The organism is Microcoleus sp. Pol10D4 (assembly GCF_036701555.1).
Classification (GTDB): domain Bacteria; phylum Cyanobacteriota; class Cyanobacteriia; order Cyanobacteriales; family Microcoleaceae; genus Microcoleus.
The window spans coordinates 1-56953 of record NZ_JAUBRA010000048.1; the positions used below are offsets into that span (position 1 = coordinate 1).

General features: G+C 45.5%; 55 protein-coding genes and 1 pseudogene (1 of these 56 cut by a window edge). 21 read left to right on the forward strand and 35 right to left on the reverse strand.

Annotated features, from left to right (window positions below; all coding sequences use genetic code 11):
- Positions 1 to 1523 (reverse strand): annotated as a pseudogene (locus tag QUA36_RS21395) (hypothetical protein); the annotation flags it as partial.
- Between the two features lie 87 nt (positions 1524 to 1610).
- Here QUA36_RS21395 and QUA36_RS21400 point away from each other — a divergent pair.
- On the forward strand, positions 1611 to 2828 hold the full coding sequence (locus tag QUA36_RS21400) for an ISAs1 family transposase (RefSeq protein WP_333459027.1): 1218 nt from the start codon (positions 1611 to 1613) through the stop codon (positions 2826 to 2828).
- Positions 2829 to 2839: 11 nt separating this feature from the next.
- On the opposite strand, the gene QUA36_RS21405 is transcribed toward QUA36_RS21400, so the two are convergent.
- The 7 genes from QUA36_RS21405 to QUA36_RS21435 form a co-directional block, all read right to left on the reverse strand.
- Positions 2840 to 3244 carry a hypothetical protein gene (locus tag QUA36_RS21405; RefSeq protein WP_333459028.1) on the reverse strand — a complete coding sequence of 135 codons (405 nt, stop codon included), beginning with the start codon at positions 3242 to 3244 and terminating at the stop codon, positions 2840 to 2842.
- Between the two features lie 173 nt (positions 3245 to 3417).
- A complete protein-coding gene (locus tag QUA36_RS21410) occupies positions 3418 to 4281 on the reverse strand; it encodes a DUF1822 family protein (protein WP_333459029.1) in 864 nt (287 codons plus the stop codon).
- Positions 4281 to 5249 (reverse strand): hypothetical protein, encoded by a 969-nt coding sequence (locus QUA36_RS21415; protein WP_333455324.1) that lies wholly within the window; start codon positions 5247 to 5249, stop codon positions 4281 to 4283. Before QUA36_RS21415 ends, QUA36_RS21410 begins: the two co-directional genes overlap by 1 nt.
- 294 nt (positions 5250 to 5543) lie before the next feature.
- Positions 5544 to 5753 (reverse strand): CsbD family protein, encoded by a 210-nt coding sequence (locus QUA36_RS21420; RefSeq protein ID WP_333164882.1) that lies wholly within the window; start codon positions 5751 to 5753, stop codon positions 5544 to 5546.
- A gap of 329 nt (positions 5754 to 6082) precedes the next feature.
- The gene (locus QUA36_RS21425) at positions 6083 to 6910 is read right to left on the reverse strand and encodes a PHP domain-containing protein (protein WP_333459030.1); all 828 of its coding nucleotides are present in this window, start codon (positions 6908 to 6910) and stop codon (positions 6083 to 6085) included.
- Positions 6911 to 7128: 218 nt separating this feature from the next.
- The gene (locus QUA36_RS21430) at positions 7129 to 7410 is read right to left on the reverse strand and encodes a hypothetical protein (RefSeq protein WP_333221912.1); all 282 of its coding nucleotides are present in this window, start codon (positions 7408 to 7410) and stop codon (positions 7129 to 7131) included.
- Between the two features lie 39 nt (positions 7411 to 7449).
- Positions 7450 to 7728: a hypothetical protein gene (locus tag QUA36_RS21435; protein WP_333459031.1), complete on the reverse strand. Its 279-nt coding sequence runs from the start codon at positions 7726 to 7728 to the stop codon at positions 7450 to 7452.
- 154 nt (positions 7729 to 7882) lie between these two features.
- Between QUA36_RS21435 and QUA36_RS21440 the strand changes: the two genes are divergently transcribed.
- Positions 7883 to 8209 (forward strand): hypothetical protein, encoded by a 327-nt coding sequence (locus QUA36_RS21440; RefSeq protein WP_333459032.1) that lies wholly within the window; start codon positions 7883 to 7885, stop codon positions 8207 to 8209.
- A gap of 146 nt (positions 8210 to 8355) precedes the next feature.
- Here QUA36_RS21440 and QUA36_RS21445 read toward each other — a convergent pair whose 3' ends face one another.
- Positions 8356 to 8823: a hypothetical protein gene (locus QUA36_RS21445; protein ID WP_333459033.1), complete on the reverse strand. Its 468-nt coding sequence runs from the start codon at positions 8821 to 8823 to the stop codon at positions 8356 to 8358.
- 55 nt (positions 8824 to 8878) lie between these two features.
- On the opposite strand from QUA36_RS21445, the gene QUA36_RS21450 reads away from it, so the two are divergent.
- Complete coding sequence (locus QUA36_RS21450) at positions 8879 to 9499, forward strand: histidine phosphatase family protein (protein WP_333459034.1); 621 nt, start codon at positions 8879 to 8881, stop codon at positions 9497 to 9499.
- A 60-nt stretch (positions 9500 to 9559) separates the two neighbouring features.
- Entirely contained in the window at positions 9560 to 9943 is a 384-nt protein-coding gene (locus tag QUA36_RS21455) for a VOC family protein (RefSeq protein ID WP_333164900.1), read from the forward strand.
- 172 nt (positions 9944 to 10115) lie between these two features.
- Here QUA36_RS21455 and QUA36_RS21460 read toward each other — a convergent pair whose 3' ends face one another.
- The gene (locus QUA36_RS21460; protein WP_333164903.1) at positions 10116 to 10406 is read right to left on the reverse strand and encodes a hypothetical protein; all 291 of its coding nucleotides are present in this window, start codon (positions 10404 to 10406) and stop codon (positions 10116 to 10118) included.
- Positions 10407 to 10448: 42 nt separating this feature from the next.
- Positions 10449 to 11120, reverse strand: coding sequence for a phosphoribosyltransferase family protein (locus QUA36_RS21465; RefSeq protein ID WP_333459035.1), 672 nt, complete (start codon positions 11118 to 11120; stop codon positions 10449 to 10451).
- Between the two features lie 168 nt (positions 11121 to 11288).
- Between QUA36_RS21465 and QUA36_RS21470 the strand changes: the two genes are divergently transcribed.
- The 3 genes from QUA36_RS21470 (at position 11289) to QUA36_RS21480 (ending at position 14376) form a co-directional block, all read left to right on the forward strand.
- The gene (locus QUA36_RS21470; protein ID WP_333164907.1) at positions 11289 to 11966 is read left to right on the forward strand and encodes a uracil-DNA glycosylase; all 678 of its coding nucleotides are present in this window, start codon (positions 11289 to 11291) and stop codon (positions 11964 to 11966) included.
- 231 nt (positions 11967 to 12197) lie between these two features.
- Complete coding sequence (locus QUA36_RS21475) at positions 12198 to 13466, forward strand: DNA methyltransferase (RefSeq protein WP_333459036.1); 1269 nt, start codon at positions 12198 to 12200, stop codon at positions 13464 to 13466.
- On the forward strand, positions 13459 to 14376 hold the full coding sequence (locus QUA36_RS21480) for a Bpu10I family restriction endonuclease (protein ID WP_333164911.1): 918 nt from the start codon (positions 13459 to 13461) through the stop codon (positions 14374 to 14376). Before QUA36_RS21475 ends, QUA36_RS21480 begins: the two co-directional genes overlap by 8 nt.
- 30 nt (positions 14377 to 14406) lie before the next feature.
- On the opposite strand, the gene QUA36_RS21485 is transcribed toward QUA36_RS21480, so the two are convergent.
- The 3 genes from QUA36_RS21485 to tyrS are packed head-to-tail and all read right to left on the reverse strand — an operon-like array spanning position 14407 to position 17011.
- Complete coding sequence (locus tag QUA36_RS21485; RefSeq protein ID WP_333459037.1) at positions 14407 to 14988, reverse strand: hypothetical protein; 582 nt, start codon at positions 14986 to 14988, stop codon at positions 14407 to 14409.
- Between the two features lie 37 nt (positions 14989 to 15025).
- A complete protein-coding gene (gene pyrF, locus QUA36_RS21490; protein ID WP_333459038.1) occupies positions 15026 to 15736 on the reverse strand; it encodes an orotidine-5'-phosphate decarboxylase in 711 nt (236 codons plus the stop codon).
- Positions 15737 to 15778: 42 nt separating this feature from the next.
- Positions 15779 to 17011 carry a tyrosine--tRNA ligase gene (tyrS, locus tag QUA36_RS21495; RefSeq protein WP_333459064.1) on the reverse strand — a complete coding sequence of 411 codons (1233 nt, stop codon included), beginning with the start codon at positions 17009 to 17011 and terminating at the stop codon, positions 15779 to 15781.
- Between the two features lie 307 nt (positions 17012 to 17318).
- On the opposite strand from tyrS, the gene QUA36_RS21500 reads away from it, so the two are divergent.
- The gene (locus QUA36_RS21500) at positions 17319 to 19238 is read left to right on the forward strand and encodes a transglycosylase domain-containing protein (protein WP_333459039.1); all 1920 of its coding nucleotides are present in this window, start codon (positions 17319 to 17321) and stop codon (positions 19236 to 19238) included.
- Here the strand turns inward: QUA36_RS21500 and QUA36_RS21505 are convergent.
- The 5 genes from QUA36_RS21505 to rimI all read right to left on the reverse strand — a co-directional run bounded on the left by QUA36_RS21505 (position 19235) and on the right by rimI (position 24711).
- On the reverse strand, positions 19235 to 19393 hold the full coding sequence (locus tag QUA36_RS21505) for a hypothetical protein (protein WP_333459040.1): 159 nt from the start codon (positions 19391 to 19393) through the stop codon (positions 19235 to 19237). The genes QUA36_RS21500 and QUA36_RS21505 overlap by 4 nt on opposite strands.
- Entirely contained in the window at positions 19393 to 19716 is a 324-nt protein-coding gene (locus QUA36_RS21510) for a DUF1825 family protein (RefSeq protein ID WP_194065282.1), read from the reverse strand. Before QUA36_RS21510 ends, QUA36_RS21505 begins: the two co-directional genes overlap by 1 nt.
- A 210-nt stretch (positions 19717 to 19926) precedes the next feature.
- Entirely contained in the window at positions 19927 to 20523 is a 597-nt protein-coding gene (lepB, locus tag QUA36_RS21515; protein WP_333459041.1) for a signal peptidase I, read from the reverse strand.
- Positions 20524 to 20847: 324 nt separating this feature from the next.
- Positions 20848 to 23325 (reverse strand): ATP-dependent Clp protease ATP-binding subunit, encoded by a 2478-nt coding sequence (locus QUA36_RS21520; protein WP_006632591.1) that lies wholly within the window; start codon positions 23323 to 23325, stop codon positions 20848 to 20850.
- Between the two features lie 744 nt (positions 23326 to 24069).
- Entirely contained in the window at positions 24070 to 24711 is a 642-nt protein-coding gene (gene rimI / locus QUA36_RS21525; protein ID WP_333459042.1) for a ribosomal protein S18-alanine N-acetyltransferase, read from the reverse strand.
- Between the two features lie 158 nt (positions 24712 to 24869).
- Between rimI and lysA the strand changes: the two genes are divergently transcribed.
- The 3 genes from lysA to QUA36_RS21540 all read left to right on the forward strand — a co-directional run bounded on the left by lysA (position 24870) and on the right by QUA36_RS21540 (position 28179).
- Positions 24870 to 26288, forward strand: coding sequence for a diaminopimelate decarboxylase (gene lysA, locus QUA36_RS21530; protein WP_333459043.1), 1419 nt, complete (start codon positions 24870 to 24872; stop codon positions 26286 to 26288).
- A gap of 230 nt (positions 26289 to 26518) precedes the next feature.
- Positions 26519 to 27412: a diadenylate cyclase CdaA gene (gene cdaA, locus QUA36_RS21535; RefSeq protein ID WP_333164929.1), complete on the forward strand. Its 894-nt coding sequence runs from the start codon at positions 26519 to 26521 to the stop codon at positions 27410 to 27412.
- Positions 27413 to 27432: 20 nt separating this feature from the next.
- On the forward strand, positions 27433 to 28179 hold the full coding sequence (locus QUA36_RS21540; protein ID WP_333459044.1) for an isoprenyl transferase: 747 nt from the start codon (positions 27433 to 27435) through the stop codon (positions 28177 to 28179).
- 138 nt (positions 28180 to 28317) lie between these two features.
- Here the strand turns inward: QUA36_RS21540 and QUA36_RS21545 are convergent, their stop codons facing one another.
- From QUA36_RS21545 to QUA36_RS21565, 5 genes are all read right to left on the reverse strand, one after another.
- Positions 28318 to 28590 carry a DUF3143 domain-containing protein gene (locus QUA36_RS21545; RefSeq protein ID WP_333039717.1) on the reverse strand — a complete coding sequence of 91 codons (273 nt, stop codon included), beginning with the start codon at positions 28588 to 28590 and terminating at the stop codon, positions 28318 to 28320.
- A gap of 90 nt (positions 28591 to 28680) precedes the next feature.
- Positions 28681 to 29160: a J domain-containing protein gene (locus QUA36_RS21550; protein ID WP_333459045.1), complete on the reverse strand. Its 480-nt coding sequence runs from the start codon at positions 29158 to 29160 to the stop codon at positions 28681 to 28683.
- 131 nt (positions 29161 to 29291) lie between these two features.
- Positions 29292 to 30179 carry an Rpn family recombination-promoting nuclease/putative transposase gene (locus tag QUA36_RS21555; RefSeq protein WP_333459046.1) on the reverse strand — a complete coding sequence of 296 codons (888 nt, stop codon included), beginning with the start codon at positions 30177 to 30179 and terminating at the stop codon, positions 29292 to 29294.
- A gap of 62 nt (positions 30180 to 30241) precedes the next feature.
- Positions 30242 to 31825: a chloride channel protein gene (locus QUA36_RS21560; protein WP_333459047.1), complete on the reverse strand. Its 1584-nt coding sequence runs from the start codon at positions 31823 to 31825 to the stop codon at positions 30242 to 30244.
- Between the two features lie 397 nt (positions 31826 to 32222).
- The gene (locus QUA36_RS21565; protein ID WP_333459048.1) at positions 32223 to 33656 is read right to left on the reverse strand and encodes a hypothetical protein; all 1434 of its coding nucleotides are present in this window, start codon (positions 33654 to 33656) and stop codon (positions 32223 to 32225) included.
- A 50-nt stretch (positions 33657 to 33706) separates the two neighbouring features.
- Between QUA36_RS21565 and QUA36_RS21570 the strand changes: the two genes are divergently transcribed.
- Positions 33707 to 34360, forward strand: coding sequence for a pentapeptide repeat-containing protein (locus QUA36_RS21570; RefSeq protein ID WP_333459049.1), 654 nt, complete (start codon positions 33707 to 33709; stop codon positions 34358 to 34360).
- A gap of 301 nt (positions 34361 to 34661) precedes the next feature.
- Here the strand turns inward: QUA36_RS21570 and QUA36_RS21575 are convergent, their stop codons facing one another.
- Both QUA36_RS21575 and QUA36_RS21580 read right to left on the reverse strand, forming a co-directional pair.
- A complete protein-coding gene (locus tag QUA36_RS21575) occupies positions 34662 to 35054 on the reverse strand; it encodes a hypothetical protein (protein ID WP_333167554.1) in 393 nt (130 codons plus the stop codon).
- Positions 35055 to 35176: 122 nt separating this feature from the next.
- Complete coding sequence (locus QUA36_RS21580; RefSeq protein WP_333459050.1) at positions 35177 to 36544, reverse strand: glycoside hydrolase family protein; 1368 nt, start codon at positions 36542 to 36544, stop codon at positions 35177 to 35179.
- 499 nt (positions 36545 to 37043) lie between these two features.
- Between QUA36_RS21580 and QUA36_RS21585 the strand changes: the two genes are divergently transcribed.
- Complete coding sequence (locus QUA36_RS21585; RefSeq protein WP_333459051.1) at positions 37044 to 40547, forward strand: WD40 domain-containing protein; 3504 nt, start codon at positions 37044 to 37046, stop codon at positions 40545 to 40547.
- Positions 40544 to 42949, forward strand: coding sequence for a carotenoid oxygenase family protein (locus tag QUA36_RS21590; protein WP_333459052.1), 2406 nt, complete (start codon positions 40544 to 40546; stop codon positions 42947 to 42949). Before QUA36_RS21585 ends, QUA36_RS21590 begins: the two co-directional genes overlap by 4 nt.
- A gap of 145 nt (positions 42950 to 43094) precedes the next feature.
- On the opposite strand, the gene QUA36_RS21595 is transcribed toward QUA36_RS21590, so the two are convergent.
- Together QUA36_RS21595 and QUA36_RS21600 are read right to left on the reverse strand one after the other, a co-directional pair.
- A complete protein-coding gene (locus tag QUA36_RS21595) occupies positions 43095 to 43610 on the reverse strand; it encodes an isoprenylcysteine carboxylmethyltransferase family protein (RefSeq protein ID WP_333459053.1) in 516 nt (171 codons plus the stop codon).
- A 226-nt stretch (positions 43611 to 43836) separates the two neighbouring features.
- Positions 43837 to 44781 carry an aldo/keto reductase gene (locus QUA36_RS21600; RefSeq protein WP_333167599.1) on the reverse strand — a complete coding sequence of 315 codons (945 nt, stop codon included), beginning with the start codon at positions 44779 to 44781 and terminating at the stop codon, positions 43837 to 43839.
- Between the two features lie 141 nt (positions 44782 to 44922).
- On the opposite strand from QUA36_RS21600, the gene QUA36_RS21605 reads away from it, so the two are divergent.
- The 3 genes from QUA36_RS21605 (at position 44923) to QUA36_RS21615 (ending at position 47542) form a co-directional block, all read left to right on the forward strand.
- The gene (locus tag QUA36_RS21605; protein ID WP_333459054.1) at positions 44923 to 46356 is read left to right on the forward strand and encodes a BCD family MFS transporter; all 1434 of its coding nucleotides are present in this window, start codon (positions 44923 to 44925) and stop codon (positions 46354 to 46356) included.
- 93 nt (positions 46357 to 46449) lie between these two features.
- Positions 46450 to 47280: an inositol monophosphatase family protein gene (locus tag QUA36_RS21610; RefSeq protein ID WP_333459055.1), complete on the forward strand. Its 831-nt coding sequence runs from the start codon at positions 46450 to 46452 to the stop codon at positions 47278 to 47280.
- Positions 47281 to 47407: 127 nt separating this feature from the next.
- Positions 47408 to 47542 (forward strand): hypothetical protein, encoded by a 135-nt coding sequence (locus QUA36_RS21615; protein WP_333459056.1) that lies wholly within the window; start codon positions 47408 to 47410, stop codon positions 47540 to 47542.
- 244 nt (positions 47543 to 47786) lie between these two features.
- Here QUA36_RS21615 and QUA36_RS21620 read toward each other — a convergent pair whose 3' ends face one another.
- The 6 genes from QUA36_RS21620 to QUA36_RS21645 all read right to left on the reverse strand — a co-directional run bounded on the left by QUA36_RS21620 (position 47787) and on the right by QUA36_RS21645 (position 52948).
- Complete coding sequence (locus tag QUA36_RS21620) at positions 47787 to 48368, reverse strand: NAD(P)H-dependent oxidoreductase (RefSeq protein ID WP_333459057.1); 582 nt, start codon at positions 48366 to 48368, stop codon at positions 47787 to 47789.
- 337 nt (positions 48369 to 48705) lie between these two features.
- Positions 48706 to 49356, reverse strand: a complete 651-nt coding sequence (locus QUA36_RS21625; RefSeq protein WP_333459058.1) for a retron system putative HNH endonuclease — start codon at positions 49354 to 49356, stop codon at positions 48706 to 48708.
- Positions 49353 to 50606: an AAA family ATPase gene (locus QUA36_RS21630; RefSeq protein WP_333459059.1), complete on the reverse strand. Its 1254-nt coding sequence runs from the start codon at positions 50604 to 50606 to the stop codon at positions 49353 to 49355. Before QUA36_RS21630 ends, QUA36_RS21625 begins: the two co-directional genes overlap by 4 nt.
- Before the next feature lie 52 nt (positions 50607 to 50658).
- Complete coding sequence (locus QUA36_RS21635) at positions 50659 to 51534, reverse strand: ChaN family lipoprotein (RefSeq protein WP_333459060.1); 876 nt, start codon at positions 51532 to 51534, stop codon at positions 50659 to 50661.
- 680 nt (positions 51535 to 52214) lie between these two features.
- A complete protein-coding gene (locus QUA36_RS21640) occupies positions 52215 to 52577 on the reverse strand; it encodes a cupin domain-containing protein (RefSeq protein ID WP_333167573.1) in 363 nt (120 codons plus the stop codon).
- Positions 52578 to 52672: 95 nt separating this feature from the next.
- Positions 52673 to 52948, reverse strand: a complete 276-nt coding sequence (locus tag QUA36_RS21645; RefSeq protein ID WP_333459065.1) for a hypothetical protein — start codon at positions 52946 to 52948, stop codon at positions 52673 to 52675.
- 160 nt (positions 52949 to 53108) lie between these two features.
- Between QUA36_RS21645 and QUA36_RS21650 the strand changes: the two genes are divergently transcribed.
- The 4 genes from QUA36_RS21650 to QUA36_RS21665 all read left to right on the forward strand — a co-directional run bounded on the left by QUA36_RS21650 (position 53109) and on the right by QUA36_RS21665 (position 55987).
- Positions 53109 to 53747, forward strand: a complete 639-nt coding sequence (locus tag QUA36_RS21650) for a peroxiredoxin (RefSeq protein WP_333370334.1) — start codon at positions 53109 to 53111, stop codon at positions 53745 to 53747.
- 195 nt (positions 53748 to 53942) lie between these two features.
- Entirely contained in the window at positions 53943 to 54524 is a 582-nt protein-coding gene (locus QUA36_RS21655; protein WP_333459061.1) for a Uma2 family endonuclease, read from the forward strand.
- Positions 54525 to 54589: 65 nt separating this feature from the next.
- On the forward strand, positions 54590 to 55564 hold the full coding sequence (locus QUA36_RS21660) for a cysteine synthase A (RefSeq protein WP_333459062.1): 975 nt from the start codon (positions 54590 to 54592) through the stop codon (positions 55562 to 55564).
- 123 nt (positions 55565 to 55687) lie between these two features.
- Positions 55688 to 55987, forward strand: a complete 300-nt coding sequence (locus QUA36_RS21665; RefSeq protein ID WP_333228112.1) for a (2Fe-2S) ferredoxin domain-containing protein — start codon at positions 55688 to 55690, stop codon at positions 55985 to 55987.
- A gap of 14 nt (positions 55988 to 56001) precedes the next feature.
- Here QUA36_RS21665 and QUA36_RS21670 read toward each other — a convergent pair whose 3' ends face one another.
- A protein-coding gene (locus tag QUA36_RS21670) for a hypothetical protein (RefSeq protein WP_333459063.1) crosses the window boundary here: on the reverse strand, positions 56002 to 56953 show its 3' portion. 281 nt of this gene lie beyond the right edge of the window; only the last 952 of its 1233 coding nucleotides appear in the window; its start codon lies off the right edge, out of view; it ends in the stop codon at positions 56002 to 56004.

Here is a 56953-nt window from a genome sequence, read left to right on the forward strand (position 1 = left end):
CTGGCACATCTCTTGATGAAATTATTCGTGCTTATTGTGCAGTCTAGTGTCTCATACTTATTTGAAATGACTATACCAATCAACTCATCAACTTTCAACCGCTGCGACAACTGAGACAAAAACTCACCTATCCCCTGTTGCCAAATTTTCCGATCCAGCAAATAAGGCGACAACCAACTCTCAAAAATCCACTTCTGAAAAATTCCCAAACCCTCTCCCTGACAAGTGTGAATTTGCGGCGCTTTATCCTTGTAAATCACAAAAACATGAGTGTCATCTGTCGTGGTATAAAAACAGAGAATCGCCGTCTGCGAATTGTCAATCAATTGCTGCATCGCCGCAAACTGCATCGGATAGACTTGAACTTGTCCAGCTAAAACTGGATCTAAACTGCGGATGTTTTCCCAGATTCGCTGTTTCTGGGCTTCCAATTCTTGAATCTTCTCCGTGTAAGCAGAAGTATCCGCCCGACTCCGCGACTGACTCCCCACACCAGCTAATCCCTTATTCCCCTCAGATGGATTGCGGAGTTGTTCGACTTCTGCGTCAATTTCCCGCTGCTTCGCTTCAAATTCCTGCAAATATTTTTGCACTTCCGGCGGGATTTCCCCGCTAGCATACAAATCATTGCTGTGCATTAAATCGACTAAACGCTGAGCACGGGTTCTGTCACAATATTCGATGGCTTTTTCCAGTTGATTGTTGTTGACAGCAGCTTGAATAGCCTTTTCGTAAACTTCTATAGATTCTGCTATAATCTGTTGGCGGATATCGTCTGAAGTTGCCCAACTTCTGCTTTTTTCTACTGCTTGGATTGCTTGCTCGAATCCTTCCAGGGCGATATCCCAGAAGCCAGCAGTGAAAGCGGTATTGCCGAGGTTTCTACCAGATTGCAAGCAGTCTAAAGGGAAAGTAGTAGGAGTGCGAATTTGTAATGCTAAGCGGAAACAAGAAATTGCCTCTTCAATATTCTCGGCCATGACTCCTGCTATTCTGTTACGATAGGCTTCCCCCAAATTGTTTTGAGTCATTGCCCAATATTCGGGATAATTCTCGCGGGTACGGACTTTTAAGGCTGCGGTATAACGGGCGATCGCAAGTTCAATATTCCCCGCCCTGACTCCTGCTATTCTCTTACTATAGGCATTTCCCAAATTGTTTTGAGTCATTGCCCAATCTTCGGGATAATTCTCGCACTTATAGACTTCTAAGGCAGCGGTATAACAGGCGATCGCAAGTTCAATATTCACCGCCCTCACACCCTCTATTCTGTCACTATAGGCGGCCGCCAAATTGTTTTGAGTCATAGCCCAATCTTCGGGATAATCTTTGCGGGTACGGACTTCTAAGGCTGCGGTATAACAAGCAATACAAATTTCTAAATTCCATGCCCGCCGCCCCAGGGGAAACTGCTGAATTAAATTACCAAATTGAGCAATAACTGCAGCGATGTATGCAGCTTGTTCTGAGGTAACTTCTGTCAGGGTAAGCTCATCTAATTTGGTATAAATTGTACTTGACAAAAAGGGCAATATATACGATTTGGCATTAGTGATTAGTGGTTATATAATGTTTCTTAATCATTCGTCAGGACTGGTGAGGAAAAGTCAATGAAAAAAGGATTTGCTCCTGTTTCGCCAACCCAAAAATCAAAGAAGCAGAATAATCGGACTCAACCAATATCCGTCGAACATTTACAAGCGAGCTTATCAACTTATTTTGATAACATACAAGATCCCAGAGTAGACAGAACCAAACAACACTTACTTAAAGACATTCTCATCATCACCATATTAGCTGTAATCGCCGGAGCCGATGGATGGGAAGACATAGAAAATTACGGACTTAGTAAGCAAGAATGGTTAGAGGAATTTTTAGAATTACCCAATGGAATTCCGAGCGATGACACATTTCGTCGAGTCTTTGAAAAGTTAGACCCTAAAATATTAGAAGAGAAGTTATCCCAATGGCTTCAAAAAATTATGGGTTCAGTTTCATCAGAAATTATCCCGATAGATGGAAAAAGTTTACGAGGCTCTTATGACAGAGAAAAAGGTTTAAAAAACCTACATTTAGTGACAGCTTGGGCGAGTGAACAGCGTTTGGTACTCGGACAAGTCAAAGTGGAAGACCATTCTAATGAAATCACAGCTATCCCTGCCTTGCTAGAATTAATCGACATTACGGGAGCGATTATCACCATTGATGCGATGGGAACTCAAACCGAAATTGTGCGACTTATTCGTCAGAAAAAAGCGGATTATGTCCTGGCTTTAAAAAGCAATCATCCTACTCTTTATAATCAAGTAAAAGACTGGTTTAATATCGCAAGAACTCAGGAATTCATGGGAATTGAAGTGAGCTATGATTCCCGAACCGAAAAGGAACATCATCGCATCGAAACCAGAAAAGCAAAGGCGGTATCAGTTGCATCTTTAGGAGGACTTTATAAGCAAGAACAATGGGCAGGTCTTCGGACTATTGTGATGGTGGAAAGAATCCGTCATCTTTGGAATAAAACCACTCGTGAAGTGCATTTTTACTTAAGTTCGTTACCAGTAGATGCACCGATTAATGGTCGTGTTATTCGTCAACATTGGAGCATTGAGAACCAAATGCCTTGGAGTTTAGATGTTACTTTTAATGAAGATAAATGTCGTATTCGTTCGTTAAACAGCCCTCAGAATTTTGCTCTAGTAAGACGGATGGCACTTAATGCTGTCAATCAAGAAACAACTCTCAAACGTAGCTTGCGACAAAAAAGAAAACGGGCTGCGATGAATAATGACTATATGATGCAAATTCTCAAGTGCTTTTGTCAAGCATGATTGAGATGCTCTTACCCTGTAACTTCTGTGAATTTGGATGTTGCCCAAGCTTGTAATACTTGAGCAAGATTTAAATCCAATTTGTCGAAGTTTTGTCCTAAAATAGAATAGACAACTTGAGGATTTCCACCACTTTCCATCGTTGCTTGTAATACCTCCCAAAAAAAAGATAAATACTCATCAGAAGTTGCTGTACTGCTGATATAATTTGCCAAATATGCAGCAAGACTTTGCAACCAACTTACATTGGAGTTACCCTCTGCCGCCATCTTCTCCGCTTCCGCTTCCATGACTTGCACAAAATTGGCATCAACTAAGTCTCGATTGGCGTTGAGAATATCATTTACTGTACCGCTAGGGCACTCAAGCACGGCTTGAATCAGTTGGAGATAGGCGGCGAGGCGTTGTTCGTCCATTGGAGTTTCCCTTTATTCTGTATATATATCGATCGGGAATTTGGGGTAGAATTATGCAGATTCCTGAAAAATTCTAGATATTTGTCTTGGGAATGTTGTAGATACCCCTTGACAGGTCAAGACAGTATCTACAAGTCATGGAAATTTATCCATATTTCTGGGAGATTGCCGATTTATGACAAGGCAAAATCATCACTATCTCCCCAAATCTCAGCTAACTTCTCCAACAAATCTTCAGCAATCAGATTCAGTTCCGCTTTCACATCCTCCTCAATATCTGAAGCTTTCTCAACAGGTGAAGATTTATCACGAGAGAAAGATATATCTCTCTTTCCCAAACCTCCACCGCTAGAACCACTTCCCGCTAAAGCCTTCCCCCCTTCATATCCCCAGTCAGATTTCTCACTACTGTGCAAAACTTTATTCAAAATTGCCACAATTTCAGAAATAGATTTGTTTTGCAAATTCTCCCGAACTTGTGCTTGTACGGGGTCATCTTCTCCCAAATCAGATAGCAACTCTTCAATTTCACCTTGCAACAGCGGAATCGCCAACTCAATTCGATCCAAATAATCCCACAATTCCTCAAGGGGTTTGAGATTAGTTAGAGAAATCTCTTGAATTTCATCATGAATTTCCACAGCCGGAATAAAGCCCAAAAGTTTCACCTTATCGAAAGGTTCCGCAAATTGAACGACGATATATGCAATGCGGTTTCCTCGCACTTCCGGCAGAGAAATCGCCGATTCTCCAAGCTGAACCGGACAGCATTCTATCTTGCCAATCCCCGGCAAAACCAAATCGCCGACATCCAAAACCGCCCGCAGTGCTGGATTCCAACTATCACCGCCATCAATATCGGTTTCCATTTCCATCCATTCCAAAAAATAGTTAACTGCCCAAACCGCCAGGGTATTGAAATAAACCTGCTTGCCTTTTTGCGGATTAGCTTGCTCTGAAGCAAATTGCAGAGCTAAATTGCGGGCAGTTTGCTCCAGAGGAATTTGTAACAAATAAGTATCCATGCTATTCACCATTATTCCTCCGGTTGATATCCACATTCTTTAGCAATTCTATTGCCAATCTCTTTGACGAGTTCAAAACCTGTTCTTTTCCAGTGAGAGTTGAGAGTTTGATAGTCAATATTTAACTCTCTGGCAATTACCGATAATTTATCAGGAGGGTCTTTCAGCAGCAATCGCACTGCCAGTATGTGACAATTGGCATCCGGTCGAGGGCGACGATTTTCGGGAGTGTTTGGCTGAGTCTTATCTATTTTTTCATTGGGATAACTGTTTCGCAGTTCTCCCGTCGGATCGTCTTCAATACACTGCCATAGTTTGCGGCCGATGCCCTGCTTATTTTGAGATTGTTCTCTCTCGATGAGTTGCTCAATCCCATTTCTAGTGGTATCGTCTATCGGTTCTTGAGCCTCAATTTTTTCACCTGGGTTGCTCGTAATCGGAGCATCAAAACTAACAGTAAAAATCTGTTGCTGCATCCGGCGATATTGGTCATAGACTTTGTTCTTGAGAGTTTTATTGAACCGCTGAACTACTCGGGTTCGCAACACATCAGCAGCGAGATTGTCGAGGTCAATTGCCCGCAAAAATACCGAAAGCGTTTTGATAAAACCGCAATAAGCTTCCTGCATCATTTCCTCTAAATCAATATTAGGATAAGGATGCTTGCGAATTCCGGGCAAATCGGGAATGAGTTGGCACAATTGATTTTTGAGTCTTTCTTTTTCCTTACTCCCCTCTTGCGAGTCTTTCAAGAGTTGTAGAAGTTGGCGTAACTGTTCGTCGGTGTTCACAGGCACGTTCGGATGACATCGAGATAATTCGATTTTCCCAGGGAAAATAGCGCTGTAACGTGCCAACAGTAACAAAGTCAACGAAATCGGTTTGAGTTCCCAACCCGTGGGTGGAAGCAACAAGCTGAAACTTGCCGCTACAGGAACTAAACCTGCTAAGGGTTCGACGGGGGTATCATGTCTCGTCATAGTCCAGTTTTTGCGTGTTGATACTCTGATATCGCAGGTTTTGGCGGCTTTATGCAGAATTGAGCAAAAATTTTTCGTAAAGGCAATGCGATAAGGACTGAAGTCCTTACTACGAAATTAATCCGGTGTAAAATTAACAATCGTAGGGACTTCTCCACTGCGCTTTTGAAGAGATGTCGCAGGAGTCACCCAGTTTATGCACATTCCAAAAATAAATCATATCAAACCCTATTGATACCAAAGGATTTGATATGAAGCGAATTCTATTAGCCAGGATTTGGTATAACGCAGTTTCTACAATTTGTCGATCGACTTTTTGGCTTTATCTGCCAGATTTTTCACCGCATTTTTTGCATCTTCTGCTGCGTGGCGGGCGGAGGCTTCCGCTTGTTTGGCTTTGCCTTCAACCTGGTCTTTTCTGTTGCCCGTAATATTACCGAAAATTTCCTGAGCTTTGCCTTCTAAATTTTTGCCGATCGCCTTAGCTCTGTCTTCTGTACTCATAATAAGCTCCGTTTGGCAAGTTGCTTTAGTAACATTGTAAAATCAACTCGCCTGCAATTGCCTTTAACTTCATATTAATTTATATTCTGCTTGACCTCGGTCTTCTTCTGATGACTTACTTAGTGCAAATTCCTCCCTCGAAAAGCGAAGGATTCCTTTTTTTTTTACCACTGAATACGTCGGCAAAATTCGTCATAACTGAGATGTTGCACCATTCTCCAGAACGGGCAAGATGCTCGTTCCACAAAATATAAATTTTCTTGTGGAACAGGCATCTTGCCTGTTCATAAAAGCCTAATTGAGAATGGTGCAAAATTCGTCCTAAAAAACTATTTCAAACTCGCCGCAGCAACTTTAATCGGTTCGAGCAATTCTAACGGCAAATGCAGCATATTCAATTGGGTGCTATCTGCTGCTTTCCTTTCCGGATCGGGGCCGTGATAATCGCTGCCACCAGTTGCCAGCAAACCATAATGAAGACACAAATCTTTCAATTTTTGGATTTGGCTAGAACTGTGGCTGGGATGGTATACTTCAACTCCCATTAAACCAGCATCTACTAATTCTTTTAAGACTTCCTCAACAGCGCCGCCGCGAAACAAATAAGGGTGAGCCCAAACTGGTACTGCACCGCAACTTCGCAATAAATCAATGCCTTCGACGATCGAGAAGTTCTCGTAATGCACATAAGCCGGGCCGTCATCTCCCAGCCAGCGATCGAATGCTTCCCGCGATGATTTGGCGTGACCGGCTTTTACAAGTGCAGAGGCAATGTGAGGCCTTCCCGGTGCCATTCCTGGGGATGTTTTTGGCAGTTCGATCGCGTATCCCATTGCTGCTAATTTTTCGACCATTTCCTGCGATCGGCGAAACCTTCCTTCCAGGCGATCGTTCAAAGGAACGCGCAACTTATTTGCATCGGGATAAAAACCTAAAATGTGCAGCGATCGGCCGTTGTGAACTGTACTGAGTTCGAGTCCAGGTACGATTTCTATACCGTGCAAAGCAGCGGCAGCGAAGGCTTCATCCCAACCCGACATCGTATCGTGATCCGTGACGGCCAAGGCGCGAACCCCCGATGAAGCGGCGGCGGCTACGAGTTCGGCAGGGGTGAGAGTGCCGTCGGAATAAGTAGTGTGACAGTGGAGCTCTAGCATTTTTTCTGGTAAGTTAAAGTCTGCGAAATCTGCAATTATTCCCCTCACTCACGCGACATATATCGTCCCTGCGATCGACAAGTTTTTGGGTAGTTTCAATCTGTTAGCTGTAATAAGTAGTCGCGCCTTTAATTGGGACATTTCTGTTTATTAAAAGCTTGCGTGGGGTGGGCATCTTGCCCGCCTTTTCAATTGAATTTAGATGCAGAACACCTTAGCTATATCTTGATTTCTCGCATTGGATGAAGGACACCCTCTGGCAATTTGGAAGGAATGGGCGATATTTCAATACTTTGTATGTTGTGAACTGGGATAACTACCAGTTTATCTGCCAATTCGAGAATTATCGGGTCTGCCGTCAACATTTTGTGCAGGCGAGTGCCTAAAGTTGCTTGCTCTCCTACTGTTCCCTCTGGCGCAATGAACTGGAAGTGTTGCTGTTTGCCGTTGGTATAGTGGATTATCAGATCGATAATTCTTTCTTGGTTGGTTGCTTGCATAATTTTTTTTCCCTAACAGTCGATCGGGCCTTCGCAAAATTAACAATAAATCAAAACTGGCGATCGCACCACTGTTGCAAAGCTTATTGGAAAGCTTTTGACAAAACCGGGATGTCGGTATGAAAGTTCGCTTGCTACTAATTTTATCACAAAAAATGTACTGAAACTCGCCAACTTACCAAGTATACAATTGGCAGTCGCGCTGTCTTCGCTCCTTAATGCGCGAGCTCCTTCCCCAGCAATATTTGGTCGATCGGGCTTTCTTCTATGCCAGTTGGCAAAGTGGCTCAATTTAGCCTCTGTAGCGACTTGACCCAAAGCACTCTCAAGTCATACAGCAGCGGCATTTGAGCGCTTTGGGTGTCAAGGTTTTTCGAGGTGGGAACTGTGGAGGTTGAGATAGCGGCATTCTGCTGTCACTGCCGTAGAGGATTTTTTTATAAATTAATAACATAACATTCAGGTACAGCTTATGAAATCCACACTTTGTTTTCCCGAAACTTCTATTGACTCTAACGCAGTCATTGTTAATAATAATGCTATTGACTCTTGTATCCTTGCAGCTTGGATTGACTTAGTAGGAGGAGATTTTGAGAGCTTGGGAGGAGATGATTGGCTTCCCTTGTGCGGCGACATTGATGACGGCGAAATTTACCGGGAATGGTTTTTTTGGCAAGACAGCGAAGTGACTCAAGAGTGGGAAGCTTACGATCCAATTACTAATTATCGAGTTGTGGCATCTAGCCGAGAAATGCTGATTTCTAAAATTGACCAAATAGAAAATGCCCGAAAAGTTTAGCTATTCGGGACAACGTTAAATCTTGATGTTCAACTTTAATATGAATTCTGTAAACTAACCCGGTTTCTTTAAGGCCTTAAAGAAACCGGGTTTTTAAGACCAAAGCTCTAGGTTTGGGTTTAGTTCCACGGGCAGAAAATAATATTTTATCTCGCTACTGCTTTTTGTTTTTCTCGTTCTAATTTGCGCTGCTTCAATGCGGCCAGATTTTGTTTAATTGTGTCGATCGCAAATCCAGCCTCCTGCTGTTGGTATAATTCGCTGGCACGGATCAAATCTGCAACAGCCTCGTCATCCGATCGCAAATTTGCAAAAGCTAAGCCGCGATTGTGGTAAGCTTCTGCCAAAGTTGAAACTTGTTCTACAGCGCTGGTAAATTTATCTTTTGCTTTGCGGTACTTTCCTGACTGATAAGCCTCAATTCCTTGTTGAAAATAAACGGAAGCTTTACTGCCGCTGTCGGTATCGGGAAATTCTGGGTAAGTTAAAATTGGTTCTTTAAAGAGTACAGAAATGCTGCCCTTGCCGAAGTAAGCCCAAGTCATTGTTCCAAACCCAATCCCCAGCACGAGGGCAATAATGACAGACAGAGCAATAAAATTGGTGAGTTCCATAGAGCAATATTTGTTGTATTATAATATGATAAGTTAATTCCTAACTTCTGCAACAATGGCTGCGCGGATTTACCTTAACTGGAAATGGTTTTTTGGATCGCTAGCTTTAGTATTGTCGATCGGCTTAATGATTGCAACTGCAAGTTCTGACGCAGCAACCAACGCGCAAACTCAAGCAGGGTGGCAATTGTTGCAGCGGGGTGAGACAGGGTTGGTGGTAGCAATGCGACACGCGATCGCCCCAGGCACGGGAGATCCTGCTAACTTTAAGTTGGGTGACTGTTCCACCCAGCGGAATTTATCAGCACAAGGAAGAACCCAAGCCAAGCAAATTGGAGCAGAATTTCGCAACCGCAACATCAAAGTTGCCAGAGTTTTATCGAGTCAGTGGTGTAGGTGTTTGGAAACAGCCAAATTGATAAATTTAGGCAAAGTCGAACCGTTTCCAGCGCTGAGCTCGTTCTTTAGGGACAGCAGCAAAGAAGCCAGACAAACAGCGACTATTCGCAAATTAATTGTTGACAACCGCAACACACAAGGCGCGATTATTATGGTAACGCATCAAGTAAATATTACCGCGATTACTGACATTGTACCGCAAAGCGGAGAAGCTGTGATTCTCAAAAGCGATAGACAGGGTAAAATTCAAATAGTCGGACGAATTGGAGGATTTTAAATAGATAGAAAGTTATAATATTATCAATTTTCCCTTACAAATTCCCCATTACCAATTTATATGAGTTTCCAATACAGCGCCGCCCTAGTGACTTTAGCCGACCTTGATAAAGAAGTTCTCGTTAAATTTTACACAAAATTTCTCGACATAGAACCAAACCCTTATATTCCCAATACTTATGCTGAGTTTCAACTCCCAGGCTTAAGACTCGGCATATTCAAACCCAAAGATTCCCACAAATCGGAATTTGCAAATCGAGCAAAAACAGGCATGAGTTTGTGTCTGGAAGTCAGCGATATCGAAACTGCGATCGCCCGAATTTGGGCTTTAGGTTATCCGCCCAGTGGAGAAATTATCAAAGCTTCTCACGGTCTAGAAATCTATGCCTTTGATCCTGCCGGGAACCGCATAATTTTACATCAATCTAATGAGAATATAGGATGATGGCTAATTATTGATGAACTCTCGATCTTCTCTTCCTTCGCCTCTTCGCGGTTAGTTCAAAAAAACATCGAGTTCACAACCCGCTGAGGATTGCTATATAAGTTATGCAATTGCTTCACCACCTTCGCAATCACATTGTCAAACCCGCCTCTACAACTCAAAACGGCCTTAACTACCTAATCAGTTCAGCAAAACTATAAAAACTGATGATTAATAACAGCAACGCTGTCAGATGAGTTAGCTGAAATTGAGGCCGTGGGCCGATGGATTCCCGCACCAAAATTGAAAAAGACGAACCAATTATATAACTCAAAGACAACGTTAAATACTGCCACTGCAATGTTACACTCCACAGCCCCAGCAACATCATCGCCAAAGTCAACATCACCAACTCAACAAAGCGAGGCGGATTGTGCTGAGTAGACAGAATCAAAGTGTCCAACCAATATTGCCAAGGTCTCATGTGTTAGCGATCGAGCTTTTAGATTTAGCCTTCTAGCTTAACCTACGATCGCCATTCTGTTTGTTGCTGCAAACACCTTAAAGCCTCCGCCGTCTCAACCTGCGGAAATTGCCCATAAAAGCGACTGACACTGTAAAAAGGGTGAGGAGTCTCCAAAACGATCAACTTATCGGCCATTTTGGCCAAAAATCCCATCAAATCTGCCGGGGCGACAGGCGCGCAAATCCACAAAGCCAGCGGTTGCTGCGACTCCAAAGCCTTAGCCGCCACAGCCATCGTCATCCCCGTAGCAATGCCGTCATCTACCAAAATCGCCAAAGCCCCAGCCGCGCTGATATTTGGGCGTCCAGGAGACAAATCGGCCAGCAGAGATTGAGCATTATTTTGAGCCAGGGGCAGTGCTAATTTTTGCAAGCGTAAATTGTGCTGCTTTTGCTTTTCCCAGAGGACGTGACCGTCAGCAGTTGCAGCGCCGATCGCCAATTCTAAATTATCTGGGCGAGTAATTTTCTTCGCAACAACCACATCCAAAGGACACCCCAAGCGGCGCGCAATCGGCACCGCAACTGGCAAACCCCCGCGCGGCAAGGCGTAAACAATCGGTTGCACCGCCTGCTGTGTCATTAAACTCAACTTGCCGAACTCGTCCACAACTGCCTCGGCCAGTTTTTCGCCTGCATCGGCGCGATCGTCAAAAAACGGGTTAGAGAACATATTTTTGCCTGTACGAGCTCAACCAAACAATTGGAGATTGTGCCAGTCTTAATTGGAGATTGGGCGATCGACAGCATCGCATACAAGCATCTAGCCAATCTCAAATCACCAAACCCGATCTAAACTATAAACTCTAGACTCAAAAAAATCTCCCTAATTGTAAAATTTATGTCCAGCGACTTGCAACTGAGCCTTTTTGATAACAATCAAAGTGCCACTTTCCAAACAGATTCAATACCAGCAAATGCCAAAATTCCCATCCCTCCCGGCACTTATCAAAATATGGAACAAATCGGCGAGCACTGCAACCGCTGCTACCGCTGCGAATTGGGCAACAGCCGCACTCACGCCGTCATCGGGCGCGGCAATCCTCAAGCCTCAATTTTGATTGTGGGAGAAGCGCCCGGACAAAACGAAGACGAAACCGGATTGCCCTTCGTCGGGCGATCGGGCAAACTGTTAGATAAGATTTTAGAATCCGTGGGATTGAGTGCAGAAACCGACGTATTCATTGCCAACGTCATCAAATGTCGCCCTCCCAACAACCGCCCTCCAACAGCAAAAGAAATCGAAGCTTGCAAACCTTACTTGCTCGAACAAATTCGCATCTTAGACCCCAAAATTATTTTATTAACCGGTGCAACAGCCCTCAAAGCTTTGCTAAGCGACAAGCGGCCCATTAGTAAAATTAGAGGTCAATGGATTGAATGGGAAAATCGTTTGTGTATGCCAATCTTTCACCCATCATACTTGTTGCGAAATCCCTCCCGTGAACCGGAGACTCCGAAATGGTTTATGTGGCAAGATATGCAGGCCATAAAAGCTAAATTGGATGAATTAAAATAGCAATTCTAATCAATTTTTGTTGATTTGTCGGGGCTGGTTTCACCAACAATCTCTGATTTTTACCCACAATCTTAAAACCAGCCCCGACCCACCAAAAAATTATAATTAATTTTCATTTGCCATTGGTAGGGGGCTGGTTTCACCAACAATCTCTGATTTTTACCTGCCATCTACAAAACAAGTTCCCGCTTTCCATTCATAAATTCACGCCCCGTAGTAAAAATCCGAATTATGGTTGTCTTTAGTATTTTTAGTGAAACTCCTATCAATAGACAAGAAATTCCTCAAGAACTATTAGACATTGAAGATAAACAACGTACTAATCCACTTCCTTGGAAAGGGCAATTTTCACCCCAGTTCGTCGAAACTTTGATTGATAAATATGCCAATAAAAATAGTGTGATTTTTGATCCATTTTTAGGTAGTGGAACAGTTTTATATGAGGCAGGAAGATTCGGACTGGAAGCCTGCGGAACAGAAATCAATCCAGCAGCTTTAATCCTAGCTAAAACTTATAAATTCATCACTCTTTCACCAACAAAGCGTGAAAAATGTATCAATTATTTTCTCACTCAACTAAAAACAGAGATATGGGATAGAATGCCACTATTCCAAACAATACAAAGAGAATTTACACCCAATGATTTAATAGAGAAAATTGTAGACTTAGCCGTTGATGATGAAGAAAAGTTCCTTAATATTCTACATGAAGCATTAGTGGTATTGCTAGACTTAGAAAACAAAAAAATTACCAAAACAAGAGTTTTTACAATTGCGGAAAATATCGCTACTTTTGTCCTTAAACTACCCTATAGTAAAAAGCCGATAAATGCCTACAATGCCGATGCAAGAAACGTTCCCTTACCAAACTCCAGCGTCAATCTTGTGATTACGTCCCCCCCTTATATCAATGTATTTAACTATCATCAGCAGTATCGTGGTTCTACTGAAGCACTAAATTGGAAAATTTTAGAGGTGGCAAAATCAGAGTTTGGTTCTAATCGCAAGCATAGAAGTAATAGATTTCTAACTGTCATTCAATATTGCTTAGACATCGCATATTCTTTGCAAGAATTGTTAAGAATATGCCGTCCTAATAGTAGAATAATATTTGTAGTAGGTAAAGAATCAAATATTAGAGGAACGCCTTTTTTTAACGGGGAGTTAGTTGCAGAAGTTGCTCGTCAAGTATTGGGGATTAGCTTAAATATCCGTCAAGAAAGAAGTTTTGTAAATCGTTATGGAAAAATTATCAAAGAAGATATACTACACTTTACAAAAAGAGAAGACTTACAGTATTATTTTGCCATACATCAAGCCAGAACTCTTTCTATAGAAGCTTTAATATCTGCTTATTCCGTAGCGAATGAACAAGTAAAAGATGAAATCAAGGATGCTATCGATAAGGCTGCCACAGTACAGCCCTCACCTTATTTCGATCTGCAGCGTTCACGGAAAACCCTTGAAATACTCAACCCAAAAGAAGAAAATTATGTTTAATTTAGCTCAACCACATGGGGACAAACTAGCAGCCTTACTTGATAACGTGAAATTACCTCCTACAGATAAACGGCGTGTTAATCAAGCAATCGAATACTACAAAAAATGGTTGGAAACGCTTAAAAACATTAGGGGGGATGATCTGAAAGTTGTTCCAGAGATGGTATCCCATCTAACCTCCTATAAGCGATACATTGACGTTGAACTAATTTTTGACAGTGACAATGATTTTTTGTACCGTCAAAAAGGGCAATTAAAACTTGACAACTCAATTATTGAAGAATTTATACCTATCTTAGTTACAACCGTCTTTGCAGATTCATTAAAAGACAAAGAATTATCCTTTGGCCCAACACAGTGTTTTTCATCACTACGATTTGAGTCAAGTTTAAAACTCAGTCCAAAAGGCGGTGGGATGAGTATTCGAGCCAAGGATCAAGATTTTGCGATTAGTAGAAAAATATTTCTCAAAGCCTCTCATACCCAAGATTTTAAGGAGACTACCTCCCGCGAGGCAAATATTGCTTATGTTGCGGCTGAGTGTAAAACAAATCTTGATAAAACCATGTTTCAAGAGGGCGCAGCAACTGCCCTGGATGTAAAATTGAGTGTACCAGGAGCCAAGTATTTCTTGCTATGTGAGTGGCTTGATATGTCGCCGATTAGCTCATCACTCACAGCTATTGATGAGATACTAATTTTGAGAAAAGCAAAACGCTTATCGTCTAATATAAGAAGTGCTTTTAGTACGGTAGAGGGAAGAAAGAAAAATAAAGATTATTTTGTCAACCATCTTGATACCAACCCCTTTGCACCGGAAGTTTTTATGAGATTTTTAAGGGAGATTGAAGGGATGATTGGTAAAGATGAACTAGACGAAGATGACGTGCTTTCAAGAGGCTATTTTTAAGTGGAAAAAAATTATCGGAACCAGCGAAATTTATGGCTTTGCACGACAATCGCGCAACCACAAACGAATAGCCTCAGCAATTTCGCTTTCACTATCTTGACCTAATAAAGGACGAATATCCGCCGCAGTACCAAACCGAGAAACGATTTTTACTAATTCCCAGCCGTTCTCCGTTTTAGTGAAAAATAACCAATGATATTGCTCAATTTCGACTGGTTTTCCCCCGCGATACTGCCGTTCCAAAGTAGTAATGAAAACTTGACTAGCATTTTCAGGAAGTGCATCTTCAAAATTTAAAGGTAGCGGTTCAAACTCCGGGCGACCGGCTAAAATTATTTGAGGCAGCGCGTAACCGGGCGGTGTATTAGTGTTAGGAGAAAAGTGCGATCGCACAATTACACGATTAGCATAACTCGGCAAATCTTGCAACAGGCGATCGACCAAAGTTTCTAAATCAGCGGGACAGCGCGATCGCGCTAACAAACCATACCGACTGGCATTTATACTGTTAGCATGATTTGTCACAAAATTAACTGCCAAAGTCGGGGTTGCAACCGCAGATATCAGCAGATAAACACAGATGAACGCAGATAAAATTCTATTGGCGTTCATCGGCGTTCATCGGCGGTAAAAAACAACATTCATATTGTTATTCAATCTCTTCACAAATACGCGCAAAAGCCGCCACCGGATCGTCCGAAGCAGTAATTGGCCGCCCAATCACCAGATAATCCGCACCAGCTTTCAAAGCCGCCTTCGGAGTCATCGATCGCTTTTGATCGCCTCCATCAGCCCATTTCGGACGCACACCGGGACAAACTAACAGAAAATCATCCCCGCAACTCATTCTTAACTGTTCCACCTCTTGCGGAGAACAAACCGCACCAGCTAAACCCGTTTCCTTAGCCAACAATGCCATGTGCAAAGCATATTCTGGCAACTCCAAAGGTATTTTCAAGTCAAAAGCCAACTGTCGCGAATTCAAACTCGTCAATAGAGTAATTGCAATCAACTTAGGAGTCGGTTGATCGACAGCCGCCGCCCCTTCAGTCAAAGCCAACTGTGCCGCTTTCAAACCATCTTTACCACAAGTAGAATGGATAGTCAATAAATCCACATTATACTTAGCAGCAGCCCGACAAGCACCAGCCACAGTATTCGGGATATCGTGAAACTTCAAATCGAGAAAAATCCGCTTTTCCCGCTGTTTTAAAATTTCCAAAATCCCCGGCCCGGAACTCACAAACAGTTCCAAACCGACTTTCCAGAAAGATACTTGCGGCAGTTTGTCCAGAAGTGCGATCGCCTCTTCTTGACTCGAAACATCCAAAGCAACAATAATTCGATTATCAGCGTTCATCAGCGTTCATCTTCAGTATTCATCTGCGGTCAAAAAATAGATTCAAGACACCAATCGCACAAACTTATTCTTCCCAACCTGCAAAACCTTACCGCATAAATCAGCAGGTGATTCAAAAGTAAGGTTAACATCAGAAACCCGATCGCCCTCCAACTTCACCCCGCCGCCCTGCATCAACTTCCTGGCATCACCGCTGCTTTTACAAAGCCCGCTAGCACTCAGAATATAAAACAACTTAGCCGGAAACTGCACACTTGCCAAAGAAAACTCCGCCACAGCATCAGCTTGTCCTGCAGCACCTTTAACCAGCGCCATTGCATCTTGTTGTGCGCGTTCCGCCGCTTCCTTCCCCCGATACTGGCGCACCACATCCAAAGCCAAAAGTTTCTGTTTTTCTCGCGGATTTTCTGGCAATTCATCAAGGGGCAAATCTGTCAATAGTTCAAAATATTGGGCGATCGAACTATCAGCAATTTTCTCCAACTTAGAATACATCGTCAGCGGGTCTTCCGACAAACCCACATAATTGCCCAAGGATTTCGACATCTTCTGTACGCCGTCAGTCCCGATTAAAATCGGCATCAGCAAACCAAACTGCGGTTTCATCCCAAAATGCCGCTGCAAATCTCTTCCCACCGCAATATTAAATTTTTGGTCAGTTCCCCCCAACTCCACATCCGCTTCCAAAGCCACCGAATCGTAACCCTGCATTACTGGATACAGAAACTCATGCAGATAAATCGCATTCTCCTGCTGCATCCTGTTATCAAATCCCTCTTTAGCGAGCATCTGCTGCACCGTCATCGTCTTCAGCAGTTCCAAAATCTTCGCCAAGTCCAATTTTGACAACCACTCGGAGTTATAGCGAATTTCCAAACGCCCGGGCGTGTCAAAATCTAGAATCGGACGCACTTGGTCTAAATAAGTCTTGGCATTTTCCGCCACCTGTTCGGCCGTCAACTGGCTACGCATCTCCGACTTCCCTGTCGGATCGCCAATTCTGGCGGTAAAATCTCCGATCAGCAGTACGGCTGTGTGACCGGCATCCTGAAAAGCCCGCAGCTTGCGGACGCAAATGCTGTGTCCCAAGTGAATGTCACTCCCTGTCGGGTCAATTCCCAGTTTGACGCGCAAGGGTCGATCGACTTTTGCCAGGAGTTGGGCTAAATTTTCGTCAGGGTTGCTAGAATCAGGTCGATCTGGAAAAATCTCGCTGACGCCGCGGTAAAGCGCTGAAAGGTTAGGAGTTATCATCGGGGAGCGATCGTCCATCATATTTTGCCAAAGTGCAGCAGAATTAGTTACACTCACTGGTTGACGCATAAAAACATAACTATCACGCTACTATAATCCGAAAGCTGACCGGCTTTCATTAGCTGACCCCGCCCAAAAACGGATACCAGCCCCCGACAACAGTCGTGGAGATCCCCAAATTTTAGACTCTTGTTCAAACTCCCAGATTCATCTGTGGAATAAATCTAAAATCTAAAATCTAAAATCTAAAATCGACTGACAGTCTCTAGGGTTCGCATCTAAAATTAAAAGTCTTAAACACCAAATCGAGTGAGGAAGTGAAATCCACGTGTCAACCAACGCAGTCCGCAATAACACGGAAAACTCAGCCCCCGTATTTGAGTTTGTTCAGTCAGTCAGTAAAGTGACCGCCGGAACCATACTCAGCATAACAATGCTTGCCAGTTCCGTAGTCGCTGGTGGACTGGTTGGCTTAGCGATCAGCTTCCGCAATTTGCCAGATGTTCGGATCTTGCAAACCTACTCTCCCACAGAAACTACCCACATTTACGACATCAACGGCAAGCCGCTAGCCAGCATCCACGACGAAGCCAACCGGGATGTCGTACCCCTTGACCAAATCTCCCCGAACCTGAAACGAGCTGTTCTGGCGATCGAAGATAGCAACTTCTTCACCCACAAAGGCATCAACCCTGGCGGGATAGCCCGCGCTCTAATAGTCAACCTAGAGAAAGGTAGAACCGTTGAAGGCGGCTCGACTATGACTATGCAGCTAGTCAAAAACCTATTTCTTTCTCCCCAGTCAAAATTTAGTCGCAAGGTAGCTGAAGCGGTAATGTCTATCCGCTTGGAGCAAATTCTCAACAAAGACCAAATTCTGCAACTATACCTGAATCAAATCTACTTAGGTCACAACTTGTACGGCGTAGAGACAGCCTCTCGAAGCTATTTCAACAAGTCAGCAAGCAATTTGACTCTTGCAGAAGCAGCGATGTTGGCCGGCTTAATTTCTGCCCCCGAAGAATACAGTCCTTTCGTCAATTACAAGTTGGCAAAAGAGCGGCAAACAATCGTTTTAGGCCGCATGAAGGATCTTAAATGGATTACGCCTGCCCAAGAGACTGCTGCCCGCCAGGAAAAAATTAAGCTAGGCAAAATTACCTCTTTTGGAGGATCTCAAGTTCCTTACGTAACACAAGCCGTAGTTCAGGAACTGACAAGGCGTTTTGGGCGAGATGCCGTGGTTAAGGGAGGAATGCGCGTTCAAACCACGATCGACCTCAAAATGCAGCGCATAGCCGAAGAAACCGTCAAAGCGTGGCACAATCGGCTTTACTACCAAGGCCTTTTTTACGATCGCGAGGAAGGTCAAATTGCCCTAGCCGCCGTCGATCCCCGCACCCACTTCGTCAAAGCAATGGTTGGCGGCGTCGATTACGAAAAGAGTCAGTTCAACCGCGCCATTCAAGCACGCCGTCAGCCCGGATCTTCTTTTAAGCCTTTTGTCTACTACGCTGCCTTTGCTAGTGGCAAATACACCCCGGATTCAGTTGTCTACGACTCCCCTGTCGGCTACCGGGACGGCGACGGCTATTACTACCCTCAAAACTACGGCGGTGGCTTCTCCGGTGCCGTCAGCATCCGCAGAGCTTTGGAAGTATCTCTAAATATTCCCGCCGTCAAGCTTGGTCAAGAAGTCGGATTGAATAAAGTGATTGAGATTTGCCGCGTGCTCGGCATCAGAAGTCCGATGGAACCGGTGATTTCTTTGCCCTTGGGTGCCGTTGACCTCACTCCTTTAGAAATGGCCGGAGCTTTTGCTACCTTCGCCAACAACGGCTGGCATTCTGACACCACATTTATCGTGCAAGTCACTGACAGCAGTGGCAACGTCTTGCTCGACAATACGCCCAAACCCAAATTAGTTCTCAATTCCTGGGCGGCGGCATCTGTCAACAGCGCCCTGCAAGGGGTAATTAACAACGGAACGGCAAGGGCGGCTCAACTTGGGCGGCCGGCTGCTGGGAAAACTGGTACAACTTCCTCAGAACGGGATATCTGGTTTGTGGGTTACGTGCCGCAGTTGTCGGTGGCTGTTTGGATGGGCAACGACAATTACAGACCGATGAGCTACGGTGCTACTGGCGGTGGGATTGTCGCCCCTGTTTGGCGCGATTTTATGAGCCAAGCTTTGCAGGGAGTTCCCGCAGAAAGTTTCAAACCTGCTTCGTCTTTTGAGCGGCCTTAATTATCAGTCATGTGGCATTGGGCATTGGGCATTGGGCATTGGGAATACTTTCTTTTTCTTCCTTCTTCCCTCTTCCCTCTTCCTTCTTCCCTCTTCCCTCTTCCCTCTTCCTTCTTCCTTCTTCCCTCTTCCTTCTTCCTTCTTCCTTCTGACACTAGGATTGTTTTTCCAGCTCCGATTTCATCCGTTCCAGCGTAGAGTTCATTTGCTCAAACATCTGCTGGGGCGTGATGCCAAATTGATTGAGCTGTGTTTTCAACTGCTCTACAGTCATCTGAGCCATGAAGTCCTCAGACAGCTCAAAGCGCTTCATAAAAATACGGTAGCGCTCCATCATCGATTCCATCTGAGCGATGAACATTTTCTTGCCTTCGCGATCGAATTTGCCGTAATTGCCACCTAGTTGGATGAGAGATTGATAGTCTTCAAACAACAGCTTGGCTTCTTGCTGAACAATTTCTGAATCAAAAAATCCCATAGCTTTCCTAATTTTTTAATATTCTACTAATTTTGATCTAGGCGAGAAATCCCGCTGCTTTTTGTACCATTTTATCAGTTGCCGGAGGAAGTCCCTACCCCTCTAGGTACAAGAATAAGTAGAAATTTCCGTACAGCAGAGGCATCGGGCATCGGGCTTGCGATCACAACTGTCAACAGTCAACTGTCAACAGTCAACTGTCAACTGACTTCAAACTTCCCCGATGCGTTCTAGAGGCCAAAACCGCACTACAGCGCGGCCGATGATATTCTGCTTAGGTAAAAATCCCCACCTGCTGGAGTCGTTGCTGTTGTTGCGGTTGTCTCCCATCACAAAGTATTCATTTTCTGGGACGCGATAAGGCCCCCACTGGTATTTAGGAGGTTCGGCAATATATTTTTCGACGAGGGGTTTGTCGTTGAGATAAACTAAACCTTCTTTAACGGCGACGGTTTGACCCGGTAAGCCAATTACCCGCTTGATGAATGCTTGGTCTTGGGTAAAGCCTTGTTCTTGCAACTTTTCGGGCGGGGCAAATACTACGATGTCGCCAGTTTTTGGAGGTTCGAGGTAGTAGGAGATTTTTTCGACTACGACGCGATCGCCCACGTGCAAAGTTGGTACCATAGAATCTGAGGGTATGTAGCGCGGTTCGGCGACCAAGGCTCGAATCACTATTGCTAAACTCAAAGCAATAATCACTATCTGAAGATTTTCTCGCTGCGACTTCCACGCTTTCTGCCACCAGCTTTCAGCAGCCGGATTTTCTGCTACTTCTGCACCCAATTTGTTTTTTTCAGATGTCATTTATTTCTCCACTATATAGTTCTTGCTAATTATCTAATTGCCCTTGAAGTAGCTCGCTCTAATTAAAAGTAAAACTTTGTTGGGGTATTCAGAAACCCGGAAGGGCGAACACGGCGGCGCCGTCCTACGGAAACCGAGTCGATCGGTATCCTATTTTTTGAGACGAAGATACTTAGAAAAGTAAGCGTACATTGTGTTGATATTAACTCATAAAAAAGGCAGAGAACTAAGATTCTCTACCTTTTTTATGTGAGGATTTTGAGTTGTTTGCGATCGGGAGATTGGTTATTTCCCAACTTAACTTGCGATCGCACTTACTCAAACTTACTCAGCGCCTTGGGGCAGCAATTCCCGCTTTTGACCTTGCAGCACCTTAACAATTCCGTCCTCGCCCACATCCACAACAGCGGTGTCGCCGTCTTTGATGCGGCCAGAAAGGATTTCCTCAGCCAAGCTGTCTTCCAGCAAGCGCATGATAGCGCGGCGCAGGGGTCGAGCTCCGTAGCTGGGGTTGTAGCCTTCTTCTACCAACCGTTCTTTGAATTTTTCGGTCACTTCCAGGGTGATGCCCTGTTCTGTCAAACGACCGAACACTTCTTTGAGCATGATGACCGCAATTTCCTTGACTTCTTCCTTGTTCAACTGGCGGAAGACGATAATTTCGTCGAGTCGGTTGAGGAATTCGGGGCGGAAGTAGTTTTTGAGTTCTTCGTTAACCAAAGAACGAATGCGGTTGTAATTAGCATCGGCTTGGTTGTCGCTAAACTCGAAGCCGAGGCCGCCGCCGCCTTTTTCAATCACCTTAGAACCGATGTTTGAGGTCATAATCAGCAGCGTGTTTTTGAAGTCCACGGTGCGACCTTTGGCATCTGTTAAGCGACCGTCTTCCAATATTTGCAACAGCATATTGAAGACATCGGGGTGGGCTTTTTCGATTTCGTCGAACAGCACGACGGTGTAAGGACGGCGGCGGACTGCTTCTGTGAGTTGACCGCCTTCGTTGTAGCCGACGTAGCCTGGAGGAGAACCGATGAGTTTGGAGACGGTGTGCCGTTCCATGTACTCCGACATATCCAGCCGAATCATCGCATCTTCGGAACCGAAGAAGTAGCCTGCTAGGGCTTTGGTGAGTTCGGTTTTGCCGACGCCTGTGGGCCCGGAGAAGATGAAACTGGCGATCGGGCGATTCGGATTTTTCAAACCGACGCGGGCGCGGCGGATGGCGCGGGAAACGGCTTTCACTGCTTCTTCTTGACCGATCAAGCGCTGGTGCAAGGTATCTTCCATGTGCAGCAGCTTTTCGGATTCGGATTCGGTCAGTTTGTTGACCGGTACGCCCGTCCAGCTTGCCACGATTTGAGCGATATCTTCTTCGGTGACTACTGGCGATGGGTCGGTTTCGCCGGTGCGGGCCGAGTCGGTTTTTTTGGCTTGGGAAATAGCGCGAATTTCGGCTTTGATCGTCATTTCTCGATCGCGCAATTCGCCGGCCTTGTCAAAGTCTTGAGAACGCACCGCTTCGTCTTTATCTTTGAGGACTTGGCGGAGTTCTTTGTCAAGTTCTTTGGCTGCGGGGGGCAGTTGGGAGTTGATCAGGCGAACTCTGGAACCAGCTTCGTCTACCAAGTCAATTGCTTTGTCTGGGAGGAAGCGATCGGAGATGTATCGGTGAGAGAGTTTGGCTGCGGCTTCGAGGGCCGTGTCCAAGATTTTCAGCTTGTGGTGCTGTTCGTAGCGTTCCCGCAGACCGAAGAGAATCTCGATCGTCTCGTCAACGGTGGGTTCGCCGACCATCACGGGCTGGAAGCGCCGCTCTAAGGCTGCATCGCGCTCGATGTGCTTGCGGTACTCGTCGAGGGTGGTAGCGCCGATACACTGGAGTTCGCCTCTAGCCAAAGCCGGCTTGAGAATGTTCGCCGCGTCGATCGCCCCTTCAGCCGCACCTGCACCGATCAAAGTGTGCACTTCGTCAATCACCAAAATCACGTTACCCGCCGTGCGGATTTCGTCCATGATTTTTTTGAGGCGTTCTTCAAATTCGCCCCGGTATTTAGTACCAGCGACGAGCAAGCCGATGTCGAGGGTAACAACGCGCTTTTCTTCAAGGATATCTGGGATGTCGTTGTTAGCGATGCGCTGGGCCAGACCTTCGGCGATCGCGGTTTTACCGACTCCGGGTTCGCCGATGAGCACCGGGTTATTTTTGGTGCGGCGACCGAGGATTTGAATTACCCGTTCGATTTCTTTTTGGCGTCCGACTACTGGGTCTAGTTTGCCATCGACTGCCATTTGAGTGAGGTTGGCTCCAAATTCGTCGAGGGTTGGGGTTTTGGTGCGAGCGCCGCCGCCAGTGGCTGCGACTTCTGCGGTTTCTCCCAGCATCCGAATCACTTGGGTGCGGACTTTCGACAAGTCTACTCCCAGGTTTTCTAAGACTCTGGCCGCTACTCCTTCACCTTCGCGGATCAGACCGAGCAGCAGGTGTTCAGTACCTATATAGTTGTGTCCGAGTTGGCGAGCTTCTTCTAGGGATAGTTCTAGAACCCGCTTGGCGCGGGGAGTGAACGGAATTTCGACTGCTACGAAGCCGGAACCGCGACCGATAATTTTTTCCACTTCAATCCGAGCGTCTTTCAGGTTGACGCCCATTGATTTGAGGACTTTCGCTGCAACCCCGGTTCCTTCTCCGATCAGACCCAGGAGGATCTGTTCTGTCCCTACGAAGTTGTGACCCAGGCGGCGAGCTTCTTCCTGGGCCAACATGATTACTTTTATTGCTTTTTCTGTGAAGCGTTCAAACATGATTTATTCCCATCACCTGCTGCTATGTGCCCGTTTCGAGGTCACGCTCGCACAACGAGCGTTTGTGTTCGAGTGTTAACTCGTACTGCTTATTCTAGCGCGACACTCCCAACCTATCTGCCGCACTCGGCTGCGGTTGCAGATTCCAGGCTCATGTTGCAGGGTGGCTTTCAACTGGGAAGACCCAAATGGTGGCTGACCTACAACCTCCCCTAGACTGCAAGAAGATTGCTCTTCTCGGCCCGTGCCCAACCTACGACTGCGTATTGATGGATTCTAGCATAATCTTTTTGGCTGTCATGCAGGTGCAAAACTGATAATTCTCGCAGTACAGGCCGGGTTTTGCACAAAACTTATTAGTTAGATGGGCGATCGATCCCCTAAACTCGCTCTTAAGCTGTTGTCCATCTCAAGAATCTTTTGGTTTGCGAGGGAAAGAGCGAGCTGGGCTTTTTTTATCTAAAATTTTGTCTCAGATCCGTTGAAGATTTGGTTATTCTTCCTGTTGTCAGTTGTGCGATCGATCCTGAGCAATTAGTGAGTGTTGCTACACTCCGAGGGGTTTGGCTCAAACTATACTCTGCACGGTTCAAACGAGCGCGAAGCAAAGCGGGAATTATGATCATGCAGGCAGAGGTTTCTTCCCATGCTGAAGTTGATTGCCTATGAGGATTTTGGACTAAATTTATATTGAGTGACCCATTATTATTGGTCAATGCAAGTAAAAGACTCAATAAATTACATTTAAAACTCAAAAATATCGCTCGCCAAATGCCAGTTTTTCTGATGCAGTCGATCGCAAATTTGCACTTTTTCAACCGCCAAATATTGCTGAAATTCTGGTTTCTCTAGGCCACTGCGCCACATTACCAGAGCATCTTCTCCGGTGTCTTCGTAGTACCTTTTCCGCCGCCCTGCCTCTTTAAAACCAAATTTTTTGTACAGTGAGACGGCGGCTAAATTAGACTCCCGCACTTCTAAAGTTGCCCGTTCTAATTGTCTATAGTGAGCCTTGTTTAGTAAATCCCAAAGCAGAGCTTGTCCTAAACCCTGACCTTGAAAGCGAGGATGAATTGCCAAAATTGTAATATGAGCTTCTTCTAAAATTGCCCACAGGCAGCCCAAACCGATCAGGGTTGGGGGAATCTGTAGGGGCGGTGCCCCCGTGCGCGCGAGGTTTTGAGCTGATTCGCCGACCTCGGTTTCCGATGCCCACAAACCCAGTAAATCGCTGTTAGGACTGCCTAACTCACGCCCATAGCCTTCTAAAGTCCAAAGTCCGCCAAAACAGAGCCGATCGAGTTCGACTGCACTGTTGAGGTCTTCTGCGGCGAGATGTTTAATTTGTAGAAAACGCACGGCTGTAAATTGTACACTGGAAAACACAGTAGCGATTAGCTGTTTGTTGCTAGTTTTGAGTCATGACTCACAAGTCTCCAGACATTAGTCTACTGCCAACGACCAATGACTGCTGATTAATGACTGCCGACTGCTGACTGCTGATTAATGACTGCTGACTAATAACCTAGGATAGTTATTGCGCGATGGTATCAACTCAATCTTTCGGGGTGGAATCGGGACTTAAGTATCTGTCTGAGTCTCAACAAGCCCTGCAAACTCGATCGCCAAATCAAGAACTGTTACCGCTGACAGCCAGTGTTAACAGCAGCGATCGGTTGGAAATCGGAGGCTGCGAGGTGACAGCTTTGGTTGAGCAATTTGGCTCGCCGTTGTATATTTTAGACGAAGAAACGCTGCGGGCGGCTTGCACCCAGTACCGGGATGCTTTTAAGCGTTACTATCCGGGCGAATCTCAAGTGCTCTATGCTTCTAAAGCTTGGAGTTGTTTGGCAGTTTGCGCGATCGCAGCTTCCGAAGGTTTAGGGATAGATGTCGTATCCGCCGGAGAAATCTACACTGCACTGCAAGCCGGCGTGGGCCCCGACAAAATCTACTTCCACGGTAACAACAAGTCCCGCGAGGAACTCCAGCTAGCTGTCGAAAGCGGCTGCATTACCGTAGCCGACAATTGGCGGGATTTAGAGACTCTAGCAGAGTTGGGAGAATTGGGTGTCCGCAGCCTCACAGGTGGGCCGACACGAGTTATGGTGCGGTTTACTCCGGGAATTGAGTGTCACACCCACGAGTACATTCAGACGGGTCAAATCGACAGTAAATTTGGCTTTGATCCCAACTCACTCGATCGAGTATTTAAATTCATCAGCCAACACCCGTCCTTATTTTGCGTCGGAGTGCACGCTCACATCGGCTCTCAGATTTTTGAACTGCAACCCCATGACGATTTAGCCGAAGTCATTGTTCAGGCCTTGACAAAAGCACAGAGTTATGGTTTGCCAGCAACCGAAATTAATATTGGCGGTGGGTTAGGCATTCGCTATACTGAAGCGGACGATCCTCCTAGCATTGAAGATTGGGCTCGTACAATTTGCTCCGCAGTGGTAGCAGCTTGCGAGCGGCAGCAATTGCCATTACCAAAATTGCTTTGCGAACCGGGTCGATCGCTCGTCGGTACAGCCTGTGTCACTGCTTACACCGTTGGCTCTCAAAAAGTCATTCCGGGAATGCGGACTTATTTAGCTGTGGATGGAGGTATGTCGGACAATCCGCGTCCAATTACCTACCAATCAGTTTATCGAGTTCTCGCAGCCGGTAAAATGTCTGCTGCCTTAACGGAAACAGTGACAATTGCTGGGAAACACTGCGAGTCAGGCGATGTTCTGATTAAAGATGCCAAATTGCCAGAGTGTCATGCCGGAGATGTCCTCGCGGTTACGGCCACAGGGGCATACAATTACAGTATGGCTTCTAACTACAACCGAGTACCCCGACCGGCCGCGGTTTTAGTGAGAAATGGGGAAGTTAACACGATTATACAGCGGGAAACTTACCAGGATTTGCTGAGGCTTGACCGCCTTCCTGAACGACTCGGAGCTCCAAAGTAAAAACTTAGAAGTTAAAAGTTAAAAGTTAAAAGAAAAACAATCCATGTTTACTTAGTGATGATTGTTTTTTCACTTTTAACTTTTGCCTTGTTCAGTCACACGATTGGATTGACACTTCCCGATCTAAAAACACGGGGATTTTCAGCATATTCCTTATAACAACTGTTCATGGTTCATGGGTTCGAGTGCATCACGGTTCGCGGTTCACAGGCGGTAGCGTTCGATGAACCATGAACAATCAACAATCTGGCTTTGACTTGGCCCTGGTTCAGTCCTTATTGATTCAAGGGATCGATATTGGACTGGTTTTTGCCCTTGCGTATTTGGTGCTCGTCATTGTTGGCGAGCGCAGAACGCTGTGGATGGTACGCGGATTTATTATTTTGATGCTGGCGGCGGCGCTGAGCAACTGGGCTGGATTGAGGCTGTTGCACGTTGCCCTCAACAGCTTGGTGACTGGTTCGGCTGTGGCAATGGCGGTAATATTGCAGTCGGAGTTTCGCCGATTTCTGGAACAATTGGGTCGGGGGGAATTTCGGCAATTGTTTGGACGCGATCGCCGACCAACTCCCGAACCGGACAGCGTAATAGATGAAATTGTGGACGCCGTAAAAGAACTTTCGCAAAACCGCACGGGCGCTTTACTAATTATAGAAACAGATTCTCCGATCGACGATCGGGATTTTTCTGTGCCGGGATTAAAGCTAAATGCTGAAGTTTCTAAAGAATTGTTGCAGACTATCTTTCAGCCGCAAACTTTGCTGCACGACGGAGCTGTTTTGATTCGAGGTTCGCGGATCGTGTCGGCGGGGGTAATTTTGCCTTTGTCCGATCGCACTGCGTCGCGGCAGTTGGGAACCCGCCATCGGGCGGCAATGGGGATTACGGAACGGGTGCAAGCTTGCGTGTGCGTGGTGGTGTCCGAGGAAACGGGTTCTATTTCTTTAGCCCAGATGGGACTTTTAAATCGACCTTTGACTAGCAACAAACTTAAGGAATTGCTGGAAGCAAAGCTGTTCCCGTCCGAGGGAGAAAGAGTTGTGGCTCCAATTCCGATCGGCAATCTCGGACGCCAGATAGGATTGAAGGGAGTGACGCTATTAAAACGGATACTGCGCCGTTAGTCGGGTAATCGGGAGAAACCATGAGTCAAGGAATTTGCTTGGAAAAGTTGCCGGAGGATCTGCAACAGGAACTACTGCCTAAGCACATAGCAGTGATTATGGACGGGAACGGGCGCTGGGCGAAGAAGAAGGGGTTGCCGCGGATTGCGGGGCACCGCCGAGGAGCTAGCACTCTGAAGGAACTGCTGCGCTGCTGCAAAGATTGGGGGATTCCAGCTTTAACGGCCTATGCTTTTTCGACGGAGAATTGGGGGCGACCGGCCGGGGAAGTAGATTTTTTAATGAGTTTGTTTGAGGGAAAGTTGCGGCAAGAATTGCGGGAGATGGTGGACGAGGACGTGCAAATTCAATTTATGGGGAATTTGCAGGCTTTGCCGAAGTCTTTGCAGGCGGAAATCGAGCGTTCTGTGACGGCCACTCAGCATAATCAGGGCATTTTGTTTACGGTGGCGACAAATTACGGGGGGCGTCAGGAGATTGTACAAGCTTGTCGGGCGATCGCCACTCAGGTGAAAGAGGGCAAGTTGCAGCCGGAGGAAATTGATGAGGTTTTATTTAAACGCTATTTGTATACTGCTGATATTTGTGACCCGGATTTGCTGATCCGGACGAGCGGGGAAATGCGGTTGAGCAATTTTCTACTATGGCAAATGGCTTATTCGGAAATTTACATTACTGAGACGCTGTGGCCGGATTTTGATCGATCGGAGTTTCACCGCGCTTTGTCTGATTATCAGAAGCGCAGCCGCCGATTTGGCAAAGTCTAACGCTTTTGGATTTGGGATTTTAGATTTTTTGGTTGATTTTTCAGTTTCCAAGTAGGTCATCTCCTGCTCAACATAACGATTTTAGATTTTAGATTGGAGGACAAATCTAAAATCTAAAATCTAAAATCTAAAATCAAATTAGGGGCCGGAGAAAACGGCCGCTTCAATGTCTTGACGTGAGAGGGAGTATTTGAATGCTCGCTGAATGTCTTGGCCGTCGGCTCCAGCATCGATGTAACGGACGGTGAGTTGGTCGATATCGAGGGAGAGTTCTGCTTTCCATGTAAGTTGCTCGATCTGCCAGCAGTGGAGTTCTCGCCGATCTTGCTGGCAGCCGCGGCTTTTTAGCCACTGCTCGATTTCCGGGAGTGGATGGTTGTACAAAGGAGTGTCAGCGGAAGGAAGAGTCATGGGATTTTAGATTTTAGATTTTAGATTTTAGATTGGGGATCTCGGATTGGGGATTTCCGATTTTAGATTGGGGATGTCGGATTTGAGGCTTTAATTGCCACGAATTAAGCCGATCGCGATCGCCAGTACCAAACATCCGATTAAGCTAGCTCCCATGATAAACAGAGCGAACATTTCTCCGGGGGAAAGAGGTCGATCCGTGGGATCTAGGTAAGCGGAGTTGGAAGTTTTTTTGCCCGATCCCGAAACCGGAGTATTGAAGCCTGGGGGTGGCCCAATCACGTTCAGGCGAGAATAGCCTATTTTGAGGTCGTAGGCGAGGCGACGTTCTGGGTTACTGAGGGTGGCGTAGGCGTTGTTGAGCTGCTGAAATTTAGCGGTGGCGACTGCGGGAGGCAGCTCGGTGGTATCGGGATGGTAGAGTTTGCTCAGTTCCCGGTACGATCGCCGAATTTCGATCGCTGAGGCTGAAGGATGCAGCCCTAACAAGCCGTAGTAACTAGAACCCAAGGGGGTTTTGCCGGGTATTTTCTGACTTTTGCTGTTTGCCGTTCCCTCGTTAGGAGTCACCTCAGCGCCTCTGGGCTTGTTGTTTATAATTTTTGATTATTTTAGAGCAGATTTGAGGGTAGCGCCACTGTCTGCGATGTCGAGGGGTTGAGGGTGGGCGATCGGCTCAAGGTACGATCGCCCACTTTAAACTATGAATTGGTCGAGCGCAAATTCTGCACATCCTCAACGCTAAGCCCTGTAACTTGGCTGATGGTGGCATTATCTAGCTGTGAGAGTAATTGTCGGGCGATCGCGATCGCCTTTTCTCGCATTCCTTGTTCTATGCCTTGTTCTATGCCTTGTTCTATGCCTTGTTCTATGCCGTCCTGAACAGCCTTGATAATTGCTCCCTGTTGGTCATAAATAAACTGTTCTCTTCTGTCCAAATCTTCCACTTCCTCTCTGCTCAAACTTGCTTGATTCGCAATATTAAAAGCTTCATGTATTTCTGGTATGCTATCCATTGTTTCGGGAACTGATGTCAGACTTCTCGCATTTTTCATGAAATAAATCCATTTGTCTGCTAAACTTTCAAGTTCCTCCTGTCCTTTGGTAAACTTTGGCAACTCTACAAACACTAAATCCAGATCGTTTTCGGGATACGTAAAGTTTTTCTTGACTTCTTTGAACACAAATCGGGAAATAAATTCGGGGCTGTTAGAAAACATTTCAAAATCAGTAATTGTCAAAGCAATCACTGGCTTCAGCAATCGATATCCTTGTGCTGCTTCCAATTGAAAAGCGTAAGTCTTCGCTGCATTGTACAAAACTCGCTTGCCAAAAGACTGTACGTTAAGCACCTGCATTTCAATAATTACTAAAGTGCCATCGCTGAGTTTGGCTTTCACATCCAGATAACTATCTTTTAAGCCTTCTAGTTTTGGTGGTAGATTCGGGTTGATAATTTCTAAGTCTTGAATTGTGGGATTGCCTTCATAAATCAAGGCGTTGAGAAAGCTAATTAGAATCTCTTTGCTTTCTGAGGAACCGAAGATTTTTTTGAAGGCATAATCGGTTTTTGGGTTGATAAATATCATGGTTGTCAGATTTAGCTTTGAGGTTATCGGTTTGGTGGCGAAATAACCGGATTTGAGATTGGTCAAACGGCTGATTTTGTTTCAGGCAAGGGTTTGACATTTTCCGGCAAATGTGCATTGGCGATCGCCAGCACAGGCTCATCGTCCCTGTGTTCGCCCTCGGTGGGGAGTTGGCAAGAAATCAGTTCTGTGACGATGCGATCGCCCAGAACATCTTCCCAATCTTGCAACTGTTCTCTGGCTTTAATCGGTGTATTGACAGCCACATCTACGCCCATTTGCTGAAGGTTGAGGCTGTGGGCTGTTGATCGGCGGTTGACCCACTCCACCAGCCAAACGCTCAATCCGACTGCTGCCATCAAAGGCAAGACAATCCGATAATCGCGGGTTAATTCAAACATCAACAGGATGGCTGTCAGCGGTGCTCTGGCGCTGCCGGCGAGTACGGCGGCCATTCCCACCATTGCGTAGGCGGCAGGGCCGGCGACTCGATCGCTCATTGCCGGCAGCATTTCCAAAAAGAGTCCGTAAGCCGAACCCAGGGAAGCTCCCAAAAACATCGCCGGAGCGAAGATGCCGCCCACTAAACCGCTGCCGAGGCTGATTGCAGTCATTGCCAGTTTGACAAACAGCAGCAGCAACAGCAAAGGCAAGGAAAATTTAACATCTTGGAGCATTGCTTGGACTGTTTCGTAGCCGACACCCAAAATTTGAGGAAATTGCAGGGCGACTAAGCCGACTCCGGCCCCGCCGATGATCGGGTGAAGCGGCCGGGGCAGTCGTCCGAGCCAAGCAAATCCCCGGACTTTTCCTTGAAAACAGCCCTCGGCTAATTGAATTGCTTCTGTGTAGGCTAGAGAAACTCCGCTCGCCAAAAGTCCCAATCCCATGTACAGAGGCAGTTCTAGGGGGCTGCGGACATCGTATATCGGCAAAGCAAACGCTGGCTGAGCTCCCAAGCAGATTTGAGCGATCAGCGCCGAAACTACGGCCGAGAGCAAGACAACGCTGACTGACGAAGTGGCGAAGGTGCTGCCGAGCACGACTTCTAAAGCAAAGAAGACTCCGGCGATGGGAGAGTTAAATCCGGCTGATAAACCTGCTGCAGCTCCGGCGCCGAGGAGCAAGCGCTGCCGTTCAGGGGAGAGCTGTAAGACTTGAGCCAGCAGCATTCCGAAGTTAGCGCCGATTTCGACGCTGGGGGCTTCCGGGCCGAGGGAGGCCCCGGTGCCGAGGGAAACTGAGGCTGCCACCATTTTGGTGATGGGTTTGAGGGGGGAGAGTTCTTGCAGGCCGCGGGTGGCTGCAATTAAGGAAGACATATTCGGACCAAAGTCCCGAAACCGCCAGCGCATCAGCCCGATGATGACTCCGCCGAAGGTGGGAATGCAGGCTAGCGTCCAAGAGCCTTTCGAGGCGATCGCCCCCATGAAGTCTTCCAGCATCAAGCTGTGGATGAAGTGGATGAGGTAGTGAAATGTGACGACGCCTGCGCCCGTAACTCCCCCGATCACTAGGGAGAGGATAAGCAGGAGGGTTTCTGGGCTGGGGTGCAGGCGGTTGAATAGCGGGCTTAGGCGGGAGGCTTGGGGAGTTGCTGCGGTTGGGCCGGGTGGCGGCAGATCCACAGGAGGGATGGCTCTCATTTAGCGGTTAATTCTTCTGTGAGAAGTTAGATAAATATTACAATTTATTTCTTATTTTCATTTTGAGTGATTTTAGGGCAATTGACAACTTAATTAAGGCGTATTTTAGGGTAATTTTTTTGGGCTAGCCGCTGGGGTGGAATGACTGATTCTGAGGAGTGGCGGATTTGGCGTGATTGTATGCTCAGTTACATTTAAACTTAGATATACTCTGGCGATAATGCTAATTAACTATATTTATAGTTTTGGTGGTTAGGTCGATCGCACCAGTGAACGGGTCATATCATATAACTCAGTGCAAAACAACTTTCAAATTAAAGAATTGGCGCTTGGAGATTTTACCTTACAAGCACAAATCTCAAATCTCCAATTTTAAATCCCTTGCTCGCGCATACTATCACATCGGTTGTTGAGTGGGCGGGATTCTTGGTCTGGGTTTGGCGATAGACATTAGCGGATCGCCGATGGTGGTGACTTTCCAGGGAGGGGATTCTAGCTGGCGTGCTGCGATTAAAAAGGGTGATCCTCGCTTGAGGCGATCGACCATTAATTTAGGTGGAATAAATGCCGATAAAAAAGGTTCGTTGACGCTGCCAATATATGCGTAAGCACCATTCTCTAGCCACCTTCCGGCAACGGTGTTGGTGTCATCTGGCGCTGCTGCTGACCAACTGTGGATCATGTGGATTGCTGCAGGAAATTGAAGTTTTGGTATATCTTCAACTGAAGCGTCACCATTGCCCACTTGGAATGATTTTGGATAGCCTTTGGAATTCATTAATATTAAGTCAAATGTCCACGGTTTTGAGGCTAAACTCCGCCACTTTTTCAGGCTAGATTCTGGTTTCTGCACTACTTCGACATTTAAACCTATGCTTTTTAGTCCGCTAGCTGCTTCCTCCATTTCATATTTTGCCCAATTTCCTTCCTTGGGGTAACTGTCATAAAGCATGGCTGTTTGGCTGTCGAGAAATATGGCACACATGGCTTGATAGATCGATCGTACCTCGGAGCCGTAAATCCAGCCGACAGCCGCCCAGCGTTCGCCGTTGGGGTGTCTTCCCAAACCGTCAGTAACGGCTAGTTGTTCGTCGGGTTTTTCAGGAGATTGATATTTGACTGCTAGTTGGCGTACAATGCTTATTGTGTCGATCGGGTCTGCGAGTTGAGAATAAAAAAATCCGGTTGATTCGACGGCTTTTGTAACTGCTAGTTGCAGAGTTTTCCACTGTGTGTTATTGAGGGTATCGTTGGGTTTTCCGAAGTTGCCTTCTAGAAATACTAAAGGTTGGCCGTGAGCGGCTGCTAAGGCAACTGCTGCTGAGCGTGCGGGGTCATTTTCTGATGTGATTACTACTCCTGGGGGTTCCCAGCCGAGTTGCTTCCATTTTGCTTTTAAGGTTTGAGTATCCGTGGCATTCCAGGCGGCTGCTGTGGTGTTCAGCATTAATTGCTGGAGTTTTTGATTTTTTGGCAGTTGCTGTTTGATACTTGGCAAACGCACTATTTCTTCGGGTTGAAAGCGCTGCACAAACATCGGTGTATATTTTTTGTCTTCGATGAGAATAGGCCAGTTTCCTTTGAGATTCCATTTTTGGATGGCTGCTAAGAATGTGGCTTCGTCGGGTACTAAAACTACGCGGTTGACTGTTGGTATGTTGGATCGGAGGATGGCGGCTCGGAGGCCTGTTTGAATTGGCCAGGGTTCTTGTTTGGCTGAGGCGGGAAGTTGAAAGGGTTTTGTGAAAAGGCGATCGCACCCGACACCGATTATTGCTAAGCTTACAATAAGTGCGATCGTCAGGAATTTAAATTTTAACTGTTTTTTCATAAGGGAAGGGGAAGGGGAAGGGCAGGGAAGCAAAACACTGGATTATAAATATGAGCAATTTTGTAAATATTTTTAGGGGCTGCAAGCGGATTTTCCGAAAAATACAACAGAGAAAGCTTGTAAGTGCGATCGGGCTGGCAACTTTTAGTATTATTGCCTTAGCAACTACAGGTTTAATAATTTTCGCAGCGAACCGTTCGTCAGTCAAGCATCAAGTCCGGCAATTGCTGACAGCGAGGGAATGTCAAGGTTGCAATCTTTCCGGGGCGAATTTGAGCGAAGTTTTTCTGGAAGGCGTCAATTTAGAAAAAGCCAACCTGAAAGATGCCAATTTGTGGAACGCGCATTTGGTAAATGCTAACTTGAAACAGGCAAGTTTGGCTGGGGTTTACCTGATAAGCCGCAATTTGGTAGGGGCGAATTTGGAGGGAAGCAATCTAGAAAATTCGTTTTTAGAGGATGCTTATTTGGGAGGAAGTAATTTGAAAACTGCTAACTTAAGATGTGCTTTTATGAAAGGTATTTTACTCGTTAACGCTGATTTGGAAGGGGCGAATTTGGAGGGTGCTAATCTGTGGATGGCTAATCTGGAAAGTGCTAATTTGAAGGGTGCTAATCTGAGAAATGCTTTGCTGTTGGATACTAATTTGGCAGGGGCGAATTTAAAGGGTGCGGTGATGCCTGATGGTAGGCGACATGAATGAAAGTCAGTTGATAGTTGTCAGTTGACAGTTGACAGTTGACAGTTGATAGTTGATAGTTGACTCCGAAAGCAGTCGTTAGTCAGTAGTCATCAGTCACTAGCATTAGTCAGGAGAAAGAGCGATCGCGCCTGTAACCTTCATTTCCCGTTATTTTGTGAGGAGATGAAGGTGTGAGGTGCGATCGCTACTCTAATAGCTAGCAGTTTGGGCTACGAAGGGCGATCGGCAGATCGAGCAAATAAGATTTGACAAGCACGCAGGCTGCTGTGATAGCTCAACTGCTGAGTTTTACTTGTTGGTATCAATTCTGTTCCGCATCGGATGTAGATGGCATTTTAATTACTAAATCTCCTATCATTACTTCTGCTTCCATAAAAGCTTGGGTTAAAACCTTCACAGAACTTTCACCTTCACGAAATCTAATTGTTTCGGCTTTTAAGTGTCTTTGGGCTTGACGAAATCCATTACCTTTTCGTCCAACGCCTGTCGTCTCAATGATAGCCACTGAAGCTGCGCTTAGTCCAGCAAAAACTTTTGTCCTGAAGCTTCCTAGTTCGTCGATAAAGGTAGCGACAATTATTGATGAGAGTACCGAAGTCACTCCTAAAATGACAGAAATAGAGTGCAATATTACGGCTGATCGATGCCATCTATTGGTTTGACTTTCCATTTCTTCAAGCAGTTCTTGTGTCATACATTTAACTATTGATATAATTGTCGTTATGGGGGAAAGGGCGATCGCACCTGCAACCTTGATTTCCCGTTATTTGGTGATTAAAGTTAGGATAGATGAAACTCTACCCTAACCAACAATATCTACAGTCCCCAGTCCACAACTAACAGGCGCGGATCGTACTTGCGGAGCAATTCCACAAGTTTTCTCAAATCATCAATTGTAGTAACACACGCACATCCTGCACTGCCCGGACTTGTACGACTTTGAATCCAGTTCCAATCAGCATGAAAGCCGAAGGCATCGCGACAACCAATCTCATTTAGCCGACAACTTTCATAACGCTCTTTCGATTTAACAAGAGGTACCCATACAGGTCCGAGTCCATTTCCATTTATCGGGTGTGCAGCGTGGTAATTATCTTTGCCATCTGCCCAGTCGATATCTGAGATGTAGTAATTATCTTGTGGGATAGGTGCCAGATTGCGCGGTTTACTTTCAGGATCGTCCCACATTAAAAATCTCTGAGCAGCCGGTACACCAGAAATAACGTCTAATGAATCAACAACTACATTCCCTTGAGGATTTACGAAGTCGAGTTTGCACAATTTAAGTCCTTCGTAGGCTTCTCCTCGCGTGCGTGTGAGACGGCAGTATACACCCCCATCTATTCCAGATGAATTGACAGATATCTCTTTGCGCGCGCCCTTGAGAGCATTCTCTATAGCCCTCCTCGTTTCTGGACCTACCTTTCCATCAACTCGGCTGAGAACTTCGCGGGTTTGAAAAAGCTTGACTGCACTATCAGTAATGTCAGTAAATTCGCTAGGTTGAGAACCCAAACGCAGAAATTTGAGTCCCGCTAAAGCGCAGTTGAGAATGTAACAATCTTCTCCAACAAGTCCTTTTTCTAGGGTACGATCGAACAGTAACGGTACGGGAGCAGGTTTATAAGGCAATATTCGCTTCGGCGGTTGAGCCAAATCTGCTGGCTTTATCACAAAGCCTATTGCTAGATCTAAACCTAAAAAACCATCGCGCCGAAATAAAGCTTCTTCGTCGTTTCGACGATTGATCAATCCCTGCAGAGGTCTTTTTGTGCCATTATCTTCACCATGTACCCAACGATCGAACTCCTTGGCTGCTCCTTCATAATTGCCTTTGTTGAGCTCTCGCAATAGAGTTGACTCGCTGAATGCGCCTATGCCGATGTTGTAAGTGAAGGAAACCAAGGCATCAAACATACACTGTTTGAGTTTAAATTTGCACAATCGATCGACATCTTCTGCTTTTTCAGCAATCTCAATTTGCAACCATCGCTCTGCTTTTTCTCGTGTGATAATATCACCCTCTAAAATCGGTCTGTTGAGGTCCAAATCTTCGATCGAGCCATAACCAATTGTCCAAATACCAACAGGGTCTAGGTATGCTTGAATCCGTCCGTCAGGAAGCTCTTTATGGAGTCCTTCCCACTTTTTAATAAGTGCAAAGCATTCGTTAGAAGGTTTCATGTTTTTACTTTAGGTTCACAATTTTGAATTAGGTTTAACTTTGAAGTGAATTTATGGTAACTATCTCCAAAGTTGAGGGAATTAAACAAACACAATTTCAGGAATTTGCATCAATGTGTTTTCACCCCGTATGAGTTCTAGGGCTATCAGTCGGATAAGGGCGTGGTGTATGGTCGCCTATGCGATAAGCCAATGCCTTTTGACTGTTGATTACGATCGATCCTGCTATAAGCGTGGTAGAAGGACCCAAAACGAGAGCTGCAAACATGAGCGCAAGAAACCGTTTCATAAAATTTGTTCTCCTGGATGGGAAGTTTTTGAAGCTTTACAGGGAGTTAGAAATCTATTTTCAACCCCTTGTAATTCGCCTAGGTGATTGGTATCAGTGGCGATAATTTAATGAAACAGGAGTGCTGACTGAGTTCAAGACTGAGAATGACTGAGTTAGGCTGACTTTTGAGCAATTTCATCTAAAATGTGACTAGATTAAAAATTTGATATGCCACGATCGCTCAAAGTTCGCCCGGATTGCATAGGATTGGTCAAGTCATCGGTTAGGCGCAACGGCTTTCTCAGCCAGCAAGCGCTAGCCGAGGAGCTGGGTTTAGCTCGTTCTACCGTTGTCAATTTTTTGACGGGAAAACCAGTCGATCGCGCAGTTTTTGAAGAAATCTGTCGGAGGCTATCCGTAGACAGTCAAGCGATCGCCGAGATGGATTTTGATGCTTCAGCAACCGTTAGCCCGCAGCCAAGTAGAGATGCTGTTAAAAGATCTAGAGACTTAAGAGGTGCGCCCGATATCTCCGTTTTCTTTGGCAGAGAACGGGAGTTAGAAACGCTAACACAGTGGATACTTCAGGAAGAGTGCAAGCTAGTTGCGGTGTTTGGGGTGGGAGGAATTGGCAAGACAACTTTGTCCGTCAAATTAACCAGCCAGATCGAAGAAAGCTTCGATCGCGTAATCTGGCGATCGCTGCGAAATGCCCCGCCCTTAGACGATCTCCTGGTCGATTTGATTCAGTTTCTCAGTCCCACCCCAATTGCTAAATTACCTGAAACATTGGACGGGCAAATTTTAAACCTACTGGACTGCTTGCAGCAGCGGTGTTTATTAGTTCTAGACAACTGCGAGACAATCCTTCTTGAAGGAACTCAAGCAGGAGAGTATAGAAGTGGGTATGAAAGCTACGGATCGCTACTGAAATGTATTGGAGAAACACAGCATCAAAGTTGTGCGATCCTGACTAGCCGAGAAAAGCCTGCTGAGTTAGTTCAGCTAGAAGGGCCCAAATCTCCCGTGCGATCGCTGCGGCTTAACGGTTTAAGTCAAGTAGAAGGATATAGAGTTTTTGAAGTCAAAGGCTACTCTGGTTCAGCAGCCGAATTAAGTCCCCTGATTGGACGGTACGGAGGCAATCCATTGGCACTGAACGTTATTGCCACAACCCTTCAGGAATTTTTTGATGGCAATGTTGCTGAATTACTCAGACAAGACATCCTTCTCTTTGGAGATATCTGGAAACTGTTGAGCGAACAGTTCGATCGCTTGACCGATTTAGAAAAACAGATCGTGTATTGGTTGGCGGTTGAACGCGATTGGACACCGCTAGGCGATCTGCGCGAAAACCTTTTCCCGACAGCGATCGCCCGAGAGCTACTGGAAGCACTAGATTCACTGCAACGTCGTTCTCTAATTGAAAAACGATCGGGCTATTTCACCCTGCAACCCGTAGTGATGGAATATGTCACGAATCAACTGCTAGAACGAGTTTTTCAAGAAATTAAAACAGGTCGGTTATCACTGCTTAATAAAGTTGCTTTAATCAAAGCTCAGGCAAAGGATTTTATCAGAGAATCGCAAACACGATTGATTCTTGACCCCCTCATTAAAGAACTACAAAAACATTTCCGAACCGAAGCATCTCTGCGCCAGCGATTGGATACTTTGTTACAAGTGGTACGGCGCGAAGAAGAACTGAAACTCGGCTACGCAGCAGGGAATTTGCTCAATCTCTATCGTTTTCTCAACTTGAACCTTTCGGGATATGACTTTTCTAACTTAGTGATTCGCCAAGCTTTTCTGCAAGAAATTGAGTTGCACGATGTCAACTTTTCGCACTCTGAGTTCATCGATTCGCCATTTAATCAAACCTTCGGAGGCATCCTTTCCATCCAGTTCAGCCCAGACGGGCAAACATTAGCTACAAGCAGCACGAATTGCGAAATTCAAATATGGCAAGTCACAGATAGGCAGCATCTTCTGACATTGCAAGGTCACACAAACTGGGTGCGAAACATTGCGTTCGATCGAACAGGTGAACTACTCGCTAGCGCCAGCGATGATGGCACAGTGAAAATTTGGGATTTACAAAAAGGAATTTGTCAGCGTACTCTTCGCGGACATGGCGATAGCGCCTACGGCGTTACGTTTAGTGCTGACGGACAAGTTATTGCTAGCAGCAGCGCAGATTGCTCCATTCGATTGTGGAATGTTACTGATGGAACCTATCTGGGCATTTTGGAAGGACATGGCGCCCCTGTCATCGCTGCTAATTTCAGTCCCTGCGGCAGTCTTATCGCCAGTGGAAGTTTTGACAAAACGATTCGCATTTGGGATTTTAAAACAGGGCAACGTTTGCATATTCTAACCGAACATACCAACTGCGTAACGGGCTTAAACTTTAGCCCTGACGGACTGTGGTTAGCCAGCCCGAGTTTCGATCGCACCATCCGGATCTGGCGCGTTTCCGATTGGCAATGCGTCAGAGTTTTAGAGGGGCATACGAATTGGGTTTGGGGGATAAATTGGAGTCCTGACGGACAATTACTTGTAAGCTTTAGTGCAGACTGTACTGCAAAAATTTGGGATGTTACTGCGGGTGAGTGCTTGCGTTCTTTAGGCGGGCATCAGATCCAGGTTTGGAGGGCAGTCTTTAGTCCCGATGGAGAAACCATAGCTACGGGCAGCGAGGATCAGACGATCGCATTTTGGGAGATTAAAACTGGGCATCGATTAACAACAATAACAGGGTACTCCAATTGGGTACGACCTTTGTCCCTCAGTGCAGACGGTCAGTTTTTTGCTACTGGACATAAGGATAAAACATTGCGGATTTGGAATTGTGTCGATCGCCAATGCTTGCAGGAATTGAAAGCCCATGCAACCGGCATTGCATCGCTAGCTTTTCATGCCAATAACGAGTTACTCGCCAGTGGCGGACAGGATGCGATTGTTAAAGTTTGGAACTGGCGGCAGCAGAAATGTGTAGCTGTCTTGAAAGGGCATCGAGATGAAGTCTGGGGACTGGCGTTCAGTCCGGGTGGAGAAATTCTCGCTAGCAGCAGCTTCGATCGAACCATTAAACTGTGGCGATGGCACGATCGAACTTGTTTTGCTACTTTAACCGGACATCGCGATCGCATCCCTGCACTTGCTTTTCATCCCAGCGGCAGCACGCTTGCCACTGGCAGTGATGACTCTACAATTAAGTTTTGGAATGTTTCCACAGGAGAGTGCTGCGCCACCCTAACGGGACATAACGGACGAGTGGGAACGCTTTCCTTTAACCCCAAAGGCGATCAACTCGTTAGCGCTAGCCTAGATCGAACGCTAAAAATTTGGGATGTTCAAACCGGAATATGCCTTCAAACCCTGCAAGGACATCAAGGATGGGTTTTTAGTGCGGTGTTTTTCTCTGACAATAAAACCGTTGCCAGTGCTAGTTCCGATCGATCCCTTAAAGTTTGGAACAGTCAAACAGGAGAATGCTTGAAGACTTTAGAAGGGCATACCAATTGGGTCTGGACTGTTGCAGTTAGTCCTGACGGTCGCCAATTAATTAGTACCAGTGAAGATGAATCCATCCGGATTTGGGATTTGCCAACTGAAACTTGTTTGGCAGTGCTAAAATCCAAACGTCCCTATGAAGGAATGCAAATCGCTGCAATCGGGGGCTTGACTTTAGCACAGGAAGCAAACTTGAGAGAACTCGGAGCAATATGAAGCCACAACAAGCACGATTCATTGGCGAACCTTGTAGGAAAAACTTTATACCTCGATCTGCAATTAAAGCTAATCGAGATGAAATTACAGATTTGGAGTTGTTCGTTCGAGAGTATGTCAAGAACGATCGAGAAGATTGGGAACTCGCTGCTGAGGGAGATGCAGTTAAACTACCTGCGGGATTGCACGGTTATGTTTTCGTTGTGGGTGCTTTGTTTCAAGCTGACGATCGACCTCAAGAAGATGGTACAGCAGTATTCACGGGCGATGGCATGATGTATCGTTTGGGCTTTGAGCGCGATCGAGCAATTCTCAAAACCCGAATTGCCAAAACGCCCTGCTACTACGCCGATCTTGCCCTTACTCCAGCCAGCGATCGCGCCCTCTGGCAGCCTGAAACTGCATTTTCCAAAAAATATAGTCTCTGGTCTTACTTTGCAGCTTTTCGGAATGGAGGACCCAGCCGGTTTAGCTTCTTTTTGGGAGGTAGGAATCAACTCAATACGGCGTTTCTGCGAGTTGGCGATCGCTTAATTATCACGATCGATGCAGGTCGTCCCTATGAAATCGATCCTGATTCGTTAGAACTGATTGCCCCCATTGGATCGACCGATCGGTGGATAGGCATCTTGCCAATTGTTTCTCAACTTATTTCTTCAGTATTTCGCAGCTATCCGTTTGACGTATACATTAATTCCGCCCATCCTGTTGTTGACTTCACCCAAACAGATAAAACCGCAGAACCTGAAGTTGGTATCTTTACGACTAACTACTCAACAGGATACAACGGGCTATATCGAAAACCCATTAATTGGATATTTGACCAACTCAATCGATTTCTTAAAAGTGGAGTGAATGCTAACGAACAGTTCGGACGATTCACTGACTTAATTTACTACCGCTTTCCGAGTGAAGGCTCGAAGTCAGATGATGAAGTAGATTTATATAACGATCGATCTGGAAAATCTCAAGAACCCAGATTCAAGCGCTGGCGTTTAGTTCTTGCAGATGGTCCGCAAAAAGGTCAACCTGCGATCGTCGAACAGTCTCTGCATCAAATTGCCATTACAGAACGCTTCATTATCCTTGCTGATATTGCATTCAAGATGGAGTTTTCTCAAATCTTTTCACCTTTCTTTTTGGGATTCCTAAAAAAATATTTTTTCCGACAATTATGGGCGCTAGGCGCAGGTCTTCGCGCAAAATTTCTGCTGGATATTCTGCCTTTACCTCAAGGAATTTTGTATGTTGTCAAGCGGGAAGATTTAGAAAGTTCTCCCTATTTTGTTTGTGGGGATAAAAGCGCAAATGAACAAGAGGAAAATCAGCCACCTTCACCTCTACCTGCAAAGCAAATCATTTTGCCCTACGAGATTTCCCATTTTGCTGCTGATTACAGCAATCCCGATGGAAAAATTACCCTTCATGTCGGACATCCTAACGGTTGGGATGTAACTCAGTGGATTACAAAATACGATCTTTCCGTTCCAGGAAAACCCTGTTTTCGCTCCGATTTAGAAGGAATACAGGTTGGTACGACCGACCTGGGAGCCTTAGCAAAGTATGTCATTGATGGCGACAACGGTGAAATTGAAACAATGCAAGTTCTTCGGGATACTGAAGCAACGTGGTCTCCTTCAATTTATACCCATAGCGAACTTTGCCGGGATGATATTAATAACTCAGAAACGCAAGTTAAAAACATCTACTGGATTACTTGGGGATTCAGTTGGGAGTTAGTTCCACAGCAGATTTATGATGCTTATAAATCAAGAGAATATAGAGCGATTCCGATCGAGAATCTTCCTAATCGAGATAAGCCCCTGACTTTACTGCGAATCGATACTAAAACAATGAGTATTGCAGATGCCTTCCAGTTTCCATCAGGATATTTTGCCTCCTCACCTCAATTCGTTCCTAGTTCTGAACCATTAAACGGGAACGATCCATCCACACACGGCTTCATCGTTTGTACTGTTCTATCCGACGATCCAAATAACGAGACCAAAGCTTGTGATGAATTTTGGGTATTTCATGCCGACAGCTTTCAAAAACCCATTTATCGTTTAAGTGCTCCCCCCGATCGAAAGCCACTCAACTTGGCACTAACGCTACATACAACCTGGATGAAGGAGATTCGTAGCGATCGCCAACGAGAACGGTATGCCGATCGCAGCGTTCGCCAACATCTACGCAGAAAATCCGTTCGCAAAGACTACGAATCTCGTTTGGAGAAAGCTAACAGCATTGTTTTTGAGTTATTCAACGACATTGTTTATGATTATTTTGTTGAGCAAATTGAAGAACTAAAGGCAACAGAGCTTTTGCAACAAAAAGACTATAAGATTAACCCTTTATCGAGCGTCCAGGATATTATATCAAATCCGGTGTCACCTGAATGATCAAACCCCAGAGCGTACTGAGTCTCCAGAAGATAAAGATGAATCATTTCGATACTAACGGATTTGATATGATATAATTGCTAATTGCGATGACCGCGTTAAGTAATTACTATGCAACCGGATTAGATGAGCTTGCCCTCAACTTTTAATAAACTCCCGGAATTAATTTTTTGACTCGTTGGCGGTATTCAGAATACTCGGAATATTTTTCACTCAGCCAAGCTTCTTCGCGACTGGCTTTGATGTCGAAAAATATCAGTAAAATTGCAGTAGCTATTAAGTGCGATAGGCTAAGTTGAAAAATTGTCCAAGCGAAAGCTGCTAAAATTAACCCGCCGTACAACGGATGCCGCACTATTCCGTAAATGCCTGTTTGGACTAATTCTCCGTTTTCTATGGGATACGGTAAAGGTGTGAGGTTTTTCCCTAAGTCTATCAATCCTTTGATGATTAAAATTAATCCGCCTAAGCCGAGAATACTTGCTACACTCCAAGTAAGAGCAAGTAATTGAGTTGATTGAATTTTTAATCCTGGCAGTTGATAAACTGGTAAGATTACAAATCCTGTGAGCAATCCTCCTTGAAGCAAAACTAAATATTCGCCTCGGCTGTTTTTGCGCCAGCCTTCGCGCGTGAAACCCCAGTCTGTTAAAATTTTCATAATTGAAGGAAGAAGGAAGTTCGGCAACGGATTCTGTAACGGATGTAACGGATGTCAGTCCGATGTCCGTCGGAAGAAGGGAGAAGGAAGAGGAAAGAGGGGAGAGGGCAGAAGGAAGAGGGGAGAAGAAAGTGAACTGTAGGTTGGGTAGAGTGAAGTAAAACCCAACCTACGGCGAACAGCGAACAGTCAACAGTCAACTGTCAACTGTCAACAATTAACAAATTTATTCTCGCCAAGGACGTGTCATTAGTTCTAATTGATTGACTTCATCTTCGCTCAAATTCCAGCCTAATGCACCTGCATTTTCTTGGGCTTGTTTGGCGGTTTTGGCGCCGGGAATGGGGATGACTCCGTTTTGGCATATCAACCAGTTTAGGGCAACTTGGGCGGGAGTTCGATCGCGCTTTCTGCCCATTTTCCGCAGGGTAGACATGACTAATTCAATTTTTTCGATGCCGCTTTTGCTGAAGCGGGAGTCCATTTTGCGGGCTCCTGTAGGTGGTTCTTGGGCTGTGTATTTGCCGGTAAGCAATCCTTGGGCTAAGGGGCTGTAAGCTAAAATTGTGACGCCCAATTCGCGCGCTGCACTCACAATTCCTTGTTTTTCTACTTGCCGCGACAGCAAGGAGTACCGGACTTGATTTGTTGCTAGGGGAACGCCTCTTGCTGCTAGTATTTTGTGGGCTTGGCGCATCTGTTCTACTGAATAGTTGCTGACTCCTACTGCTTGAATTCTGCCTTGTTTGACTTCATCGGCTAAGGCGTTCATCAGGGTTTCTTGACTGAGTAAAAAAGTGAAGGGCCAGTGCACTTGGTAGAGGGCTATTTGTTCTACTTGCAAGCGTTTTAAGCTGGCACTCAAGGCTTCGGAAACAGATTTTCCTGTAATCCGCCAAGGTACGGGGCCGAATTTGGTGGCTATTTGCACGGGCTGGGTGGTTTTTTTGATAAACTGCCCCAGCAATTCTTCTGACAAGCCGTTACCGTAGACTTCGGCTGTGTCGAAGAAGTTGACTCCGCTGTCTAGGGATGTTTTGAATGCTGCTTCGACTTCGGCGGCGCCGTAGTTGCTGCCGTAGTTCCAAAATAGTTTGTCGCCCCAAGCCCAAGTTCCGACGCACAGGGGAATGACGGCTGGGCCGTTTTGTCCTAGGGTAATGGTTGTCACGGTTGGTAAATCCACAATTCTTTATTCTCTATTATTTTTCTATAAATAGTCGCGATCGAGCTTCTAGCCGAGGGAGGAAAGGCGGCGGGTGGCGATATCTCAGTTACTATAAATGCAAATGATGTGTTTATTTGAGTAGTTATGTCGATCGACCGTTTGCCAGATTCAAGATTAACAGATTCCGCGACTCCTGCTATCAAGAGAGTTACCCTGCTGACTATGTTCCGGTTGGGTTTGTTTCAGATGGGATTGGGCATGATGTCGATTTTGACCCTGGGGGTGCTCAATCGCGTCATGATTAAAGAGTTGGCGATTCCGGCTACTGTGGTGGCTGGTACGCTGGCTATGCACCAGTTTGTCGCCCCGGCTAGGGTGTGGTTCGGGCAAATGTCTGATGCTAAGCCTTTGTTTGGTCATCACCGCACGGGTTATGTGTGGATGGGCGGGGTTTTGTTTGTGATTTCTGCTTTTTTGGCGGTGCAGGTGATGTGGCGCTTGGGTAGCAGTTTGGAGGCTGTGGGGTGGACTACTCCTACTTACGGTTGGGTGGGTTTGTTGGGTTTGATTTTTGCGCTTTACGGTATTGCTATTTGTTCGAGTTCGACTCCTTTTGCTGCTTTGTTGGTGGATGTTTCCGATGAGGAGGATCGATCGAAGTTGGTGGGTGTGGTGTGGTCGATGCTGATGGTTGGTATTATTATCGGGGCGATTGTTAGCAGCGGTTTGCTGAAGCAAATTGATGGGGATGTGCCGCGGGAAGTGTTGCAGGCTTCGATTAACGGTTTGTTTGTGAAGGTGCCGGCGCTTGTTTTATTTTTGGTGGGGATTGCGACTTTTGGGGTTGAGAAAAAGTATTCGCGCTACGGGGTGCGATCGTCCGCAGTGAATCGAGAAGATAAAATTACTCTGGGAAGTGCGCTGCGGATTTTGACTGCTAGCCGCCAAACCGGTTTGTTTTTTACCTTCCTGCTGATTATGACAATTTGTTTGTTTATGCAGGATGCGGTTTTGGAACCTTACGGCGGGGAAATTTTTAAGATGTCGATTTCGGAGACTACTCGGTTGAATGCGATTTACGGTACTGGTACTCTGATCGGTTTGGGTACTACTGGTTTTTTTATTGTGCCCCGAATTGGCAAGCAAAATACAATTAGGTTGGGCTGTTTGTCGGTGGCGACTTGTTTAGGTTTGATTATTTTATCGGGATTCACAGGAAATCCAATTGTGTTTAAATCGGCTTTAATGTTGTTTGGTTTAGCTTCGGGTATTACGACGACGGGGGCCCTGAGTTTGATGTTGGATTTGACTGCTGCGGAAACTGCTGGGACTTTTATTGGTGCTTGGGGTTTGTCGCAGGCGATGGCGCGAGGTGTAGCCACGATTAGCGGCGGTGCTATTTTGGATTTGGGCAGAAGTTTGTTTGGGGTGCCGATGCTGGCTTATGGGTTGGTGTTTGCTGTGCCTGCGGTGGGTATGATTCTGGCTGTTTGGCTGTTGGGTAGGGTGGATGTTCGGGAGTTTCAGGATAATGCTAAAAGTGCGATCGCCACTATTCTTGAAAATGAATTAGACTGAGGTTTTGTCAGTTGGCAGGTGTCAGTCGTCAGTTGGGCTGTGGCAGTTGTTAGTTCCAATATTCAATAACCAATAACTAATAACCAATCACTAATGACTAATTTTTGGGATTCTATTTTAAGTTTTGCACGGGTTACTGTCGAGAGAGTCGGACAGCAGTTGTTGCAAGATTTCGGTTCCGCGCAAGCGGATGAAAAGGATGACGGCAGTTTGGTTACGAAATCCGATAATTGGGCGGATGCAGAGATTAGAAGTGCGATCGCATCTGCTTTTCCTAGTCACGGCATTTTGAGCGAGGAAGGAGAACAGGTTTTCCCCGATACTGAATGGTGTTGGGTTGTTGATCCTTTGGATGCAACAACTAATTTTGCTAGGGGAATTCCGATTTGGGGTATTTCTTTGGGTTTGTTGTATCGCGGAACTCCGGTTTTTGGCTGCGTGCATTTGCCGCCAATTAATCAGTCTTTTCACGGTTTTTGGGCACCTGATTTGGCGGGCGGCGTGTTTGACAATATGCCTCAAGGTGCGTTTTTAAACAGGCAGCCAATTCGGCCGACTGCTGATAAAATGAGCGGCAATCATTTTTTTAATTTGTGTTCGCGGAGTGTGGGAATCGGGCCTCATCTTCCGAGTAAAGTTCGGATGTTGGGCATGGCTAGTTACAATTTTTTGACTGTGGCTTCGGGTGTGGCTATGGGAGGGGTGGAAGCGACTCCGAAAATTTGGGATATTGCGGGGAGTTGGGTAATTGTAAAGGCGGCGGGTGCCGTTTGGCTACCGCTGGAATCCCAGGGGATTTTTCCGCTGGAAGTGGGGAAGAATTACGGTAGGATTTCTTATCCGACTTTGGTGATGAATCGGCAGGAGTTGGTGTCGGTGTTTTTGCCGTTTGTGGAGGCTTGGAAGAAGAAAAAAATGGGGTAGTTTAGGTGAATCGAAGCTATCCCGTAGGAAATCGAACAATTATTAAATAAAACTGCAAGGCAGGCGTAACGGAGGAGTCTCCCACGCCTGCCGTGCTGTTTGGAAGAAATATACCGACCGATGACCGATGGTTCAAGTATGCCTACTCTCGTCTATTTCTGCCAATCTGCGATCGGGTGGTTTTGTTTTACGTCGATCGGGTGATGCGGTTTCGGTACAATTTGTGGTAATTTTTGAACTCGCTATTATATCTGAGAAATAAAATTATACCCGTTTTCAAGTAGAGGCACAAGGGAAAATAGATTTACTGCGGTGTTGGAAAAAGTAGATGAGTGGTATGGCTAGGTCGAAGAGTTAGCCTGTGGGAAGATACAAGGATAAACTTTGGAAGCAACTCGGAAAAGTCTGCGGTTGGCGATCGCACTTGATGCAGCCAGCACAATAACAGATACTGGGATTAGGGACACAACATTGCTGTGTCCCTACTGCAAAGTGAATTTATCGCTTCAGGCGATTAATTTCGACAGCACATTAGACAACTTAGCACCTAGATTCTCAACAGCGTCCTGCTGTTTGGGATCTTTCATCGTACCGTCAGCATTAAATGCTTCAAAAGCTTGGGGAATTGCTTTTTGATCCGGGAGTACCAATACGTTAATATTCCCCAGGATCGATCGCAAATGAACCAATCCCCGCAAACCGCCCATTCCCCCTGGGGAAGCACTCATAATTACCGCTACTTTGCCAGTAAATGCCACCAATCCCGGTTCACCCGGTGCTGGGCGCGATACCCAATCGATCGCATTTTTCAACACAGGCGTAATTGAACTGTTATACTCAGGGGAAGCTATCAAAAACCCGTCATGCGCTACCATCAATTCCTTCAATTTACCGGCGTTTTCTGGCATTCCCTCTTTTGCTTCCAAATCTTCGTCAAATAGCGGCATCGGCAAATCGCGCAAATCTACATAAGTAACTTCTGCGCCCGCCGCAGTAGCCCCAGCCACCGCAACTTTTACCAGCAGTTTGTTGTAGGATGCTTCGCGGGTACTCCCGGCAAATGCAAGTATTTTTGGTCTATTGTTCACGGTATTTCCTGATATTTTGACAAGATAATCTTGACATTTCCAAGATAAATTTTAGCAAAGGAAGGGGCTCGCTGTCTCTTTCCTTAAGATATATTAGTTAAATAAATTATCACCAGCAAAAAAACGGGCCGGCGTGACTGAGGAGTCTCCCACACCAGGCGCGCGGTTTGTAGTAAATATAACCGACGGATGACCGATATGTAAAGTGTGCCTTGGTGCATTGAGGTTTTGCAATCTGCGATCGGGCTATTTAATTTTGTGCGATCGGGTGATGCGGTGGAGTCAAGTTTATATTAAGTCCGATGGTCGATCGCGCAATCTTTGGGTCACATTCAACTTAAGAAACACCAAAATAATTTTTGAGAAAATACAAAACTGCATTACAAAAAGGCTGGTATCGCCCTTGTGCATTCATTTGTTGACAAACTTGAGCTAATAATTCTGCCTCTTCCTGTGTTATTCCTTCCAGTGCTTCAAATGCTTGCTTTCGTCCCTCTGTTAAGTCAAAATGATTGAGTCCCAAAACTTCAATGGTTGTGTGAGCATCTTTTTGATGAGCTAAATTATTTGCAGTTGGCAGTATCTCACCAATGCTAGAGTAATTAAAAAATTCTTCACAGTTGGCTTGTAGTGGCGAAACCCCGATCGCAAGATCCCCCTTCTTATTGCCACAATACTCTGGCCAACAATACTCTGGCTTATTTGTATCTCTGCCACAAGAAGCTAGCATATTTGTGTACTCAACAGATAATTCTGCATCAGTCTTGCTCTGAGGGTCTAGATGTTCAATATGGCTATTACTTTGGTCAACACTCTTACAGCAGTAGCAGCAAATATAGCCTTGTTCACTTAGCAAAGAATTGTGTACCGCTGCTTTCTCAGGGTTGGAAAGATATTTGTAAGCAGCATAGTTGACACCGAGAGACTTCTGTGTAGCCTTCCAGCCGGAAAAATTTTGAGGTTCTTTACCCTTTTGAATATATTTCATTTATTGAGAATTTCCTTGCGTTGAATTAGCCAATCTGCTCTCACAAATTCAGGATCTTCTTCTCCCATTTTCTCTGCTAATTTTTGGCGAAATTGCCGTGCCTTTCCGAGTTCGCCCTTGTCTATCAAGCGAAACAATTTACGTAAATCTTCCTTAATTTCCTGCGGACGTTCTGGAGTTCCCATAAGCGTTTCTAGAATCCGATTGCTATCTTTCCCAAAGGATGGTACTTGCTCGATCGCAATTCCTTCAGATGTTGACCTCAAAAGATGAACGCATTTGAGATCGCTGATTACCTGTGGCGAATGAGTCGTAATTATAAACTGGCAATTTGGAAAGGTTTTTTTAAGATTCGGAATAATCGCCCGTTGCCATTTTGGGTGCAAGTGAAGCTCAATCTCGTCAATCAAAACAACGCCGGAACCCTCAAGCGGATTGTAATCTGGATTCGGATTTGCGATCGCCAAACGCCTTGCTAAATCTCCTGCTAGTGCTAACAAGCATTTTTCACCATCGGATAGTTGATTGACGATCAGTTCATCGCCTTCTTTGTTTACAGTCATTCGCAAAGGCGATCGCCTAACCCGTAAATTTGACCAGCCGTCTAGTAAGTTAGTGATCGCATATCTGACTGCTTCTAGTTCGCGATCGCGATACTCATTAGTATTATTCAGTCGTAATTCGTTTTCTAAATCTTCCCGATCTCTAAACCATTCAAAAAAGCGCCTAAAATCGATCTGCCCTCCCGTGAGAGCCTCGTCATAAACAGTTATCTGCTCAAACGAATGTTTCGTCCTAATCTTCAAAGGAATATCAAGTACGGCACGGTTAGTTGGGTAGTAAACAGCCAGAGGCAATGCTGCGTAAGAATTAGCATCTAACTGACTGTGTATGCGATCGACAACTTTTTTTAAGTCCCCAAGGTTGCTGCTAGTATCCTGGCTTCGCCCTTTCCTGACCTTGGTTAAAGACCATACCACTTCCGGCCAGTCATTAATTGAAATTGTAATTTCGTTGTGAGTTTCTTTGCATCCTTTTTTAATATCATCTTCGTTGAAAAAACGTCCATGAATATTGGAAGTTTGAATTCGCTTGGTCAGCCAATAGAGAAGAATAGCCAAACACTCAAGTATGCTGGATTTTCCCACACCGTTGATACCGATGAACACAGTCGGCTCATCTGTATCAAACTCCAGGGTCAAATCGCTGATGCCTCGGAATGAGTTCATTTTTAGACGCTTGACTTTCACGATTTGGTTCTCGCTCTGGCTTAGTGGGTTATATTTTTGAGATCATATCAAATCAATGCTTCCAAACAAAGTCAGCAATGGGTCTATCTGCCGACAAAACAGGATTGTCACTGGAATTGAGTAAAACCGATCGCGCTTTTACATTCCCGACTCCCAAACGCCTCTCGACGCGACTGGGAATGCCGTAACCGTAAATAATGTGCCCTTTTCCCGCCAACACCACAACTTGATAGTCGGGGTTTGCTTTGACAAATTCAGCTATTTTTTCCGCCATAGTTTCGTCCCACAAAACTTGGGCTTGCAAAAATCTTTCAAAAGCCGTACTATTTCCCTGTTCAGCCTTTTGGTGTTGCTGGAAAACTTCTAGCAGCAGTTGCCGATATTCGGCGTTGTCGGTGCGAATTTCGGATATTGGCGGAATGTGCTTTTTTTCCTCTGCTGTGAGGCTTTCTAAACCTTGACTGGCAACTTTTCTCGTTACTTCGGATGGTGTATTTAAGGCGAGGACGGGTAGTTGATTTTCTTTGGCAAAGCGCAAAATGGGGGCGTAAGATTCCCAGGGAAAGCGCCATCTGCGATCGTACTCTGTTTGCTCGACTAATTGCTCTTCAGTCAGTTTACCTGCTAAGTAGTTGTCGATCGCACTTTGAAAGGGACGCTGAAACATTTCCATCGCGATCGCGATTTTCCGATTTTGCCGCTGCATTTCTCGGATAATCCCCAGTTGAGCTTGGTGATCTTCCGCGCTATCGTGCGTTTCTCCCAGATACACGACTTTTGCCTTCACCAACTGTTGCAGAATCTCTTGGTTAGTGTAAGTTTGCCCAGGTTGAGGGTTCGCCATCGTTTGCGCTGTCACTACACTGCTGCACAGCAGAAATATACTCAGCGATAAGGCGCACAGTTTGATGAGTTTGGTTGTTTTCATACAGATATTATGCCGTTTCTCGCAGCAGCAAGCACAGCCGAACTCTACTATTTTAGCTGAGCAGCTAGAAAGCTCAATGCTTAATTTAAGTTCATAATTATCCGTGGTTACTTCTAAAAATGTAAAGTTTAGTTGCAGGTACTTGCGCTTCTAGAATAAGGTGCTAAATTAATAATATGAAGCGAACAAAAAGCTTCTCTGACAGATACAACCTCTAGATACCACAGCGAAGTTCACAATAGAATCTAAGGAGTAAAAACGCTGTTTAATCTCACATCTGTCTCATCAAAAACCAATAGCAGCACCCACCAACAAAGCTGATACTTCCTCAACTAATTAGAGGGGAGCAATGCAACTGAATCCGAGGATTATTGCAACTCCACATCGAAGTTGAAAAAAGAGGAAATCACTCGGTACATATGGCTGGGTGCTGTTGTTGTTAAAGTTGTTGTTAAAAAAGATTTTCGGTTTGTGATGTTTTTTTTTCAGTAGAGGCAGAGCCTCTAGATATGCGTTACCGGGTAGAGCCGGGTAACGAGCATAAAAGGAGAAAAACTAGAAAATTATATTATATCCGGTCGATTACCCCTAATACGGTAGGGGCGGGTTCACGAAAAATATCTGTCAATAATTGACAATCTCAAAAACCCGCCCTTTTAATCGCTCGATAGGACATGATATTACTGGAAAATTGTCTCGTCTTCCTTCCGCCACGCGGGATCGACGATACAAATAAATATTAGCGGCTCTGTGCCACAGTTGTAAATAAACTGCTTGGCGTTTGGCGGAATGTAAACTGCATCTCCGGCTTCCACGAATTGATTCTCCTGGTCAATGTGCATTTCTCCAACGCCGCTGAGGATATAGTAAACTTCAGAAGTTGTCAGGGAGTGCAGCACAGAAGTTTGTCCCGGTGGCAAAGTGGCGTGGGCTAAACTGTAACGCAAATCCACAGCTTGTTTGTCGGGATGCAATAATTCTCGCAGTTGAGTACCGTCGCCAGCAATAAACTCGTCGCAGGCATTTAGCTTTTGAATTAGCATTCTTTCGACACTCCTGAAAATTTCTTTACCACAAGTTAAGTTTAATTGAAAGAGCCAGAAATGTTAAGAAATATGTAAAGCGGCGGTCGGATTTTTTAACCGTAAATTCCCGAATGCCCTCGATAATCAGGACAGTCGATCGCATCTTCAGATAAAGCTATAGTAGGCTGAACGGGACACTTGAGGTGGTAGTCGCCGGTGAAAAATACGCAGTTAGCACAAGGGATTTGGTGCATCCGCTGAGCTCGACGCAGGGAGTCGGTGACAGCACGCCCGACACTCAAAAAAAGCAAAAAAACTAAACTCCAGGCGGACACAAAACACAGCGGGACTAAAATAGGCTGTATTGCCTTCAGCAGAAAGTAAAGCATAGCAAGAAAATTTAGCGGTATAAGCCACACATACATTACAGTAGTGGAATTGCCGATCGATCGACCAAAAAGTTTAGAATCCTTTACAGCTCGATCGAGAAACCGGGCAATTATGGCATGATAAGGAACAGTCCTTAAATAAAATTAGAGGAAATCAGTTATGACTCTGCGATTAGGCGATACAGTTCCCAACTTTACCCAAGCTTCGTCTGAAGGCGAAATCAATTTCTACGACTGGGCTGGCGATAGCTGGGTCGTGTTGTTTTCTCACCCGAAAGACTATACTCCAGTGTGCACCACAGAACTCGGTGCAGTGGCCCGTCTAAAGTCTGAATTTGAAAAGCGGGGCGTCAAAACCATTGCCCTCAGCGTCGATGATGTGGATTCTCACATGGGCTGGATTAAAGATATTGAGGAAACTCAAAAAGTCACCCTCAACTATCCGATTTTAGCAGATGGCGATCGTAAAGTCTCCGACATTTACGATATGATCCATCCCAACTCGCTAAACAACTTAACAATCCGCACAGTTTTTGTTATTGACCCGGAAAAGAAATTGCGTTTGAGCATTACTTATCCGGCGAGCACTGGTCGGAATTTTAATGAGATTTTGCGAGTAATTGATTCCTTGCAACTTACCGACAAATACAGCGTTGCGACTCCGGTTGATTGGAAAGACGGCGACGATTGCGTAATCGTACCTTCGATTACCGACCCCGCAGAGTTGGCAGAGAAATTTCCTAAAGGCTACACCCCGATTAAGCCTTATTTGCGGATGACTCCTCAGCCGAATAAATAGGTTTAAAATTCCTGGACGCAGAACCTAATTATGTAAGGTGTGCACTGCACACCTTACCTCTATAATTCGCCAGTTCAACCAGCTTGTAGTTAGGACTAGAGTCCTTAATCCTGATTTTTTAGGACTAAAGTCCTAACTACAAACAAAGAAATTGTGCAATCTTGTCTGAACAATTTAAAGTGGAGGAAAGGCTAAATGCTGTCATCAACAATTGTGTTGCGAATACCGCCCAAATTGCAAATGACAGAAGACGAGTTTTTCGAGTTCTGTCAAATCAATAGTGAATTACGCATTGAACGCAACAAATCGGGAGAATTGCTAATTCTGCCCCCTACTGGTGGAACAACAGGAAATCGCAGCGGTAGCGTCTTTGGAGAGTTGTATATTTGGGCTCGCCAAGATGGAACCGGTATTTGTTTTGACTCCAGTACGGGATTTAAGCTTGCAATGGGTGACAAGTCTCCCGATGCCTCGTGGATTAAACTGGAACGGTGGAATGCTTTATCTCAAGAACAGCAAGATAAATTCGCACCTATTTGCCCTGATTTTGTAGTAGAACTGAGGTCTGCTTCTGACAATCTCAAGCCCTTGCAAGAAAAAATGCAAGAATATATGAGAGAACCCGGAGTGCAGTTAGGCTGGTTAATTGACCGCAAAAATCGCAGAGTTTATATTTACCGTCCTGGTTTGCCAGAGGAATGTTTGGAGAATCCGGCTACAGTCAGCGGCGACCCCGTTTTGCCCGGATTCGTACTCAATATGAGCAAGATTTGGTAGAACTGCTAGCAATAAATATCAACTTATTGTAAAAATTAATCATAGGATACACACACGCAAAAAATATGGATATTAAAAACGGCTTTGTAGGCACAATCGGCAACACGCCACTAATTCGCTTAAACAGCTTCAGCGATGAAACAGGCTGCGAAATTCTCGGCAAAGCAGAGTTTCTCAATCCCGGCGGTTCCGTTAAAGATAGGGCTGCTTTATACATCATCAAAGATGCAGAAGAAAAAGGCTTGCTGAAACCGGGCGGCACCGTTGTTGAAGGCACTGCGGGCAATACTGGCATCGGTTTGGCGCACATTTGCAACGCTAAAGGTTACAAATGTTTGATTGTGATTCCCGATAACCAATCTCAAGAAAAAATCGATGCTTTGAAAACCTTGGGCGCTGAAGTTCGGACTGTTCCCGCTGTTCCTTACAAAGACCCGAATAATTATGTCAAATTGTCGGGAAGATTGGCTGCGGAAATGGAGAATGCAGTCTGGGCAAATCAGTTTGACAATTTAGCCAATCGCCGAGCTCATTACGAGACAACTGGCCCGGAAATTTGGGAACAAACAAACGGGAAAATTGATGCTTGGGTAACAGCTACTGGTACTGGTGGCACTTTTGCTGGGGTAGGAATGTTTTTGAAAGAAAAAAATCCTGCTGTTAGAATTGTCTTGGCAGACCCGATGGGCAGCGGGCTTTACAGTTATTTCAAAACTGGGGAAATTAAGACTGAAGGTAGTTCGATTACTGAGGGAATTGGCACCACTCGCGTCACTGGAAATATGGAGAATGCCCCGGTAGATGACGCCATCCAAATTCACGATACTGAAGCTGTGCGGGTGATTTACCAACTGCTGAGAAAAGAAGGGCTGTTTATGGGCGGTTCTGTGGGGATTAATGTGGGGGCGGCGGTGGCTTTGGCGAAGCAAATGGGGCCTGGACATACGATTGTTACGGTACTCTGCGACGGTGGGGCTCGGTATCAGTCGCGTTTGTTCGATCGACAATGGTTGGCTTCCAAAGGTTTGTCACCAGATTAACCGTAGGGTGCGCTGCGGCGCGCCTTAAAATCTGGGTATATATAAAATTTGGGCGTATATGGCAACACCTATTCCCATGATAAAAAAATATCATAGATGTAGCAGATTGTCAAGAGAAAAAACATGAAAATCACAGAATCTTCTAGGCAAGTTCTTGTTTGCCAAAACCGCACTTGTCGCAAGCAAAATTCAGCAAAGGTACTGGCAGCTTTTCAGAAATTGTCGCCCTCAGAAGTTGAAGTTGTTGCTAGCAGTTGTTTGGGACAGTGCGGCAACGGGCCGATGGTGTTGGTGCTGCCAGAAGAGGTTTGGTACAGCGGTGTTTGCCCTGAAGAAGTTGCGGCAATAACTGAGCAACATTTGCGGGGAGGAAAGCCGGTAGAGAGGATGCTTTACCGCAAGTTTCACCGACTTTCTAAGTAGTCGATCGCCCTCGTTTAAAATTCTTCGGCAAACAATCGGCGGAGAATTTCCGTGACTTCGGCGCAAAATCTGGCGTCGAGTTCGATCGCCAAGCGATCGACACTGGTGGAACCGCCTACAGGTTTTTCTGCCCGCAAACTCATGGCTAAAGTTCGGAGTTTTGCCGGCTTTCCCGCCGCCTTCGGCCGTTCGTCAACAAACCGCACTAAAGCCACATAAACTGTTTCTAGGGTTCCCCTGATCGAGCTCAGCCCGTAACCCAATTTTGAGATAATTACTGGAGAAGTGATCAGGCTATCCATCCCCAAAGTTTTAATTGCTACATCTACATATCGAGCGCTGTCATGTCCCATTGCTCTGACAATGCTTTCTAAGCTGTTCCACTGAGATGCTTTCATGCGCGATCGCTGTTCGATGTGGAAGTGCCATCCTAACATGGAAATTAGCCTGGTCAAATCATAAGCAGATACGGTATTACTTTGTTTGGTACTGTTTAATGCCGCACTTAGCAGCACTTGTTTTTTGGTGAGATCGAAGATTTTGGGGTTGTTGAGATAAGGAATTTCGCCGTAATCGCCGCGAAAAATTAGGTCATTATTGCCAGTAGCGCTCTTCAGCCATTGCTCTAATCCTATGCGAGTATCGAAGCGTTTGAACATTGCAGCTAAGGAGTTTGAACTTGCTATATTTGAGGCATAGCTAATCATGTCTTTTGCTACATCGTAAAAGTAAAAATCGTGTCTTAGACCGTTGCCATCTCTAACAACGCAGTTGTCAATGTCGCAGTCGGGATATTTGCTATTTACTTGACTGACGATATTAAGGAGCGCGATAATTTTAGTGGCACTCCACTGTTCAGCATTGGTAAGTGCGTTTTTTCCCAGCCACTGTGCCTGAACTTTGCCGTCTACAAAAGTACCAATACAAACGCAGGCTTCCTTAATATCTGCGTGCAAAAAATTTAAA

What these genes read in the sequence shown, in the direction of transcription:
- QUA36_RS21400 (WP_333459027.1), top strand. Translation starts at nt 1,611, where the DNA reads ATGAAAAAAGGATTTGCTCCTGTTTCGCCAACCCAAAAATCAAAGAAG.
- QUA36_RS21405 (WP_333459028.1), bottom strand. Translation starts at nt 3,244, where the DNA reads ATGGACGAACAACGCCTCGCCGCCTATCTCCAACTGATTCAAGCCGTG.
- QUA36_RS21410 (WP_333459029.1), bottom strand. Translation starts at nt 4,281, where the DNA reads ATGGTGAATAGCATGGATACTTATTTGTTACAAATTCCTCTGGAGCAA.
- QUA36_RS21415 (WP_333455324.1), bottom strand. Translation starts at nt 5,249, where the DNA reads ATGACGAGACATGATACCCCCGTCGAACCCTTAGCAGGTTTAGTTCCT.
- QUA36_RS21420 (WP_333164882.1), bottom strand. Translation starts at nt 5,753, where the DNA reads ATGAGTACAGAAGACAGAGCTAAGGCGATCGGCAAAAATTTAGAAGGC.
- QUA36_RS21425 (WP_333459030.1), bottom strand. Translation starts at nt 6,910, where the DNA reads ATGCTAGAGCTCCACTGTCACACTACTTATTCCGACGGCACTCTCACC.
- QUA36_RS21430 (WP_333221912.1), bottom strand. Translation starts at nt 7,410, where the DNA reads ATGCAAGCAACCAACCAAGAAAGAATTATCGATCTGATAATCCACTAT.
- QUA36_RS21440 (WP_333459032.1), top strand. Translation starts at nt 7,883, where the DNA reads ATGAAATCCACACTTTGTTTTCCCGAAACTTCTATTGACTCTAACGCA.
- QUA36_RS21445 (WP_333459033.1), bottom strand. Translation starts at nt 8,823, where the DNA reads ATGGAACTCACCAATTTTATTGCTCTGTCTGTCATTATTGCCCTCGTG.
- QUA36_RS21450 (WP_333459034.1), top strand. Translation starts at nt 8,879, where the DNA reads ATGGCTGCGCGGATTTACCTTAACTGGAAATGGTTTTTTGGATCGCTA.
- QUA36_RS21455 (WP_333164900.1), top strand. Translation starts at nt 9,560, where the DNA reads ATGAGTTTCCAATACAGCGCCGCCCTAGTGACTTTAGCCGACCTTGAT.
- QUA36_RS21460 (WP_333164903.1), bottom strand. Translation starts at nt 10,406, where the DNA reads ATGAGACCTTGGCAATATTGGTTGGACACTTTGATTCTGTCTACTCAG.
- QUA36_RS21465 (WP_333459035.1), bottom strand. Translation starts at nt 11,120, where the DNA reads ATGTTCTCTAACCCGTTTTTTGACGATCGCGCCGATGCAGGCGAAAAA.
- QUA36_RS21470 (WP_333164907.1), top strand. Translation starts at nt 11,289, where the DNA reads ATGTCCAGCGACTTGCAACTGAGCCTTTTTGATAACAATCAAAGTGCC.
- QUA36_RS21475 (WP_333459036.1), top strand. Translation starts at nt 12,198, where the DNA reads ATGGTTGTCTTTAGTATTTTTAGTGAAACTCCTATCAATAGACAAGAA.
- QUA36_RS21480 (WP_333164911.1), top strand. Translation starts at nt 13,459, where the DNA reads ATGTTTAATTTAGCTCAACCACATGGGGACAAACTAGCAGCCTTACTT.
- QUA36_RS21485 (WP_333459037.1), bottom strand. Translation starts at nt 14,988, where the DNA reads ATGAACGCCAATAGAATTTTATCTGCGTTCATCTGTGTTTATCTGCTG.
- pyrF (WP_333459038.1), bottom strand. Translation starts at nt 15,736, where the DNA reads ATGAACGCTGATAATCGAATTATTGTTGCTTTGGATGTTTCGAGTCAA.
- tyrS (WP_333459064.1), bottom strand. Translation starts at nt 17,011, where the DNA reads ATGATGGACGATCGCTCCCCGATGATAACTCCTAACCTTTCAGCGCTT.
- QUA36_RS21510 (WP_194065282.1), bottom strand. Translation starts at nt 19,716, where the DNA reads ATGGGATTTTTTGATTCAGAAATTGTTCAGCAAGAAGCCAAGCTGTTG.
- lepB (WP_333459041.1), bottom strand. Translation starts at nt 20,523, where the DNA reads ATGACATCTGAAAAAAACAAATTGGGTGCAGAAGTAGCAGAAAATCCG.
- QUA36_RS21520 (WP_006632591.1), bottom strand. Translation starts at nt 23,325, where the DNA reads ATGTTTGAACGCTTCACAGAAAAAGCAATAAAAGTAATCATGTTGGCC.
- lysA (WP_333459043.1), top strand. Translation starts at nt 24,870, where the DNA reads ATGGTATCAACTCAATCTTTCGGGGTGGAATCGGGACTTAAGTATCTG.
- cdaA (WP_333164929.1), top strand. Translation starts at nt 26,519, where the DNA reads ATGAACAATCAACAATCTGGCTTTGACTTGGCCCTGGTTCAGTCCTTA.
- QUA36_RS21540 (WP_333459044.1), top strand. Translation starts at nt 27,433, where the DNA reads ATGAGTCAAGGAATTTGCTTGGAAAAGTTGCCGGAGGATCTGCAACAG.
- QUA36_RS21545 (WP_333039717.1), bottom strand. Translation starts at nt 28,590, where the DNA reads ATGACTCTTCCTTCCGCTGACACTCCTTTGTACAACCATCCACTCCCG.
- QUA36_RS21555 (WP_333459046.1), bottom strand. Translation starts at nt 30,179, where the DNA reads ATGATATTTATCAACCCAAAAACCGATTATGCCTTCAAAAAAATCTTC.
- QUA36_RS21560 (WP_333459047.1), bottom strand. Translation starts at nt 31,825, where the DNA reads ATGAGAGCCATCCCTCCTGTGGATCTGCCGCCACCCGGCCCAACCGCA.
- QUA36_RS21565 (WP_333459048.1), bottom strand. Translation starts at nt 33,656, where the DNA reads ATGAAAAAACAGTTAAAATTTAAATTCCTGACGATCGCACTTATTGTA.
- QUA36_RS21570 (WP_333459049.1), top strand. Translation starts at nt 33,707, where the DNA reads ATGAGCAATTTTGTAAATATTTTTAGGGGCTGCAAGCGGATTTTCCGA.
- QUA36_RS21575 (WP_333167554.1), bottom strand. Translation starts at nt 35,054, where the DNA reads ATGACACAAGAACTGCTTGAAGAAATGGAAAGTCAAACCAATAGATGG.
- QUA36_RS21580 (WP_333459050.1), bottom strand. Translation starts at nt 36,544, where the DNA reads ATGAAACCTTCTAACGAATGCTTTGCACTTATTAAAAAGTGGGAAGGA.
- QUA36_RS21585 (WP_333459051.1), top strand. Translation starts at nt 37,044, where the DNA reads ATGCCACGATCGCTCAAAGTTCGCCCGGATTGCATAGGATTGGTCAAG.
- QUA36_RS21590 (WP_333459052.1), top strand. Translation starts at nt 40,544, where the DNA reads ATGAAGCCACAACAAGCACGATTCATTGGCGAACCTTGTAGGAAAAAC.
- QUA36_RS21595 (WP_333459053.1), bottom strand. Translation starts at nt 43,610, where the DNA reads ATGAAAATTTTAACAGACTGGGGTTTCACGCGCGAAGGCTGGCGCAAA.
- QUA36_RS21605 (WP_333459054.1), top strand. Translation starts at nt 44,923, where the DNA reads ATGTCGATCGACCGTTTGCCAGATTCAAGATTAACAGATTCCGCGACT.
- QUA36_RS21610 (WP_333459055.1), top strand. Translation starts at nt 46,450, where the DNA reads ATGACTAATTTTTGGGATTCTATTTTAAGTTTTGCACGGGTTACTGTC.
- QUA36_RS21615 (WP_333459056.1), top strand. Translation starts at nt 47,408, where the DNA reads ATGGTTCAAGTATGCCTACTCTCGTCTATTTCTGCCAATCTGCGATCG.
- QUA36_RS21625 (WP_333459058.1), bottom strand. Translation starts at nt 49,356, where the DNA reads ATGAAATATATTCAAAAGGGTAAAGAACCTCAAAATTTTTCCGGCTGG.
- QUA36_RS21635 (WP_333459060.1), bottom strand. Translation starts at nt 51,534, where the DNA reads ATGAAAACAACCAAACTCATCAAACTGTGCGCCTTATCGCTGAGTATA.
- QUA36_RS21640 (WP_333167573.1), bottom strand. Translation starts at nt 52,577, where the DNA reads ATGCTAATTCAAAAGCTAAATGCCTGCGACGAGTTTATTGCTGGCGAC.
- QUA36_RS21645 (WP_333459065.1), bottom strand. Translation starts at nt 52,948, where the DNA reads ATGCTTTACTTTCTGCTGAAGGCAATACAGCCTATTTTAGTCCCGCTG.
- QUA36_RS21650 (WP_333370334.1), top strand. Translation starts at nt 53,109, where the DNA reads ATGACTCTGCGATTAGGCGATACAGTTCCCAACTTTACCCAAGCTTCG.
- QUA36_RS21655 (WP_333459061.1), top strand. Translation starts at nt 53,943, where the DNA reads ATGCTGTCATCAACAATTGTGTTGCGAATACCGCCCAAATTGCAAATG.
- QUA36_RS21660 (WP_333459062.1), top strand. Translation starts at nt 54,590, where the DNA reads ATGGATATTAAAAACGGCTTTGTAGGCACAATCGGCAACACGCCACTA.
- QUA36_RS21665 (WP_333228112.1), top strand. Translation starts at nt 55,688, where the DNA reads ATGAAAATCACAGAATCTTCTAGGCAAGTTCTTGTTTGCCAAAACCGC.